This window comes from Streptomyces sp. NPDC004609 (assembly GCF_042873655.1).
In the GTDB taxonomy this organism is placed as follows: Bacteria; Actinomycetota; Actinomycetes; order Streptomycetales; family Streptomycetaceae; genus Streptomyces.
The window spans coordinates 1-54871 of the sequence record NZ_JBIALS010000010.1; the positions used below are offsets into that span (position 1 = coordinate 1).

Genomic DNA, 54871 nt, shown 5'->3' on the forward strand with positions numbered 1-54871 from the left:
ACGCCCGGTTACATTCCGAACCCGGAAGCTAAGCCTTTCAGCGCCGATGGTACTGCAGGGGGGACCCTGTGGGAGAGTAGGACACCGCCGAACAAATTGTTGAGGGAAGGCCTCGCATCGATGGATGCGGGGCCTTTCCGCATTTCCCGACCATTTTCTTCGGCGCCGGCCGCGCAGGACCCCTGTGCCGGTGGGGACCGCGGCTGACGGTAGGGTCAGGGGGCATCGTCGGCACGTTCCACACAGGAGGCCCCCGGGTGGAGGTCCAGGAGACCCGCGTTCAGACGGACCGGGTACTCACCATCCCCAACATCCTCAGCATGGCGCGTCTCCTCGGCGTGCCGCTGTTCCTGTGGCTGATTCTCCGTCCGGAGTTCGGTGGGCCCAAGAGCGACGGCTGGGCCCTGCTGGTGCTGATGCTCAGCGGTGTCAGCGACTATCTCGACGGAAAGCTCGCCCGGCGATGGAACCAGGTCAGCAGCCTGGGGCGGCTTCTGGACCCCGCTGCCGACCGGCTGTACATCCTGTCCACTCTGGTCGGTCTGACCTGGCGGGACATCCTTCCTCTGTGGCTCACCGTGGCGCTTTTGGCACGCGAGCTGATGCTGTTGGTGATGGTGGGAATCCTCCGCAGGCACGGCTATCCGCCGCCCCAGGTGAACTTCCTGGGCAAGGCCGCCACCTTCAACCTCATGTACGCCTTCCCGTTGCTTCTGCTGAGTGATGGCTCGGGGTGGCTTGCGTCACTTGCTGCTGTTTTCGGATGGGCCTTCGCAGGATGGGGTACAACTCTGTATTGGTGGGCAGGGATCCTCTATGTGGTCCAGGTTCGCCGACTCGTCAAGGCGGATACAGCGGCCGATTGACCTCGTAGATGCGGCGCCCGGCAGTGTGGCCGGCCGCGCCTGACGCCAGAGGGCCTCTTTGGACGAGTGAAGTCGGCTGGTCCGTCGTCTCTCAAGGAGGACGCTTCCGACATGAAGGCCGTCGTGATGGCCGGTGGCGAAGGAACCAGGCTTCGCCCCATGACTTCCAGCATGCCCAAGCCGCTCCTGCCAGTCGCCAATCGGCCGATTATGGAGCATGTGCTGCGGTTGCTCAAGCGGCATGGTCTCAATGAGACCGTCGTGACCGTGCAGTTCCTCGCTTCGCTCGTCAAGAACTACTTCGGTGACGGCGAAGAGCTTGGAATGGAGCTCACCTATGCCAATGAGGAGAAGCCACTCGGCACAGCGGGCAGTGTGAAGAACGCCGAGGAAGCGCTGAAGGACGATGCATTCCTTGTCATCTCAGGTGACGCGCTCACCGATTTCGACCTGACCGATCTGATCTCCTTCCACAAGGAGAAAGGCGCGATGGTCACGGTGTGTCTGACACGGGTGCCCAACCCGCTTGAATTCGGCATCACCATCGTCGACGAAGAGGGAAAGGTCGAGCGCTTCCTGGAGAAACCGACCTGGGGCCAGGTGTTCTCGGACACGGTGAACACCGGGATCTACGTCATGGAGCCGGAGGTCTTCGACTACGTCGAGGCCGATGTCTCCGTGGACTGGTCCGGCGATGTGTTCCCCCAGCTCATGAAGGACGGTAAGCCGATTTACGGTTATATCGCCGAGGGCTACTGGGAGGACGTCGGTACGCACGAGAGCTATGTGAAGGCCCAGGCCGATGTGCTGGAGGGCAAGGTCGATGTCGACCTCGACGGGTTCGAGATCTCGCCCGGTGTATGGGTGGCCGAAGGCGCCGAGGTGCATCCCGACGCCGTGCTGCGCGGGCCGCTGTACATCGGTGACTACGCCAAGGTCGAAGCCGATGTCGAGATCCGCGAACACACGGTCGTGGGGTCCAACGTCGTCGTTAAGAGCGGTGCCTTTCTCCACAAGGCCGTGATCCACGACAACGTGTACATCGGAGAGCACTGCAATCTCCGGGGCTGTGTCATCGGCAAGAACACCGACATCATGCGGTCCGCCCGTATCGAGGACGGCGCGGTGATCGGTGACGAGTGCCTGGTCGGTGAAGAATCGATTGTCCAGGGCAATGTGCGGGTCTACCCGTTCAAGACCATCGAGGCCGGCGCGTTCGTCAACACCTCGGTCATCTGGGAGTCCCGGGGCCAGGCGCATCTGTTCGGCGCCCGGGGAGTCTCCGGGATCCTGAATGTGGAGATCACTCCGGAACTGGCCGTACGGCTGGCCGGCGCGTACGCCACGACGCTCAAGAAGGGGGCCACCGTCACCACCGCGCGTGACCACTCCCGTGGCGCGCGAGCGCTCAAGCGGGCCGTGATCTCCGCGCTCCAGGCCAGCGCCATCGACGTACGGGACCTGGAGAACGTGCCTCTGCCCGTCGCACGGCAGCAGACCGCGCGCGGCAGCGCCGGGGGCATCATGATCCGTACGTCTCCCGGGGTGCCCGACTCCGTCGACATCATGTTCTTCGACGAACGCGGGGCCGACCTCTCGCAGGCCGGACAGCGGAAGCTGGACCGGGTGTACGCGCGGCAGGAGTACCGGCGGGCGTTCCCGGGTGAGATCGGCGACCTGTACTTCCCGGCCAGTGTCTTCGACTCGTACACCGGCTCCCTGCTGCGCAATGTCGACACGACGGGTGTCGCCGAGTCCGGCCTCAAGGTCGTCGTGGACGCATCCAACGGCAGCGCGGGTCTCGTACTGCCGAGTCTGCTGGGACGGCTGGGGGTCGATGCCCTGACCATCAATCCGGGCCTCGACGAGGCCAGGCCGACCGAGTCCGCCGACACCCGGCGGGCCGGGCTGGTGCGGCTCGGTGAGATCGTCGCGTCCGCCCGGGCGGCCTTCGGGGTGCGCTTCGACCCCGTCGGCGAACGCCTCTCCCTCGTGGACGAGCGCGGTCGCATCATCGAGGACGACCGCGCGCTGCTGGTGCTGCTCGACCTGGTGGCGGCCGAGCGGCGCAGCGGGCGAGTGGCCCTGCCGGTCACCACGACCCGTATCGCCGAGCAGGTGGCCGCCTACCACGGCACCCAGGTGGAGTGGACGACCACATCGCCCGACGATCTGACTCGGGTGGGGCGTGAGGACACCACCATCTTCGGCGGCGACGGCCGCGGTGGATTCATCGTCCCGGAGTTCAGCAGTGTCTTCGACGGGACCGCGGCCCTCGTACGGCTGGTGGGGCTGGTGGCCCGTACACAGCTCACCCTGAGCCAGATCGACGCGCGGATTCCCCGGGCCCATGTGCTGCGGAGGGATCTCGCGACGCCCTGGGCGGTCAAGGGGCTCGTCATGCGGCGGGTCGTCGAGGCCGCCGGTGACCGCGATGTGGACACGACCGACGGGGTGCGGGTCGTCGAGGCGGACGGCCGCTGGGTGATGGTGCTGCCCGATCCCGCGGAGGCCGTCACTCATCTGTGGGCGGAAGGGCCCGACGACGCCTCCGCGCAGGCCCTGCTCGACGAGTGGGCCGCGGTGGTCGAGAGCGCAGGTCACTGACGTGTGACCGGTGGGCCGGCGGGTGCTCTGAGGGGCCCGCCGGCCCACCGGTGGGGCCATTCGGCGGTAGCGGCCACGACGTGCGACGATGTGCGGCATGCCGCAGCAGCCCCCCATTCGGAGCACTGGTTCTCCGCCCGCGCGCCCAGACGCGTCCATGTCGCTGCTGACGAATGTGATGGAGCACAGCCTCGACGACGGATACGCGGAGGCGGCGGCGCGCCGCCGGGCGGAGGGGGGCGGACTGCCCCGCACGCTGCGGGCCAGGCTCGGTCTCGCGGCCGGGCTGGTGCTCGCCGCGATGGTCGTCACGGTCGGAGCGGCGGAGGCCCGGATAGCGGCCCCGGTCCTCGCCAAGGAGCGCGAGGAGCTGATCGACCGTATCGAGGCGGAGACAGCGGACGCCGATGCCCTGGAGCACGGTGTCGACCAGCTCCGTGACGAGGTCGGGGAGCGGCAGCGCAAGGCCCTCAGCACGGAAGGCTCCGGGCAGGAGCAACTGGCCTCCCTGCTCGCCGGGGCGACGGAGGTCGACGGCTCGGGGGTGAAGCTCGTCGTCGACGACGCGAAGGACACCGAAGCGGGCGGTGGCGGCCCCCGGGAGAGCAGCGGGTTCAGCGATACGGGCCGGGTCCGGGACCGCGATATGCAGCGGATCGTCAACGGGCTGTGGGAATCGGGCGCCGAGGCCGTCGCCATCAACGGGCAGCGGCTGACCGCCCTGTCCGCGATCCGCGCGGCGGGCGACGCCATAATGGTCGACAACAGGCCGCTGGTTCCGCCGTACACGGTGCTGGCGGTGGGGGACGGGAAGAAGCTGAGCACCGCGTTCCAGGACAGCGCCGACGGACATTATTTGCACGCGCTGCGGGAGAACTTCGGGATCCGTTTCAGCATCTCTTCAGAGGACAAGGTGCGTCTTCCGGCTGCCCCGAGCCTGATCGTACGTACAGCAGTGCCGGAAACCGCCGACGCCGGGAAGGGCAGCGGACAGAGTACGGCCGACACAGGGAAGGGCGCATCGTGATCGCCGTACTGGGCCTCGTCGTGGGAATCGTGGCCGGACTGCTGGTCCGGCCCGAAGTTCCGGCGGTGGTCGAGCCCTATCTGCCGATCGCCGTCGTCGCGGCGCTGGACGCCGTGTTCGGCGGCCTGAGGGCCATGCTGGACGGGATCTTCGTCGACAAGGTATTCGTCGTCTCCTTCCTGTCGAACGTGGTGGTGGCGGCGCTGATCGTGTTCCTCGGCGACAAGCTGGGGGTCGGGGCGCAGCTGTCCACGGGCGTGGTGGTCGTGCTCGGTATCCGCATCTTCTCCAACGCCGCCGCGATCCGCCGGCATGTCTTCCGGGCGTGAGGGCGATGGACAGCGAGATGAACAGCGAGGAGCGTCCGAAGGCCGCGGCGTCACCGCCGGAGGAGCCCAAGGGCCGTGGGCCCGAGGCCGCCGACTGCGGGGCCGGGGCCGAATCCGTCTCGGAGCGATCCGTCCCGGAGCCGCCGGAACGGCAGCCCCCGGTCCCGCGGGCGCCCGCACCTCGGTCCGAGCCCCCCGGCCCCCCGGACGAGCGGCCCGGTGTCCCGCAGCCGCAGTCCGACGCGCCCGAGGCCCCGGACCCGGGCCGGCTTCCCGCGGCCGAGTCCTCCCGTCCGCAGCTCACCGGCCGCCAGCGGCTCAAGGCGGCCCTGTGGCCACCGAGAGTCACCCGTGCTCAACTCATCGTCGCCGTGCTGCTGTTCGTCCTCGGTCTGGGGCTCGCCATCCAGGTCCGCTCCACCAGTGACAACAGCGCGCTGCGCGGGGCACGCCAGGAGGACCTCGTACGCATCCTCGACGAGCTGGACAACCGCTCGGAGCGGCTCCAGGACGAGAAGCAGCGCCTGGAGGAGCAGCGGACCGAGCTGGAGAACAGCTCGGACCAGGCCGAGGAGGCGCGCAGGCAGACTCGGCAGAAGGAACAGCAGCTCGGCATCCTCGCGGGTACCGTGGCGGCCCAGGGCCCGGGCATTACGCTCACGGTCGGGGACCGCTCCGGCACGGTGGAGCCCGACATGCTGCTCGACGCGATTCAGGAGCTGCGTGCGGCGGGCGCGGAGGCGATCCAGGTCAACGGCATCCGGGTCGTGGCCGATTCGCATTTCACGGGCACGGGCGGTGACATCAAGGTGGACGGAAAGAAGATCTCCGCGCCGTACCGTTTCCAGGTGATCGGCAAGCCGCAGGATCTGGAACCCGCGCTGAACATTCCCGGCGGTGTGGTCCAGACATTGGAGAAGGAGCAGGCCACGGCCACGGTGGAGCGCGCGGAGAAGATCGTCGTGGATGCCTTGCGACCCGCAAAGCGGCCTGACTACGCTCGGTCGTCAGCGCAGTGAGGCGGGGGAGCAGGGGATCCCGGGTGCCGGAGCGAGTGGTTGCGGGGGGTCGGCACACAGACGTCGCGCCGCGTGGTGGAAACTGTCTGACGGGTACGGACGTTGTGAGGATGTCCGGGTCGGCAGGTGTGGTCATTGAGGGTTCGTCCTGCCCCACGGGCGGGTCTATTTCGGTCAAGGGGAATCGCCCGTGAAGTTGTTTGCGAAGTTGTTCGGCAGGGGCTCGCGCGAGGACGGCGGCAACGCCAGGCATCGCGCGCGCCGTCATGGCCAGGATGAGGAGCAGGGCGCCGAGCGACCGCTGTTCCGGGACGAGGTCGCTGGTCCGGGCGGTGGCTTTCCCGGTGGTCCGGGCGCGTCGTCTGTTGACCCTGCCGGTCCCGGCCGCATAGGTTTCGGGGAACCATCAACCTCAGGTACGGGTGGAGGGTTTACCCCCGACCCGTATGCGACCAATCCCCACGGGGGACAGCCGCGGCAGGAGGATCCGTCCATGGCGGGCGTGACGGTTTGTACGAGGTGTGGGCACCGCAATGCCGAGTCCAGCCGGTTCTGCTCCAACTGCGGCGCGCCGCTGCGGGGCGGTGCCCCGGCCGAGCGTCCCTCGGAGACGACCTCGACGATCTCCATCTCCGGGCTGGAGGCGTACGACTCGGAGGTGACGGGGCAGACCCAGCTGCCCTCGCTGTCCCCGGAGGCCCAGGCCGCCGTCGACGCCCTGCCGCTCGGCTCGGCGCTGCTGGTCGTCCGCCGGGGTCCGAACTCCGGCAGCCGCTTCCTGCTCGACGGTGAGCTGACCACGGCCGGCCGTCACCCGCAGAGCGACATCTTCCTCGACGACGTGACCGTGTCCCGGCGCCACGTCGAGTTCCGCAGGGGGCCGGACGGCAGCTTCAGCGTCGCCGACGTCGGCAGTCTGAACGGCACGTATGTCAACCGCGAGCGCATCGACGCGGTCTATCTGGCGAACGGCGACGAGGTCCAGATCGGCAAGTACCGACTGGTCTTCTACGCGAGCCACGCGAGCCAGCGGGGCATCTAGCCGGGCACGCTCCGGACAGGGGCCCGTCAGGGAAGGTACATGCTGCGAACACCGACGTCGGGCGGTGCCGGTCACGGCACCGCCGCCGCGGGCGAGAGGCTGATGAGCATCGGGACGGTGCTCAACCAGCTGCGTGACGAGTTTCCCGAGGTCACGATCTCCAAGATCCGTTTCCTGGAGGCCGAAGGGCTGGTCGAGCCGAGGCGCACTCCGTCCGGGTACCGCAAGTTCGGACCGCAGGACGTGGAGCGGCTGGCCCAGATTCTGCGGATGCAGCGGGACCACTATCTGCCGCTGAAGGTCATCCGTGAGCACCTCGACGCCGTCGCCCGCGGCGAGCAGCCGCAGCTGCCCGCCCAGGGGCCGCAGCGCGAGCTGTCCGACGGCTCCTGGGAGGCCGACGCCGAGCGCCGGACCGCCGCCAGGGTAGGGCGCTCCGAGCTGCTGGCCGCCGCCGAGGTCAGCGAGGAGGACCTGGTCGAGTGGGAGTCGTACGGCCTGCTGGTGCCCGACGCCGGCGGCGGCTACGACGCCGAGTCCGTGACCGTGGCCCGTCTGGTGGCCGATCTGGGCAGATTCGGTCTCGAACCACGGCATCTGCGGTCCATGAAGGCGGCCGTGGACCGGGAGGCCGGGCTCGTCGAGCAGGTGGTGGCACCCCTGCGGCGGCACCGTAATCCGCAGACCAGGGCCCATGCGGAGGCCACCGCGAAAGAGCTCGCGGCCCTGTCCGTACGGCTGCACGCGGCCCTGATGCAGACCGCTCTCGGGGTCCGTCTCCACTGATCATGAACGTGCCCGACTACCCAAAGGGGCCGGGCACGTCCTAGGGTTGCTGTGTGAACGAGCTCGACGTTGTGGGTGTCCGGGTGGAAATGCCCTCCAACCAACCGATCGTGCTCCTGCGTGAAGTGGGAGGCGACCGGTACCTCCCCATCTGGATCGGTCCCGGGGAGGCGACCGCCATTGCCTTCGCCCAGCAGGGCATGGCACCGGCCAGACCGCTGACCCATGATCTTTTCAAGGATGTGCTGGAGGCGGTGGGGCAGGAACTCACCGAGGTCCGCATCACCGATCTGCGCGAAGGGGTCTTCTACGCGGAGCTGGTCTTCGCCAGCGGAGTCGAGGTGAGCGCCCGCCCGTCCGACGCCATAGCGCTCGCCCTGCGCACCGGTACGCCGATCTACGGCAGTGACGGGGTGCTCGACGACGCGGGGATCGCCATCCCGGACGAGCAGGAGGACGAGGTGGAGAAGTTCCGCGAGTTCCTCGACCAGATTTCTCCGGAGGACTTCGGAACCAACAGTCAGTGACCGCCGACCTGTGACAGCAACGGGTGGCCGCCGGCGGGAGTCCGGTGGTCACCCATTCGGCGGCCTCGGCGCATTCGAGTAGCCTTTCCCCGATACGGGGCTCGGGAAACCACTCTCAGGGTGATTATCACTCGGCGTGCCGAGTGTGGCGATCGTTGACGCACCCCTGGTGACTGCCTACCGTCGTGTGGGCAGGTCAAGGACGGAGGTCGGCGTGAGAAGCAGCGGCGACGGTGCGGTTGGGGGTGCCCCCGGACGAAGTCTGGGGGAGAGCGGACCGTATCCGCTTCAGAGGAGCGCGGCCGAACCGTCCACGGAGACGGTCGGCTACCGTGGGCCCACCGCGTGCGCGGCGGCGGGCATCACGTACCGGCAACTCGACTACTGGGCGCGCACCGGACTGGTCGAGCCCAGCGTGCGCCCGGCGTACGGATCCGGCACCCAGCGGCTCTACAGCTTCCGCGATGTGGTCGTCCTCAAGATCGTCAAACGCTTCCTGGACACCGGGGTGGCGCTCCAGAACATCCGGGCCGCCGTCCAGCATCTGCGGGAGCGCGGCTTCGCCGATCTGGAGCGGATGACGCTGATGAGCGACGGGGCCACGGTCTACGAGTGCTCGTCGCCCGACGAGGTCGTCGACCTCCTTCAGGGCGGCCAGGGGATCTTCGGTATCGCCGTCGGCGTCGTCTGGCGGGATGTCGATGCGGCCCTGTCGCAGCTGCACGGCGAGCGGATCGACACCGGTGAGACCCTCATCGGGAACAATCCCGCCGATGAACTGGCCCGGCGCAGGCGCGACCGGGCGGTCTGAGGGGACGCGCCGCAGGTCCGGGGGACGGCGCGTTGTCAGTGGCGTAGGGCAGCATCGGAGATGTGAGATCCGCGCCGACGATTCTGCATCTGGACATGGATGCGTTCTTCGCCGCCGCCGAGCAGGCGGCGAAGCCGAGTCTGCGCGGCAAGCCGGTGGTCGTCGGCGGGCTGGGGCCGCGCGGGGTGGTCGCCACCGCGTCGTACGAGGCGAGACGCTTCGGGGTGCACTCGGCGATGCCCATGGCACAGGCGCGCCGGCTCGCGCCGAACGCGGCGTATCTCGTGCCCCGCTTCTCCCTGTACCGATCGGTCAGCGAGCAGGTCATGGAGCTGCTGGGCAGGCTCTCACCGCTGGTGGAGCCGCTGAGCCTGGACGAGGCGTTCGTGGACCTGGAGGCGGGCGGCTCGGCCCATGACTCGCCGTCGGCGCGGGTGGCCGGGGAGCGTTTGCGCGAGGACATCCGGGCGGTGACCGGACTCACCGGCTCCGTGGGGCTCGCCGGATCGAAGATGCTGGCGAAGATCGCCTCCGAGCAGGCCAAGCCCGACGGCCTGGTCCTCATAGAGCCCGGTACGGAGCGTGAGCTGCTGGGGCCCATGTCCGTCCGGACACTGCCCGGCGTCGGACCGGCCACCGGCGAGCATCTGCGGCGGGCCGGGATCACCGTCTGCGCCGAGCTGGTGGAGGCGGGCGAGGACGAGCTGGTACGTCTGGTGGGCAGGGCCCACGGCGTGTCGCTGTACCGGATGGCCCTGGGGCACGACGACCGGCCCGTCGTCGCCGAGCGGGACGCCAAGTCGGTGTCGGTGGAGGACACCTTCGACGTGGATCTCCACGACCGGGTCAGGATCCGGCTGGAGGTGGAGCGCCTGGCCGACCGCTGTGTGGAGCGGCTGAGGGCGTCGGGGCACTCCGGCCGGACGATCGTGCTGAAGGTGCGGCGGTTCGACTTCTCCACACTGACCCGGTCGGAGACCCTGCGCGGGCCGACCGACGACCCCGCCGTGGTGCGGGAGGCTGCGGCGCGGCTGCTGGAGCCCCTGGACACGACCGGCGGGGTACGGCTGCTGGGCGTGGGGGTCAGCGGGCTCGCGGACTACACCCAGGAGGACCTGTTCGCCCAGGCGGCGGCGGAGGTCCGGGCGGCGGACGAGCGGGGAGCGGCGGACCAGGGGACGGAAGAGGCGGGGCAGGCCACTGGGGAAGCGTCCGCCACCCCTTCGGGAGCGGGGCCCGGGGTGGCGCCGCCGCCGGAACCGGGAGAGCGCACGGGCGCCGTACCGGCCGCCGTCGGTGTTCCGGGGCGGGCCGCCGGAGCGGGAGGAGCCCCCGGTGACGGCGGGGACCCCGGGGCCGGAGGACAGAGGCGGGCGCCGGCGGCGGGCGCCGGGGCCGTGCGGGGAGCGGGGGAGCCGTATCACCCGGCTGGGGGTACCGGTGCCGACGGAGTCGCGGGGAGCGGCGGGCAGGGCCGTCCGGGTGAGGCCGGCACCGGCGTTCCCGGGGAGCGCCGGTGGACGGCCGGGCACGACGTACGGCATGCCCGGTACGGGGCGGGCTGGGTGCAGGGCAGTGGGGTCGGACGGGTCACCGTGCGGTTCGAGGAGCCCGGATCGCCGCCGGGGCGCGTGCGCACCTTCCGTGTGGACGACCCGGACCTGGAGCCGTCCGATCCGCTGCCGCTGGTGGCATGGGGGGAGGACCCGGATCAGTCGTCCTCGCCGGCGATCTTCCCGAAGGAGCGGTCGCGGGACGGGGGTGACTCGGGGGCCACGGAGAGTTCGAGCCCGTAGTGGTGGTAGAGCTGGAGCTCCTGCTCGGGGGAGAGGTGGCGGCCGACCCCGAAGTCCGGCGCGTCCTTGATCAGCGCGCGTTCGTAGGGCACCCGCAGGGTGTCGTCGGCGAATGTGCTCGGCTCCAGCGGGACGAACGCGTCACGGCTGAAGAGCCCGGTGCGGACTGCCGCCCATTCGGGTGTCCCCGTGGCGTCGTCCAAGTAGATCTCGTCGATGGTTCCTATCTTGACCCCATTGCGGTCTATCGCCTTGCGGCCGATCAGGCTGCGCGGATCGATATCGGTCTGCACGGTCCCTCCAAAGGTCGCAACTGCTGCCTAAATCATACGAAAGGGCACATCGTGGGCGTCGGCCACTTGAGCGATCGCGGAAAGGGCGCGCTGGTAGGCTGGCAAACGGCTGCTGACCCCGTGCGGGAGAGTCCACCGGCAGGACGACGGTGGCGCCGAAGGAGCAAATCCTCCCCGGAATCTCTCAGGCACCTGTACCGCGCGGACGAGGTCACTCTGGAAAGTAGAGCGGGCGTCGGACGGCATCCGCTCTCACCGACGGTGAAAGCCGGAGCGCCCCGGTTCGGGCGGTCCGGTGAAACTCTCAGGTTGAGATGACAGAGGGGGAGGCCGTCCAGGGCATCCGCCGTGATGCCCCTCGCAGGTCGCGTCAGACCAGGAGGCCTCCTACATGACCGCCAACCGCATTCCGCTCTCGCAGCTGGAGCGAGGCACACCCTTCGAGCAGCGCCACATCGGGCCCGACACCGAGGCCCAGGCCAAGATGCTGGCGCAGGTGGGATACGGCTCGCTGGACGAGCTGACCGCCGCCGCGGTGCCCGACGTCATCAAGAACGCCGGGGCGCTGGGCCTGCCGGACGGACGCTCCGAGGCCGAGGTCCTCGCCGAGCTGCGCAGCCTCGCGGAGCGGAACAGGGTCCTCGCCCCCATGATCGGCCTCGGCTACTACGGCACCTTCACCCCGCCGGTGATCCTGCGCAACGTCATGGAGAACCCCTCCTGGTACACCGCGTACACGCCGTACCAGCCGGAGATCTCCCAGGGCCGTCTGGAGGCCCTGCTGAACTTCCAGACGATGGTGGCCGACCTGACCGGGCTGCCCACCTCCGGCGCGTCCCTCCTCGACGAGGGCACCGCGGCGGCCGAGGCCATGTCCCTGGCCCGCCGGGTCGGCAGGGTCAAGGACGGCGTCTTCCTGGTCGACACCGATGTGCTGCCGCAGACGATCGCGGTGATCCGCACCCGCGCCGAACCGACCGGAGTCGAGGTCGTCACCGCCGATCTGAGCGACGGCATCCCCGCCGACGTCGCCGAGCGCGGTGTGTTCGGTGTGCTGCTGCAGTATCCGGGCGCGTCCGGTGCCGTACGGGACATCAGGCCCGTCGTCGAGCAGGCGCACGGGCTCGGCGCCATCGTCACCGTCGCCGCTGATCTGCTGGCGCTGACCCTGCTCACCTCACCGGGTGAGCTGGGCGCGGACATCGCCGTCGGCACCACCCAGCGCTTCGGTGTCCCCATGGGCTTCGGCGGGCCGCACGCGGGCTATATGGCCGTACGCGAGAAGTTCGCCCGCAGCCTGCCCGGACGGCTCGTCGGGGTCTCCGTGGACGCCGACGGGAACAAGGCGTACCGCCTCGCGCTCCAGACCCGTGAGCAGCACATCCGGCGGGAGAAGGCCACCAGCAACATCTGCACCGCGCAGGTACTGCTGGCCGTGATGGCGGGGATGTACGCCGTCTACCACGGCCCGGACGGACTGCGGACGATCGCCGGGCGCGCCCACCGCTATGCCGCCCTGCTCGCCGAGGGACTGAAGGCCGGCGGTGCGGAGGTCGTGCACGGCTCCTACTTCGACACCCTGACCGTGCGGGTGCCGGCCGCCGCCGAGGTGGTCGCGGCCGCCCGGGAGGGCGGGGTCAACATCCACCTCGTGGACGAGTTCCACGTCTCCATCGCCTGTGACGAGACGACCTCCCGCGCCGACGTCATCGCCGTCTGGGCCGCCTTCGGCATCGACGCCGACATCGAGGCGCTGGACGCGGCCACCGGGGACGTGCTGCCCGAGGCGCTGCTGCGGACCGACGACTACCTCACCCACCCCGTCTTCCACCAGCACCGCTCCGAGACCGCCATGCTGCGCTATCTGCGCCGCTTGGCGGACCGGGACTACGCGCTGGACCGCGGCATGATCCCGCTCGGCTCCTGCACCATGAAGCTGAACGCGACCACCGAGATGGAGCCGGTCACCTGGCCCGAATTCGGGCAGATCCATCCCTTCGCCCCGGTCGAGCAGGCCGCCGGATATCTCACGCTCATCCGTGAGCTGGAGGAGCGGCTCGCCGAGATCACCGGCTACGACAAGGTCTCCATCCAGCCCAACGCCGGATCCCAGGGCGAACTCGCCGGGCTGCTCGCCGTGCGCGCGTACCACCGCGCCAACGGCGACGACCAGCGCACCGTCTGCCTCATCCCGTCCTCGGCGCACGGCACCAACGCCGCCAGTGCCGTGATGGCGGGCATGAAGGTCGTGGTCGTCAGGACCGCCGACGACGGCGAGATCGACATCGACGATCTGCGGGCCAGGATCGAGCAGTACCGGAACGAGCTGTCCGTGCTGATGATCACCTACCCGTCCACCCACGGGGTGTTCGAGGAGCACGTCGCCGACATCTGCGCCCAGGTGCACGACGCGGGCGGCCAGGTGTACGTCGACGGCGCCAATCTCAACGCGCTGGTGGGGCTCGCCAAGCCGGGCAGGTTCGGCGGCGACGTCTCGCATCTGAATCTGCACAAGACGTTCTGCATCCCGCACGGCGGCGGCGGCCCCGGGGTGGGCCCGGTCGGAGTGCGGGCGCATCTCGCTCTGTATCTGCCGAACCACCCGCTCCAGCCGACCGCCGGTCCCGAGACGGGGGTGGGACCGGTCTCGGCCGCTCCCTGGGGTTCGGCGGGCATTCTGCCGATCTCCTGGGCCTATGTACGGCTGATGGGCGGCGAGGGCCTGAAGCGGGCCACCCAGGTCGCGGTGCTCGCCGCCAACTACATCGCCAAGCGCCTGGAGCCGCACTACCCCGTGCTGTACACGGGACCCGCGGGGCTGGTCGCCCATGAGTGCATCGTGGATCTGCGGCCGCTGTCCAAGTCGACCGGGGTCAGTGTCGACGACATCGCCAAGCGGCTGATCGACTACGGCTTCCACGCGCCGACGATGTCGTTCCCGGTGGCCGGGACGCTGATGATCGAGCCCACCGAGAGCGAGGACCTGGCCGAGATCGACCGGTTCTGCGACGCGATGATCGCCATCCGCGCGGAGATCGAGAAGGTCGCGTCCGGGGAGTGGCCGGCCGAGGACAACCCGCTGGGGAACGCGCCGCACACCGCGGCCGCGCTGGGCGGCGCGTGGGAGCACGCCTACCGCCGGGACGAGGCGGTCTTCCCCGCCGGGGTGAGCGCCGCCGACAAGTACTGGCCGCCGGTCCGCCGCATCGACGGCGCCTTCGGCGACCGCAACCTCGTCTGCTCCTGCCCTCCGGTGGACGAGTACGACAACTGACGGACGGCGACCGGCACAAAGCGGGCGCGCGTCGGGGCCGGTACGGAGCAACTCTCCGGCCGGCCCCTCGTCGTGGTCGAAGCCGCTCACCGTACGGACGCGCGCCTGTCGCGCGGAGGTTGCCCTGTCCTGCGAGCGGGTGGTCACACGGTCGTACGGGCGGTCGCCGCCCTGCGGGACGGCTTCCGCGGTGCCTCGGGTGCTACGCGGCCCTCATCGCCCGGAGCGGACGGTGCGGGCCGATGATCTGGCCGTCGGGCAACAGCTCGCCGGTGTCCTCGAAGAGGAGCACGCCATTGCACAGCAGGCTCCAGCCCTGCTCCGGGTGGTGAGCCACAAGGCGAGCCGCATCCCTGTCGGCTGAGTCTGATGTCGGACAAGCAGGCTGATGCTGGCACATGGGCGGGTTCTTTCGCTGTGATGTGGTGAGTGTCCTGCGGCTCGATGAGGTGTTCATGGCCGCCCCCCGTATCTCTCGGTCCGGTCCCAGTGTTGCCGTACGAGCGTCAATCCGCAGGGATTTCGCGACAGCTCGTCTTACTGGAGAGAGACGTATCACCCGCGCGGGCGGTTCAGCTCAACTTCACTGTCCTTTCGGGTGGTTCAGGGGGGCCGGTATGGACTAGTCCATCCGGGCAAGCGGTGCGCCCCGCTGTCGGGCGGTCGCGGGGCGCGACCGGTGCCCTTCCCGTCGGTGGGACGAGAAGGGCGAGGGGGTCAGGCCGGTGAACCGAGGAGCGGGCCGGGGGGAAGCCGCAGGGTCATCACCGGGAGCAGATCGGCCACCCGGTGGGGCCGGTGGGCCGCGATACCGGGCGGCGCCGGCGCGAGCGGCACCAGGACGTCGGTGGGCCTGGGCGCGCCCGCCGAGGCGTCGGCCTCCGTGTCCCCGTGCAGCCAGAGAGTGATCATGTACAGCTCGGGGACGGACAGCAGGCGCGGCTGGAACGGGGTCTTGATGGACTCGGCCTGGAGGAGCGCCTGTTCCGTGGAGCGCAGATAGGGGCCCTCGAAGAAGTGCGAGAACGTCCAGCCGTCGGGCGTGAGCACGGTCTCCGCCGCGGCCAGCGACCGGTCTCCGCCGCGGATCAGGAAGCGCCACCCCGTGAGCCGGGTGGCGGGTGGCCCGCCGTTCGGCACGACCCTGTCCAGCACATGGACCGGGAGCGGGGACTCCGGGCTGACGGGCCCCTGGGCGGACCGGAGCGCGGGGGTGCGGTCCTCGCGGACCGCCGTCGGGGAACTCAGTGCCGCGAGAACGCTGCGGAGGGCAGGCGAAGGGGGCGGGAGGACATGCAGCGGCATGGTGGGTCGCCTCTCACTCGGGAGACACGGTGGAACCAGGGCAGGTGCGGACGGCGCTGTCAGCGTGCGGGGCCAGAGGGGGGCCGGAAGGGCCACCGGGTGCCAACTCTCTGCCTCGTTCGCGGAGTTTATACGACACGCGTTCTCGCGGTGTTTCCGCTAGCGTTCGCGGGCATTAAAAGCAAGGCGGGTTCAGGTCCCGCGCAGCCGGGTGTTCTGCCGGATTTCCGGTGATTCTCACGCGATAACCTGGGAATATGGCTACGCATCGGTAGGCCGAAACCCATCGGCGTTTTTCACCAGGCGATGAGCGGAGGTAGGTGCCCACTGCACCCTGCCGAGGGGCAGTGCCGCCCGATCGCTCCTGCCACAGTACCGGTCGAGCGGACTCCGCGCCGCGTTATGGATCAGTCAGTCTGGGCATTATCGTCCGTGACGCGAGCGACCCATGCTCCGTGGTGCCCACCCGAGGAAGGACACTTCGATGGGGGACAAGGTCGAGACAGGCGGGTTCGCGCTGTCCGATCGTCAGCGGTACCGGCGGAAGCTCCAGCAGTGCCTGGCCGCGCTGGGGCGGCTGCTGGCGGAGAAGCGGTTCGACCGGCCCAGGAATCTCATGGGCCTGGAGATCGAGCTCAATCTCGCGGGCCCTGACGGACTGCCTCGGATGATGAATGCGGAAGTCCTCGAACGTATCGCGAGCCGGGATTTCCAGACCGAACTCGGAATGTTCAATCTGGAAGTAAACATTGTTCCGCACCGCCTCGGCGGCCGGGTTTTCGACCAGTTGGCGGAGGAGTTGCGCACCGGCCTCGGTTATGCCCACCGCAAAGCCCATGAGATCGGCGCCGGGATTGTGATGACCGGGATTCTGCCGACCCTCACCCAGGATGATCTGGTCAGCGCGAATCTCTCCGACGACGAGCGCTACACGATGCTGAACACCCAGATCGTGGCCGCGCGCGGCGAGGAGTTCACCCTGGACATCCACGGCGTGGAGCGGCTGACCTGCACCTCGGCGTCCATAGCCCCGGAGGCGGCCTGCACCTCGGTGCAGCTGCACCTCCAGGTGACGCCGGCCCGGTTCGCCGATGTGTGGAACGCCGCGCAGGCGGTGGCGGCGGTGCAGGTCGCCGTGGGGGCCAACTCGCCGTTCCTGTTCGGCAAGGAGCTGTGGCGGGAGTCCCGGCCGCCGCTGTTCCAGCAGGCCACCGACACCCGGCCGCCGGAGCTCCAGGCCCAGGGGGTACGGCCCCGGACCTGGTTCGGGGAGCGGTGGGTGAATTCCGCGTACGACCTCTTCGAGGAGAACATCCGCTATTTTCCGGCCCTTCTGCCCATCGTCGACGACGAAGAGGATCCGCTGCGGATCGTCGACGAGGGCGGAATTCCCGCACTTTCCGAACTCGTCCTCCACAACGGGACGGTCTACCGCTGGAACCGCCCGGTCTACGGCATCGCCGACGGGGTGCCCCATCTGCGGGTCGAGAACCGGGTGCTGCCCGCGGGCCCCACGGTCACCGATGTCGTCGCCAACGCCGCCTTCTACTACGGGCTGGTCCGCGCGCTCGCCGAGGAGCCGCGGCCGGTGTGGACCCGGCTCCCGTTCGAGGTCGCGGCGGAGAACTTCGGCACCGCGTGCCGTGACGGTATCGAGGCCGAGCTCCGGTGGCCGCGTCCGGGACGGGCGGGCGACATCACGACGGTGCCCGCGGTCGAACTCGTACGGGACGAACTGCTTCCGCTGGCCGCGGCGGGGCTCGACGCGTGGAACGTCGAACCCGCCGACCGCGACCGCTGCCTCGGGGTGATCGAGGAGCGCTGCAAGCGGCGGGTCAACGGCGCCTCCTGGCAGGCGGAGACCTACCACCGGGCACGGGACGCCGGACTCGAACGGGACGCGGCACTCGCGGCGATGACCCGCCGGTACTGCGAGCTGATGCACCAGGGGGATCCCGTGCACACCTGGCCGGCCGGCTTCCCCGGGCGGGAGGCGGCGGCGGGCTGAGCCGCCCGCGCACCGCACAGGGTGCACCGGCCGAGTGGACCTGCCCCCGGTGGCGTGTCCGGGGCCCCGCCGGGGTGAAGATGGGGCGGGCGGGGCTACTCAACGGGAGGCACGTGTGCAGATGGAGGCGGGACGCCTGGCTGATTCTCTTCCCCCGGAGGTCGTGCCACGAAGGATTCTGCGGTCCGAGATACTCCTGGTGCTCGCGCTGTCGCTGGGCGCGAGCGCGGTGTCGTCGCTGATCAGCTTTGTCGGATCGCTGACAAAACCGGCGAGTCTGCGGGAGCAGGCGGCCAATCTGAACGGGTCGTACGCTCCCGGGCGGCCCTGGCTCGATCTCGCCTGGCAGCTCTTCGGCATCGCGACGGCCCTGGTCCCGGTCCTGCTGGTCGCCCATCTGCTGACCAGGGAGGGCGCCGGAGGGCTCCGTTCCATGGGCTTCGACCGGACGAGGCCCTGGCCCGACCTCGGGCGCGGGACGCTCGTCGCGGCGGGGATCGGCAGCGCCGGGCTCGCGTTCTATCTGGTGGCCAGGGCCACGGGGTTCAATCTGACCGTCGTGCCCGAGTCGCTGCCCGAGGTGTGGTGGAAGCTCCCGGTACTGATCCTCTCGGCGATCCAGAACTCCGTGGTGGAGGAAGTGATCGTCGTCGGCTATCTGCTGCGCAGGCTGGGGCAGTTGGGCTGGTCCCCGACGGCGGCGCTGATGACGAGTTCGGTGCTCCGCGGCTCGTACCACCTCTACCAGGGCATCGGCGGCTTCATCGGCAATATGGTCATGGGCGTCGTCTTCGTCCTGCTGTACCGGCGGTGGGGCCGGGTGGGCCCGCTCGTGGTGGCCCACGCGCTGCTCGACATCGTCGCCTTCGTGGGATACGCGCTGCTGGCGGGGAAGGTGAGCTGGCTGCCGACGGTGTGAGCGGTGATGGCAAGGGGCGTACGGGAGGGTCCGTACGCCCCCTTGTCGGGTACGGCGCTCCGGTCTGTGCGGCGCTTGTCCCGTGTACGGCGCTGTGCCCTCCGCGTCACCGGTCTTCCGGACGCTGCGCCTCGCCGTTCCTCCGCGTACGTCCATGTCCCCCGTCGGCCGGTCCGGCCGGGGGCGGCGGGTGTCAGGGAGCGGTCAGCAGCTCGCCGTCGACGACGGTGACGGCCTGGCCCGTCAGCAGGGTGCGGTCACCGCGGAGGGAAGTGCGGACCAGGCCGGTGCGGGCGGACGCCTGGAGTCCGGTCAGTTCCCCGCGGCCGAGGCGCGCCGACCAGAACGGCGCGAGCGCGGTGTGGGCACTGCCCGTCACCGGGTCCTCGTCGATGCCGACTCCCGGGAAGAAGCAGCGGGACACGAAGTCGTAGCCGCCGGCCGGGTCGTCGGCCGCCGCGGTGACGATCACGCCGCGGTCGGACAGGGCGGCGATAGCAGCCGGATCCGGGGTCAGCCCCCGCACGGTTGCCTCGTCGGCGACCTCGACGACCAGATCGCCGACGTGCCGTCCGGTGTCGTGCACCGAGATCACCTCCGCGCCGACGGCCGCGGTCACGGCGTCCGTGATCTTCAGGGGAGTGAGCGGGGAGGTCGGGAAGTCGAGCGTGATCGTGCCGTCCTCGTGGCTGGTCGCGGAGAGGATCCCGCAGCGGGCGGCGAAGCGGACGGTGCCGCTCGCGGTGCCGGTGGTGTGCAGCACATGGGCGGTGGCGAGCGTGGCGTGGCCGCACATGTCGACCTCGGTGGCCGGGGTGAACCAGCGCAGCGCCCAGTCGGCGTCCCCGCCCGGGGGGAGGGGGTGCGCGTAGGCGGTCTCGGAGAGGTTGACCTCGGCGGCGAGCTTCTGGAGCCAGGAGTCGTCCGGGAAGTGCGGGCCGTCCAGGAGGACGACGGCGGCGGGGTTGCCGGCGAAGGGGCGAGGGGTGAAGGCGTCGACGATTCGGATCCGCATGTCGCCGACGGTAGTGGGTGCGGTGGGTGAGGGTGCCGGCCGGGGCGTTGCCCTCCCCGGTGCGGGAGGGGCCGGGCCATGGGTAAGGGGGTTGTCGGGAGATAGGTTCCGATATATCGTTGAAGCATCGCGACAGATCAACGATGGAAGGAGCGTAGCGATGCGTTCACATGGACACGAACACGGACATGGACAGTGCGGGCCCGGCCATCAGGGTCGTGGCGGATTCGAGGGGCGTCGTGGGGCGTTCGGTCAGTTCGGGCCGCCGTTCGGCGGGCCCTTCGGTGGTGGGCGCGGTCGTGGGGGCGGCAGGGGGCGGGCGCGGCGCGGTGATGTGCGTGCCTCGATCCTGGCGCTGCTGAAGGACCGCCCGATGCACGGATACGAGATGATCCAGGAGATCGGCGAGCGCAGCGGCGGGGCCTGGAAGCCCAGCCCGGGCTCGGTGTATCCGACCCTTCAGTTGCTGGAGGACGAAGGTCTGATCACCAGTGTGAGTGAGGGCGGCAAGAAGCTGTTGACGCTCACCGACTCCGGTCGCACCGAGGCCGAGGCGGGGCCGGACGCCCCGTGGGAAGAGGCCGGGCGCGGAGTCGACTGGGACGCCGTCAACGAGATCCGGCAGGCGGGCTGGGGGCTGATGGAGGCTTTCGGCCAGGTCTGGAAGACGGGCAACGCCGAGCAGCGGGAGAAGGCCGTCGAGGCCATCAACGAGACCCGCAAGAAGCTCTATCTGATCCTCGCCGAGGAGCACTGACCCGGAGTGAGGAGAGGGCCCCGCGCACCGGCGCGGGGCCCTTCCCGGCTGCGTGACCGCGCAACCCCGTCACCGCCGCGGTCCGCCGCGGACAGCCGCCCGGGTGGCGCCGCACGCGTCGGGAGGGTGCGCGGAACCGGGGTGGACGGAAGGCCGTCAGGTCACCAGACCGCCGAGCTTGCGCAGTGACTCGTTGAGCGCGGCCGTCGCCGAGTCCTTCAGCTTCCCCGCCATCAGCGAAACCGCGGCTCCGGTGAACTCGCCCTCGATACGGACCCGTGTCGCGTCCCCGTCCGGGGTGAGGGAGTAGCGGTTGCCGACGCTGACGCCCATCGGTCCCTGGCCCTTGATGCCGAGCAGCCGTCCGGCCTCGAACTCCTCCACGGTCCAGGTGATCTCGGCGGGGAAGCCCATGAGCTTCATGTTCTCCTCGTAGGTGGCCCCCAGTTCCAGTGAGGCCGGGCCGCCCTTGGGGAAGCCGGTGTGCATGGCGTTCCACTGGCCGTAGCTGGTGAAGTCCGTCAGCTGGGCCCAGACCTTCTCGGCCGGTGCCTCGATACGGGCCTCGGCATTGACTTCGGCCATACGACCACCCCTCCATGTCGGGTCACGGTGTCGCGGAACGTAGCCGTAGCATCCCGAACATTCAATACTGATGAACAGTCAGATCTGTTCGACCAGTTGGTGGTGCCAGATCTCGGCGGAGTCGAAGCAGTCCGACGCGCGGGGGTGCGGTCCCTCGTCGTGGCAGTGGAAGGCGGCCCAGAAGAGATCCGCGGGAAGCGCGTCGGACGGCGCGTACACCCGGTACACGTACTGCCGCCCGTCGACCGCGGGCAGAGCGACCATCCAGAACATGCCGGAGGGGACGCGTGCCCGGTGCCCTCCGGTTGCTTGCCGGAGGCATGTGTAAGAGGCAGGAACTTGGGTGCCGGGGCGGGGTGCGGCGGGCGGGAGGCCGCCCGGAGTGAGAGGGCGGGGCGGTGCGACCCCTCGGGAGAATCACCGCTATCTCATCCGTAAGGAGGAGCAATCGGTCGTCCGTGCCCACCTTCGGTGGGAGGGGCAAATGGGCCCGGACGGGGACGCCCGGGCTCGCGGCGGCTGATGGGGTGGAGTCGTGCACCGTCCCATCCCACGGCTGCCCCGGCAGCTCACCGTCCCGCGCGCGGAATCCGACGCCCGGCTGACCGCCGAGCTGGCCTCGGTGGTCGAGGGCGCGCGCCGCCGGGCCCTTAGGGACGGTGACCGGCAGGTCGACACCGCCCATCTGCTGCACTCCCTGATCGAGTCGGCCCCCGACGTCCGTGCCCTCTTCGGCCCCGGGCCGCAGATCGCGCGGGTGCTCGGCTATCTCGTCCAGCGCAGCATCGGATACGGCCTGCGCTGGCAGGGCTCGGTGGAGGACTCGGGCGCCGTCCCCGTCGTACGCGATGGCCCCTCCGACGGTGCCCGCCGCTCCGGATCCTGGGGTCCCGGCTGGTCGCCCTCGGCCGCCGCCGCCATGGAGGGCGCGCTGCGACGGGCGGAGTCGTACGGGCGTCCGCGAGCCGCCGGAGTCGATCTGCTCGCCTGTCTGGCCGCCGATCCCGACTGCCGGGCGATGGAGGTCCTGCGCGGCGCGGGCGTCGACGCCGGCCGGTTCGACGGACTCGACCCGGGGGACGGCGCCCGGCTGGCCGCCGCCGAATGACGGCCCGTCTCGACATGCGTCACAGGGTCGACGGTGCTGACCCTCGCTGACATGATGTGCCGATGCAGGCGTCTTCGGGAAAGAGCGCGGGCCTGGCCATAGCCCTGGTCTCGGCGTTCGCGTTCGGCGGATCGGGAGTGGCGGCCAAGCCACTGATCGAGGCGGGGCTCGACCCGCTGCACGTGGTGTGGCTGCGGGTGGCCGGAGCCGCGCTGATCATGCTGCCGCTCGCCTGGCGCCACCGCGACCTGGTCCGCCGCAAACCCGCACTCCTCCTCGGCTTCGGACTGCTCGCCGTCGCGGGTGTGCAGGCGTTCTACTTCGCCTCCATCTCCCGTATCCCCGTCGGGGTCGCCCTGCTGGTCGAATACCTCGGGCCGGCGCTCGTCCTCGGCTGGATCCGCTTCGTCCAGCGCAGGCCCGTCACCCGCGCCGCAGCGCTCGGCGTGGTGCTCGCGGTCACCGGCCTCGCGTGTGTCGTCGAGGTCTGGGCCGGACTCGGCTTCGATGTCCTCGGACTGCTGCTCGCCCTGGGGGCCGCGTGCTGCCAGGCCTGCTACTTCATCCTGTCCGACCACGGCGGCGACGGGGAGGACCGGGCGGACCCCCTGGGAGTCATCGCCTACGGGCTCCTCGTCGGCGCGGGCGTGCTGACGGTGGTCGCGCGCCCGTGGGGCATGGACTTCTCGGTGCTCGGCGGGGAGGTGGGCATGGGCGGGACCCGGGTCCCCGCCTGGCTGCTGCTCGCCTGGGTGGTGCTGCTCGCGACCGTGCTCGCGTACATCACCGGTGTGGTCTCCGTACGGAAGCTGTCCCCGCAGGTGGCGGGCGTGGTGGCCTGTCTGGAGGCCGTCGTCGCGACGGTGCTGGCCTGGGTGCTGCTGCGGGAGCATCTGTCCCTGCCGCAGATCCTGGGCGGTGCGCTGGTGCTGGTGGGCGCGTTCATCGCGCAGTCCCAGGCGCCGAAGGCACCGTCGTCGGGGCCGGTCGCGTCCGGGCCGGGCCGGAAGCCCTCCCGGCCGCCGGAGCCGGCGGGGCCGCTCGCGGAACCCATCGAGGCACCGGTGGTGGCCACCGCGAACGCGGCCGACGAGGACGCCGCGGAGGGGGAGTTGTCGGCCGGGCGCGCGGGGACGTAGGCTGCCGATCATGCATTCGACCGTCCTTCCGCCGCCTGCCGCCTAGCGCGGGCGGTCAGCCGTTGACGAAGACCGGGCTCGGGCAGTCCCCGAGCGGTCCGTCGCTGCCCGCGTGACGGAGCAGAGCGACCAGCCATCCCGTTCTTCACACGGAGACCACACGTGTCGAATCTTTCTTCCGCTCCCGCCGTCGGTGTGCCCGCGCAGATGCCGGTGCCCGCGTCCGTCGGGCGGAGCCTCCTCTATCTGGCCATCGCCGGGATCGCCTGGGGAACCGCGGGCGCCGCGGCCTCGCTGGTCTTCGGGGCCAGCGATCTCGGGCCCCTGTCGCTGTCCTTCTGGCGCTGTCTCGGCGGGCTCCTGCTGCTGTTCGGAGCGCTGGCGCTGCGGGCGCGGCGCGCCCGCAGCGCCGCCGGGCCCGCCGGTTTGGTCCGGGCCGCCGAACCGAGGCGCCGGCGGCTGACGCGGATCCTCGGTACGGGGATCGGACTGACCGTCTTCCAGAGCGCCTACTTCGCCGCCGTCCAGGCGACCGGCCTCGCCGTCGCCACCGTCGTCACCCTGGGCGCCGGTCCTGTGCTGATCGCGGTGGGCGCGCGGCTCACCATGGGGGAGCGGCTCGGCCGGGGCGGGGTCGTCGCGGTCGCCGGGGCGCTGGCCGGTCTGGCGGTCCTGGTGCTGGGCGGCGAGGGCGGTACGGTCCGGCCGGCCGGTGTCCTGATCGCCCTGCTCTCCGCGTCCGGGTACGCGGCAATCACCCTGCTGGCGCGCTGGCTCGGGCGCGGCGGAGGCGGCGACTCGCTGGCCACCACGGCCTGGGCGTTCGGTGTCGGCGCGGTCTGCCTGCTGCCGATGGCGCTGGCCGAGGGGCTGCTGCCGCACACCGAGAACCTGGTCCGGGTGATCGCGCTGCTGGTGTACGTGGCCGCCGTGCCGACAGCGGTCGCGTACGTGCTCTACTTCGCGGGCGCCGCCGTCGTCCGCGCCGCGACCGTCTCGGTGATCATGCTCCTCGAACCGGTGGGCGCGGCGGTGATCGCGGTGACGCTGCTCGGCGAGCGTCTGACGGCCGCGACGGTGACCGGCACCCTGGTGCTGCTGTCGGCGGTGACCGCGCTCGCGTTCGCGGAGACCCGGACGGGGCGGTCGGCGCGCGAGGGACGGGTGAGCCCGGTGACCGGGCGGGAGTGACGGTGCGGGCCCCTGCTCCCGCGGGGGCCCGGCCGCGTGCGGGAGCGGGGTCGGCGCCCCCTCCCGACGCGGAGATTCACCGCACCGCGACGCGGGGATTCACAGCACCGTGAGGTAGTCCGGCAGCGCGGTCGAGGGCGCGAGATCCTCCGCCGGAACCGGCCTGCCGTACGACGGCGTCAGCGGGACGACCCCCGCCCAGTACGGAAGATCCAGGTCCTCGGGATCGTCGTTGGGCGGGCCCGAGCGGACCTTGGCCGACACCTCGGTCAGATCCAGGCGGATGACGGCCGTCGCCGCCAGCTCCTTCGGGTTCGCCGGCCGGGAGTCCAGGGCCCGGCCCGGGACGACCTGGTCCACCAGGGCGTCGAGGGCGGCGCGCTTCTCCTGCGGGTCCGTGACCTGGTGGGCCGGGCCGTGGACCATCACCGACCGGTAGTTCATCGAGTGGTGGAAGGCGGAGCGCGCCAGCACCAGACCGTCGACGTGCGTCACCGTCAGGCACACCGGGAGCCCGGGGTCCGCCGCGCCGGTCATCCGCAGGGGGCGGGAGCCCGTCGAGCCGTGGACGTACAGCCGGTCCCCCACCCGGGCGTACAGCGTGGGCAGCACGACCGGCGCTCCGTCCCGCACGAAACCGAGATGGCACAGATACGCCGTGTCGAGTATCGAGTGGATCAGCTCGCGATCGTAGGAGGCCCGTTCCCGGGAGCGGGTGGGGACGGTGCGTTCGGTGGGTTCGTAGGACGTGACCGTGTCCGGCACGGCGGCCTCCTTTTGCCTGAAGTATTGCACTAGTGCATAATATCGTTTGTGCTAGGAGAGTATCGGATCGAAGGTCGGCGCGCATCGGACATCGCGGCCGATATCGAGCGCGCCGTCGGGACCGGAGGGCTGGAGCCCGGCCAACTGCTGCCTCCCATGCGGGAGCTGGCGGCAAGACTGGGGGTCAATCCGAACACCGTCGCCGCCGCCTACCGGACCCTGCGCGAGCGCGGGATCATCGAGACCGCGGGCCGCCGGGGCAGCCGGGTGCGCCCCCGGCCGGCCAGCACCGCGCGCGGGTCCATCCGGGTCGAGGCACCCCCGGGCGTACGGGACCTGAGCGAGGGGAACCCGGACCCCGCGCTGCTGCCCCCGCTGGAGGAGGCGCTCGCCGCGGCGGCCCGGGAGAATCTCCGGTCGCCGTCCAAGGGGCTGTACGGAGGGGCGACCGTCGTCCCCGGGTTCGCGCGGCTCGCCCGGGCCGCGCTGGACGCGGACGGGGTGCCGGACGGGCCCATCGCCGCCACCTCCGGCTCGCTCGACGCCATCGAGCGCGTCCTCGCCGCCCATCTGCGACCCGGGGACACCGTCGCCGTCGAGGACCCCGGCTGGGGAAACCTCCTGGATCTCGTGCCCGCGCTCGGACTCAGGCCCGTACCCGTACGGGTCGACGACGACGGGCCCCTCCCCGGCGAGGTGACCCGGGCGCTCGGTTCGGGCGCCCGGGCGGTCATCGTCACCGACCGCGCGCAGAACCCGACGGGTGCCGCCGTCGGTGCGGCGCGCGCCCGTGAACTGCGCACCGTCCTCGCCCGGTTCCCCCGCACCCTGCTCATCGAGGACGACCACGGCCACGGGATCGTCGACCTGCCGCTGCACCCCCTGGCCGGGGTCACGGACAGCTGGGCGTTCGTCCGCTCCACCGCCAAGGCGTACGGCCCCGATCTGCGCGTCGCCGTCCTGACCGGCGACCCGGTCACCGTCGACCGGGTGACGGGACGGCAGTTCGTGGGACCGGGCTGGGTCAGCCGACTGCTCCAGCGCGCGGTCGTCCACCTCTGGGAGACGGGCGCGGTCGATCCCCGCGCGGTGGCGGCGTCGTACGCGCGGCGGCGCGACGTGCTCGTCCGCGCGCTGGCCGAGCGCGGCATCGAGGCGCACGGCCGCAGCGGGATGAACGTGTGGGTGCCGGTCCCCGACGAGACCGGTGCCGTGGCCCGGCTGCTGCACGCCGGCTGGGCGGTCGTCCCCGGGGCGCGCTTCCGGCTGGCCTCCCCGCAGGGGGTGCGGCTCACCGTGTCGGGCCTCGACCCGGACGAGATCGGCCGGGTCGCCGACGCGGTGACGGCGGCGGCCGCTCCCGCGCGGGCGCGCAGCTACGGCTGAGCGGCCGGCAGCCGGGCGGCGGGATCGGGATCGGGTGCCACGGCCGCGGTTGCTTTTCCCGGCCTCGGCCGGGTCTGTGTCAGGGCCGCTCCCAGCAGCACGATCAGCGCGCCCACCGGGGTATACCAGTCCAGCCGCTCGCCGAGGACCAGTACTCCGGCCGCCGTGGCGACGACGGGGATGAAGTAGGTGACCATATGCGCGGTCGTCGGGCCGACGTCGTCGACGAGGCCGTACTGGAGCAGCAGCGCGAACCCGGTCCCCAGCGTCCCCAGGGCGACCACCGCCAGCAGCGGAACGAGCGGGAACGACGCCGGAAGCGTCGTGAACAGCGGGGTCACCAGGGCGAGCTGAACCGTGGCGAGCAGCAGCTGGGCCCCGGTGAGGGAGAGATTCGAGTGGCCGCCGCCCGCCAGGGTGCGGCGGATGTAGATCCAGCCGACCGCATAGCTGAGCGCGGCGAGCAGCGCCATCGAGGTGCCGGTGACGTCCAGCCCCGAGAAGCCCTGCCAGGCGCCGAGCACGGTCAGCACCCCGAGAAAGCCGAGGCCGAGCCCGGCGCCCCGGCGGCGAGTGGGGCGGTCCTCGGAGAGCGCGACCAGGGACAGGACCATGCCCCACAGTGGCGACGTCGCGTTGCAGATACCCGCCAGCGTGGAGGAGATCGTCAGCTCCGCGTACGCGAACAGCGAGAACGGCAGCGCGTTGACAAAAAACGCGGCCACCGCCAGATGTGCCCAGGTGCGGACCCCGCGCGGCAGCCGCTCGCGGCGTACCACCATGGCCACGGCCAGCACCGCCGCACCGAAGAACAGGCGGCCCAGTGTGACCTGGAAGGGCGCGTACGCCTCGGTGCCGACCTTGATCAGCAGAAAACTGAAACCCCACACCGTGGACAGGACGGCGAAGCGGACGCGCCAGTCGAGGCGGGGACGCTGGCGGACGGCGGAGGACGGGCCGGGAGGGGGCATGGACCTCAGCGTCGCCCACATCATCTCGTAGGACAAGCGAGAAGTTGTTGGTGTGTTGGATTAGCATTGCTTACATGTTGAATCTGGAGCGCCTGCGGACCCTGGACGCGCTCGCCCGCCACGGTTCGGTCAGTGGCGCCGCCGACGGACTGCATGTCACGACATCGGCCGTGTCCCAGCAGATGGCGAAGCTCGAACGGGAGGTGGGGCAGCGGCTCCTCGCCAAGAACGGACGCGGGGTGAGGCTGACCGATGCCGGACGGCTGCTCGCGGACCACGCGGCACGCATCCTGTCCCAGGTCGAGCTGGCGCAGGCCGACATCGAGGCGCAGCGGGGGCAGGTGGTCGGCGAGGTCGGGGTCTGCGGCTTCCCGACGGCGGCGCGCGGGCTCTTCCCCCGGGCCGTCTCGGCCCTGCGCGCCGCCCACCCCGAACTGCGCGTCCGTACGCGGGAGCTGGAGCCGGAGGACGGTATCGCGGCGGTCGTCAGGGGCGATCTCGATCTCGCCGTGGTGCTCGACTGGAACAACAAACGGCTTCCCACGCCGGGCGGGCTCGCCCGGGCGCAGCTGCTCGACGACGTGGCCGATGTCGCCGTACCCGCCGGCCACCGGCTCGCGGGGCGCTGCGAGGTCGATCTGGAGGACTTCGCGGAGGACGACTGGGTGTCCTGGCCGGAGGGCGGATTCTGCTACGAGTGGCTGGTGTTCACGCTCCGCGCGAAGGGGGTCGAGCCGCGGATCCCGCACTTCGCGGGGGAGCACCACACCCAGATGGCGCTGATCGCGGCCGGGTGCGGGATCTGTGTCACTCCCCGGCTCGGACGGGGTCCGGTTCCGGACGGCGTGGTGGTCGTTCCCGTACGGCAGAGGGTGTGCCGTCATGTGTACGCGGTGTGGCGCGCCGACGCGGACCGCCGGCCCTCGATCAGGGCGACGGTCGACGCGCTGCGGGCGGCGGCCACGGAGGTGTCGCCCGCCTCCTGGTGACGCCGGGGCGGTCGACGCCCTGATCGAGGGCCGGCGTCCGGGCTCTCGTCGACGGCTTCGGCGATCTCGTCGACCCGCGGGTCGAGTACGTCGCGGCACGGATACCGCCCCTCCCCGCCCGCGGGTTCTCGACCGTGCGATACGCGCAGGACACCGGGCCCGACCGCTTTGTGACACCCGCGACCCGTGGCGCGCGTCACCTGGCCGTGCTGTCACAGGGATCGGACCGCCGGTGTCTCCATGTTCGTCAGGACGCCGTGCGAACGATCCGCACGGCCCGCACAGTATGCGAATGAGGACGACGTCATGGAACCCCGTTTCAACCTGATGGCCAACGAGCTCGGCGGCAAGTTCTCCAAGCGGTTCGCCAACGCCAGCACGGTGATCCTTCAGTCGGCGCTGCCGAAGGTCACCCAGGAACTGGTGCAGCTGCGCGTCAGCCAGATCAACGGCTGTGGCTTCTGCGTCGACTTCCACACCAAGGAGGCGGCGGCCGCCGGAGAGACCGCGGTCCGGCTCCACCTGGTCGCCGCCTGGCGCGAGTCCACCGTGTTCACCGAGGCCGAGCGGGCCGCGCTGGCGCTCGCCGAGGAGGGCACCCGGCTGGCCGACGCCCACCAGGGCGTGTCCGACCAGACCTGGGCCCGGGTGCGCGAGCACTACGACGACGACCAGGTCGCCGCGCTGGTCTCCCTGGTCGCCCAGATCAACGCGGCCAACCGGCTCAGCGTGATCGTGCGCAACCAGGGAGGTTCCTACGAGGTCGGCATGTTCGCCGCCATGACGAGCTGACCGGCGGTCGGATCACCGCACCGGCTCTCCGCGGATTCGAGGACGGCGTCCGGGAGCCCGGGCAGACCGGAACGCGGTGGGGCGTCAGGAACGAGATCGGTGTCGTGGAGTACCCCCGACGGGCGGCGCTACGCGGCGGCCGTCTTCCTTCGGCCCCGCTCCCTGGCGCTGCGTCTCCCGAAGGCCGACGCGGCGATCGGCAGGGAGGCCCGGGCGGCCGTCGGCCCTCTCCGCGCCTGAACCGTCACGGGCCCGGCCCGTCGACGGACGGATGCCCCGCGCCCCCGGATCGCCGGGCGGCCGGGGCACCCGCGTCCCTGCCGGCCGTACGCGATCCGCCGGAAGGCCGTCGTCCGTGGCTCGCGTGTCCCGTCCCCGCCCCTGGCTCCGGGCCGGGTGCCGGGTCACAGCTTGCGGAAGTCCCAGGAGGCGATCGCGTCCGGCGTCAGCCGCAGCCAGGCGTGCCTGCCGTCGTGGGGCATCTCGTTCAGCCCGAAGTTCTTCCGCGCGAAGAGCCGCTCCGGTGCGTCCAGTTCCGGACAGGGCTCACCGGTGCGCGGTGCCTCGCCGACGAAGGCGGCCGTGCCCGACAGCTCCGCGCCGCGCAGCTCGCCGTACTCCTCGCCCGCGTCGACGACCACCGCCAGCCGGGGGTCGCGCCGCAGTTCGGCCCAGCGGCGGCTGCGGGTGATCGAGTACAGCCACAGCGACGTTCCGTCCCAGGCGAACCAGAGGGCGCCGACATGCGGACGGCCGTCCGCCGAGACGGTGGCGACCCGGCAGGTGCGCTGCTCGGCGAGGAAGGCGTCCAGCTCCCCGGGCGTCATCATGATCCGGCGGCCCCGGCGCTGTGTGACGGCCATGGCGGCTCCCTCCACGAGATCCAACTATCTGACTATGTGTCAGAAATCATGGATGCTCTTCCCTCCTCGCGCAATGGGGGATACATTCGCGCGCCCCGACCCGGAAGGGGAAGCGGATGCCGTCACCGAACGGGCTCGACCGGCTCGCCCGGCAGCTCGACCCGTCCACCACCGTGCTGCTGACCGTGGAATGCCAGCAGGGCGTCGTCGGCGAGGAGAGCGCCCTGCCCGAGCTCGCGGCCGAGGCCAGGTCGTCCGGCGCGCTCCACCGGGTCGCCCGGCTGGTCGCGGGCGCCCATGAAGCGGGCGTACAGGTCCTGCACGCCGTGGCGGAACGGCGGCCCGACGGGCGCGGCTCCAGCGGCAACGCCCGCCTCTTCCGCGCCGCCGCCCGTCTCCCCGTACAGCAGCACTCCGGCAGCCCGGCGGTCGGGATCGCGCCTCCGATCGAGGTGGCGGACGAGGACATCGTCGTACGGAGGCTGCACGGTCTGTCGCCCATCGCGGGCACCGACGTCGACGCGCTGCTGCGCAATCTGGGCTGCCGAACGGTTCTGATCACCGGGGTCTCGGCGAACATCGCCGTCCCCAACGCCGTGTTCGACGCCGTCAACCTCGGCTACACGGCGGTCGTTCCCGCGGACGCCATCGCGGGGGTGCCCGCCGATTACACCCCCGCGATGATCCGCAACACCCTCGCGCTCGTCGCCACCATCACCACCAGCGACGCGGTCCTGGCCTGCTGGAGGAGTGCGGACGGGCACCCCGCGCCGGAGCGCGGGCGTCCTACAGCCGGATGATCGAGTCGCCGTCCACCTTGATCGACGCGGGCGGCAGCGGAGCGGTCGCGGGACCGCCCTTCACACTGCCGTCGCTCGCGTCGAAGGCGCTGTTGTGGCAGGGGCAGTTGATGACGTTGTTCTCGACACCCCCGACCGCGCAGCCCTGATGGGTGCACTTCGACGAGAACGCCTTGAACTCGCCTGCCGCCGGCTGGGTGATCACCACATCGCCGACGACCTTCCCGCCGCCCTGGGGAATGTCCGCGACCTTGGCCAGCACCGTCCCCGTCTTCTTCTCCTCGTCCGATCCGCACCCGGTCAGCGCCACCGTGAGTCCGGCCCCGCCCACCGCCACGACGACGGTCCGGCGGGTGACGGCCCGGGGCGGCCTCTGCGATCCGGTCATGGTTGTGCTCCTTCTGCTCACGGTCCCAGTCGGCCGGGTGACCGGCCGGTTCTCCTATGTGATGGTGTACGGGCCCGCTTGCGGAAGTGTTCAGAATCTCACATCTTCAATGACTTTTCGGGAAGTCCGTCTCCCCGCCGACCAACTGGACGCGATCGCCAACGGTCTCGCCTCCCTCCCCGAAACCCGCGCCTGCGCCATCCTCACCGGCGGCTCCAGCAACTTCCACCACAGCGCGTGGCTGCGCTCGCTCGACGACACCCACCGGCTGGAGTGGCTGCTGGCCGAGCGGTATCCCGCACTGCGGATCGTCGACCGCATGGTGACGCTGGGATGCGTCAAACGGGCGGGCCGGCTGCTCGACGACGAGGGCCGCAGCATCGGGATCGTCCCGATGGACGTGTGGTCCGGCCGTGCCGGCCATGGAACTTCGGGGGGCGGGAAAGCGTTACCGCAAGGACGCGTGGGATGCACGCGGACGAGTGAACGGCTAGCCGAGGTGGCACGGATGGCGATGTGGGACCGGATCAAGGACCAGGCCAAGGGTCTGCAGCAGGCACAGGGGGCACGGAGCTCCGGCGGCCACGGACGGCCGGGGTCAGGGGCCGGCGGGGGACCGAAGGCTCAGCTCGTAGGCGTGCTCAAGTCCCAGCTCGTCTCCCTCAAGACGGAGCTCAAGAGCGGCTCCTACCGGGACGCCAGCATGGCCATGTGTGCCTTGGTCGCGGCCGCCGACGGGTCGGTCGACCCGGCCGAGCGGCAGCATGTGGAGTCACTGATCCTGCAGAACGACGTCTTGCGGAACTTCCCGCCCGATCAGCTGCGGCAGCGGTTCAACAAGCACGTCGACCAGTTGATGTTCAACTTCCAGCAGGGCAAGACCGAGGCCATGCAGGAGATCGCCAAGGCGGCGAAGAAGCCGGTGGAGGCCAAGGCGGTCGTGCAGATCGGCTTCGTCGTCGCCGGAGCGGACGGGTACATCGCCCCGGCCGAGGAGCAGGTCCTGCGGGAAGCGTGCGCGGCGCTCGGTGTGTCCCCGCAGGAGTTCGGCCTCTGACCAGGTTCCGGGCAAGGCCGCGCGCCGGGCGAAACGCCCCGGATTCACCCCAGGGCTGATCCGGGGATTCTTCCGGCTGTACGGCGCTGGCCTGATCCGTGGTTTTGCAGGGAGCGACGCCGTATAGCCTGACGAAATGCTGACAGAACTGACAGCGACCCGCTATGTCACGCCCTTGCGTGAAGGCGGTTCGCTCCCCGGCATCGTCGAGGCCGACGACCTCGGGACGTACGTCATGAAGTTCACCGGTGCCGGACAGGGCCGTAAGACGCTGGTCGCCGAGGTCGTCTGCGGACAGCTCGGCCGCCGGCTCGGACTGCGGGTGCCGGAGCTGGCAGCGATCCAGCTCGACCCGGTGATCGGACTCGGCGAGCCCGACCAGGAGGTGCAGGAGCTGCTGAAGGCGAGTGGCGGGCTCAACCTCGGCATGGACTTCCTGCCGGGCTCGATCGGCTTCGACCCGCTCGCCTACGAGGTCGACCCGGCCGAGGCGGGACGGGTCGTCTGGTTCGACGCCCTGATCAACAATGTGGACCGCTCCTGGCGCAACCCCAACATGCTGGTCTGGCACGGCGACCTGTGGCTCATCGACCACGGCGCCACGATGATCTGGCACCACAACTGGCCCGGGGCCGCCGCGTCCGCGGCCAAGCCGTACGACGCGTCCGACCACGCGCTCGCCCGCTTCCGGCCGGACATCGAGGCCGCCGCCGCGGAGCTGGCCCCGCTCGTCACCGAGAAGCTGCTGACCGAGGTCACCGCCGACGTGCCCGGCGATTGGCTGGTCGACGAGCCCGGCTTCGAGACCACCGACGCGCTGCGGCGCGCCTATGTGGAGGCTCTGCTGCCGCGCGCCGCGACCATCCACGAGCGGATCACCCTGTCCGAACCCTCGGGACCGCGCCCCTCGGCGGCCCCCGGCTGGCTCACCGGACGTCCCTCCGCCGGGAAGGACGCCGGCGCATGAGCGGTGGACGCATGGTCTTCGAGTACGCGCTGCTCCGGGTGGTGCCCCGGGTCGAGCGCGGCGAGTGCTTCAACGCCGGGGTGGTCGTCTACTGCCGGGGCATGTCCTTCGTCGCCGCCCGCACCCGTCTGGACGAGGTGAAGCTGAGAGCGCTGGACCCCGGGGCCGACGCGACCGGCGTGCGGGCGGCACTGCGCGCGATCGAGGGCGTCTGCCGCGGCGGGGACGGCGCCGGGCAGGCGGCCCGTGACGACGCGGGCCGACGTTTCCGCTGGCTGGTCGCGCCACGCTCCACGGTCGTGCAGCCCGGACCGGTGCACACCGGGCTCACCGAGGACCCGCAGGCGGAGGTGGACCGGCTGTTCGGGCTCCTCGTGCGATGACCGTGACCCGGCGCACCCGGTGGGCCGTTGACACCGGGTGCCAGGGCTTCTAGCGTCACGTCTGCTGAAGGTACTAAGCGGTCGCTCATCCGAGTGGCGTACGGGACGCACCGGACGGGCCGCACCCAAGGGCGAGGAGAACAAGCATGTCCACCACCGAGCAGCGCGTCGCCGTCGTGACCGGGGGAGCGCGGGGCATTGGCGCGGCCACCGCGATCCGGCTGGCGGCCGAGGGCCGCGCCGTCGCCGTACTCGACCTCGACGAGACGGCCTGCAAGGACACCGTCGAGAAGATCACGGCGGCCGGCGGCACGGCCGTCGCGATCGGCTGTGACGTGTCGGACGCCAACCAGGTGGAGGCCGCCGTGGCGCGGATCGCCGCTGAAATCGGCGCGCCGACGATCCTCGTGAACAACGCCGGCGTCCTCCGCGACAACCTGCTCTTCAAGATGAGCGAGTCCGACTGGGACACGGTGATGAACGTGCACCTCAAGGGCGCGTTCCTGATGGCCCGCGCGTGCCAGAAGCACATGGTGGACGCCGGGTTCGGCCGTATCGTCTCCCTGTCCTCGTCCTCCGCCCTCGGCAACCGCGGCCAGGCCAACTACTCAGCCGTGAAGGCCGGACTCCAGGGCTTCACCAAGACCCTCGCCAAGGAACTGGGCAAGTTCGGCATCACCGCGAACGCCGTCGCCCCCGGCTTCATCGTCACCGAGATGACCGCGCAGACCGCCGCCCGGGTCGGCATGGGCTTCGAGGACTTCCAGGCCGCCGCCGCCTCCCAGATCCCGGTTCAGCGCGTGGGCCGCCCCGAGGACATCGCCCGTGCCATCGCCTTCTTCACCAGCGACGACGCCGGATTCGTCTCGGGCCAGGTGCTGTACGTGGCCGGCGGACCGCTCAACTGAACGGGGGCACGGACATGGCCGGCACGATCGATACGGGTGACATGAGCGAGAAGAGCGGAGAGGGTACCGGAGCCTCGCGGGTACCCGACAGCGGCAGGGTCGCGCTGATCACGGGCGCGAGCCGGGGCATCGGATACGGGATCGCCCAGGCGTTCGTCGCCCGCGGCGACCGGGTGTGCATCACCGGCCGCGGTGAGGACGCGCTGAAGGAGGCGGTGGAGCTGCTCGGCGCCGACCGGGTCGTCGCGGTGGCGGGCAAGGCCCACGACGAGGCGCACCAGGCCGCCGCGGTGGAGCGCGCCATGGAGGCGTTCGGCCGCGTCGACTTCCTGGTGAACAACGCCGGGACCAACCCGGTCTACTCGCCGATCGCCGAACTCGACCTGAATGTCGCGCGCAAGGTCTACGAGACCAATGTGATCTCCGCGCTCGGCTTCGCCCAGCAGACGTACCGCGCCTGGCAGAAGGAGCACGGCGGTGCGATCGTGAACATCGCCTCCGTCGCGGGTCTCGCCCCTTCCCCCTTCATCGGGGCTTATGGGATGAGCAAGGCGGCCATGGTCAATCTGACCCTGCAACTGGCGCACGAGTTCGCTCCCGGAGTTCGTGTCAACGCGATCGCGCCGGCAGTGGTCAAGACCAAATTCGCCGAGGCTCTCTACGAAGGCCGGGAAGCCGAAGCGGCCGCCGCGTACCCGCTCGCGCGGCTCGGTGTACCCGAGGACATCGGGGGTGCCGCGGCCTTCCTCACCTCCGATCAATCCGATTGGATCACAGGACAGACATTGGTCGTCGATGGCGGTATCTTCCTCAATGCTGGAGTGCACTGAGCGACCTGCGTCATTTCTTGCCGAATGATCCAAGTGCCCTGCCGGGACTCCGTGTTGAACCGGCGGGGCGCTGCGGTATGGTCGGCCGATCCAGGCTGAACGAGGAGCGTGCGCACGTGTTCTACCGGAGCTGTCTGCAGGGCACTGCGGCCCTGGCGTCCATATCCCTGCTCGCGGGATGCGGTCTGTTCGCCGACGCGGGAGCCGAGGGTCAGCAGAGAATTTCGGTCGGCACCATGAGCGAGCCCTCTTCGCTCGATCCGGCCGCAGCCTGGGACGGTTCATGGGAGTTGTACCGGAATGTCTTCCAGACCCTGCTGAGCTTCCCGACCGGTAGCTCCACCCCGCAGCCCGACGCCGCGAAGTCGTGCCAGTTCACGGATGCCGTCAACAAAGTCTATGAGTGCGAACTGCGGCCGGGGCTCACCTTCTCCGATGGGGAGAAGCTCGACGCCCAGGCCGTGAAACACTCCATCGACCGCATTCGCACGATCGACGCGTCCACCGGGCCGAACGGACTGCTCGGCTCTCTCGCCAAGGTCGACGTCACCGGCGACCGTACCGTGAAATTCACGCTCAAGACCTCCGATGCCACCTTCCCGTACATCCTGGCCACGCCTGCCACGTCTCTCGTGGCGCCCAAGCAGTACCCGGCGGACAAGCTCCGCGAGGACGGCAGGGTCACCGGTTCCGGTCCCTATGTTCTCCATTCGTACAGCAAGGGCGACCGGGCCGAGCTGAGCAAGAACAGCACGTACGAGGGATTCGCCGAGCGCCGGAACAATGCGGTGACGATTCGCTATTTCAAGGACTCCGGGGAGATGGTCGGTGCGCTGAAGCAGAAGCGGATCGACACGATTTACCGCGGCCTGACCGCCGCCGACGTCATCGAACTCCAGAAGGGGCTCGCGGAGAACAACCATCTGCGGCTGACGGAGACCGTCGGAGCCGACATACGCTACCTCGTCTTCAACGCCGAGGACCCGGTGGCCGGCAAGCCGGCCGTCCGCAAGGCGATCGCGCAGATCATCGACCGGGGAGCGCTGGTGGGCAAGGTCTACCAGGGCACGGCCGAACCCCTGTACTCGATGGTGCCGAAGGGCATCGCCGGCCACACCACCGAGTTCTACGACCGCTTCGGCGAGCCGAGTGCGGCGACCGCGCGCGAGACCCTGCGGGACGCGGGCATCGACGAACCCGTCAAGCTGACCTTCTGGTACACCACGGACCGTTACGGCTCCGCCACCGCGCCGGAGTTCGCCGAGCTCAAGCGGCAGCTGGAGGCGTCGGGACTCTTCAGGATCACCATCCAGGGCAAGCCGTGGACCGAGTTCCAGAAGGGGTACAGCTCCGGCGCCTATCCCGTCTTCGGCCGTGGCTGGTTCCCCGACTTCCCGGACCCGGACAACTTCATCGCCCCGTTCGTCGGTGAGAACAACGCGCTGCGCACACCCTACGAGAGCCCCGAGATCACCAACGAGCTGCTGCCCAGGTCCCGGCGCGAGACGGACCGCGGCGCGGTGACCAAGCAGTTCGAGCGGGCGCAGGAGATCATCGCCGACGACGTCAGGCTGCTGCCCCTGTGGCAGGGCAAGCTGTACATCGCCTCCAGCGAGGAGATCGGCGGCGGCGAGCGCGCCCTCGACCCGACGACGGTCATGCAGCTGTGGGAGCTGTTCCGCAAGGCCAGCTGGTAGGCCGCCGGCCTGGGACGGAACGGACGCGGCCCGCGTTGTCAGTGCGGCCGGGTAGGTTCTGTGGCGGTAATTGAACACGTTCTGGAGGTTGTTGACGTGACCGACACCGACATGCTGCCCGAGTCCTGGCGCGGCGTCCTCGGCGAAGAGCTGCAGAAGCCCTACTTCAAGGAGCTGACCGAGTTCGTCGAGGAGGAGCGGGCGAAGGGGCCGGTCTACCCGCCGCGCGAGGAGGTGTTCGCCGCCCTCGACGCCACGCCGTACGACAAGGTGAAGGTGCTCATCCTGGGCCAGGACCCCTACCACGGGGAGGGGCAGGGGCACGGTCTGTGCTTCTCGGTGCGGCCGGGAGTCAAGACCCCGCCGTCCCTGCGGAACATCTACAAGGAGATGCAGGCCGAGCTCGGTCTCCCCATCCCGGACAACGGCTATCTGATGCCCTGGGCCGAGCAGGGCGTCCTGCTGCTCAACGCGGTCCTGACCGTCCGGGCCGGCGAGGCCAACTCCCACAAGGGCAAGGGCTGGGAGAAGGTGACGGACGCGGTGATCAGGGCCGTGTCCTCCCGCCCCGACCCGGCCGTCTTCGTCCTCTGGGGCAACTACGCGCAGAAGAAGGCACCCCTGATCGACGAGACTCGGCATGTGGTGGTGAAGGGGGCCCATCCCTCGCCGCTGTCCGCGAAGAAGTTCTTCGGCTCGCATCCGTTCACCCGGATCAACGAGGCGGTCGCCGCCCAGGGCCACGAGCCCATCGACTGGCGCATCCCCGACCTCGGCTGAGGGATCCCGAGAGGGCTTTCGGGGGACTCCGGGCACTCGGGTACGGGTTCGGGCGCTCATGCGCCCGGCTGACGGGCTCGGGCCGGGTGCCCGAGCCTGTCCGGCTTTGCCGTTCATCGCGGCTAGCGTCGTCGTTGCAGCGATCCCGACGTCATGTCGTGGATCTCCGCTATTCGGCGTACGACGGTGGGAGGCCGCGGTGACGGAGCAGCAGGAGACATCGGACGACGCCGTCATGACCCGGATCGGACAGGCGGTGATGCTGCTGCACGGCGGCGACCGCGAGGAGGCGAGGAATCGGTTCGGCGCGCTGTGGGCGGAGATCGGGGAGACGGGCGATGTGCTCCACCGCTGCACCCTCGCGCACTACATGGCGGACACCCAGGACGACCCCTGCGACGAACTGGCCTGGGATCTGCGGGCGCTCGCCGCGGCGGACACACTGGACGACGTGTGGACGGCCCGTCCCGAGACGACCCTCGGTGTACGGGCCCTGTACCCCTCGCTCCATCTCAATCTGGCCGCCGACTATCTGAAGCTCCGGCGCCCGGAGGCCGCGCGCTTCCATCTCGACCGGGCGCGCGGCGCGACCGGGGTGCTGGGCGACGACGGCTACGGCACGGGGGTGCGGGCCGCCATCGAGCGGCTGGAGTGGAGGCTGCGGGGGGAGTGAACCGGGGAGCCCGGCGGCTCCCGGGCGCGCGGGCGCCCCCGGGAGCGGCGCCCGTCGGCCGCCCCGAGGCCCTGAGGACGGCCCGGGAGCCGTAGCCGCTGCCGCAGCACCTCGCCACCGGCGGGCCCGGGTGCGGGCTCCGGCACCCGGGGTCCGGCTCCGGGGCGGCGGGACCGGCGGGGGCGCTCCCGTCGGCGGGTACCCGCAGGTGTCCCGCTGCCCCGGAAATCCGCCCCTTCCCGGGAATCCGACCCGGCCGGATCCCCGGGTGCTCTGGGTCCGCGCCCCGGTCCGGATCCCCGGCGCGCGGACCGGGCGGCGCTGCCCGGCCATGACGCGGGCGCCCCGCGCACGCCGTCGTGAGGGTGCGGACGGCCGGGGGTCAGGAGCCGTACGCCTGCCGGCAGAGGCGGGCCTCCGGGCCGTCCCGCCGCCAGCCGCCGTAGCTCTCGCCCAAGGCGCAGACGTCCGGGCCGATCGACGGCGGGGCGGGCAGCGGCGGCAGCGGTACGCGCGGCTCGGGGCGCGGCGCCGGAGCCGCCCGCCGGACCGCCGGTTCGGGTGCGCGGGGCTTGCTCGGCTGCCGTACGCGCGAAGGCTCCGCCGAGGGGGGGTGCGCGGGCGCGGAGGACGGCGGCGGTACGGGCGGGGCGTCCAGCGCCTCGCGGACCGGGCCCTGCACGATCTGCGGGCGCGCGCCCGGGGCGGGGCTGGTGATCGCGGGCTCCGGCGGCGGTAAGGGGCGGGGCTCCACGGCCACACAGGCGGAGGCGGTCAGTCCGGAGGCGGCCCAGAGCGCCATGGTGACCAGGTTCTTCGTGGTGGGTGTCGATCTCACGCGGGCAACTCTGCTGTGCGCGCGGCCCGTTCACGCCCGTACGGACGGACAATGGCCCGCACGGGTGACGCCGGTCAGCCGTCCGCTTCCCGGTCCTCGGCGGTGCAGCCGAGCATGCCGTTCAGCAGCTCGGTCAGGCTGCGCGGCGCGGCGCGTCCGGGCGCGGCGGCGTGGTACGAACCGGCCGTGCGGGTGGACATCATCCCGTCGGCCCGGGGGATCAGGGACAGCGCGTGCCGGTCGGCGGCGGGCGAGTCCGCGGCCGCCAGGAGCGCCCGGACCGGCTCGGCTCGCGCATCCGGCCGCCCGCCGCGTCGTGGATCTCCTGCGGCTCCGCTCTGCGGGTGGCTTCGAGCGCCCGCTCGTAGAGGGCGACGACCAGCGCGCGGTGCCCGGTCACAAGGCGGTCCGGGGCGAGCCGACGCCGGGCCGGGGCAGCTCGTCCATGCCGAGCACGGCGGCGTCCCGCTCCGCCGGCCGACGTACCGCGGACTCCGGCAGCGCCCGGCGGGTGGCGGCCCCGCACCACCACCGCCGTCGTCCGCAAGGCCCCGCGGGCGGCACGGCTGATCGCGGTGACCGGCCCCGCGGGCGTCGCCGTGCGCGAGAATCTCATCGCCCTGGTCTCCCGGATCGGCCCCGGTTCGTCCTGCGCACCCTCGGCGGCATCGGCGACCGTCGGCCACCGGGTCACCCGTATGCTGATCAGCGGAACGGATGAGCGACACGGCTCGGGGAGGCCCTGTGAAGGTCGGCTGCATCGGTCTGGGTGACATCGCGCAGAAGGCGTATCTGCCCGTCTTCAGCTCGCTGCCGGGGATCGAACTGCACCTCCAGACCCGCACCCCGGCCACCCTGGAGCGGGTCGCCGACGCCTACCACGTCCCGGCGGGCCGTCGGCACACCACCCTCGACTCCCTGCTCGCCCAGGACCTGGACGCGGCCTTCGTCCACGCGCCCACCTCCGCGCACGCCGAGATCGCCGGGGCTCTCCTCGAAGCCGGAGTCGCGACGTTCGTGGACAAGCCGCTCGCGTACGACCTGGCCGACTCACAGCGACTGGTGGACCTCGCCGAGTCGCGCGGCACCAGCCTCGCCGTCGGCTTCAACCGCCGCCTCGCACCCGGCTACGTGCAGTGCCTGGAGCACCCCCGCGAGCTGATCCTGATGCAGAAGAACCGGGTCGGCCTCACACTGGACCCGCGCTCCGTCATCCTCGACGACTTCATCCATGTCGTGGACACCCTGCGCTTCCTGGTGCCGGGGACCGTCGAGCACACCGATGTCCGCGCCCGGATCGTCGACGGACGGATGCACCACGTCGTCCTCCAGCTCTCCGGCGACGGATTCACCGCCATCGGCGTGATGAACCACAGGAGCGGCTCCGCGGAGGAGATCCTCGAAGTGTCCGGCCAGGACACCAAGCGCGAGGTGCGCAATCTCGCGGAGATCGTCGACCACAAGGGCCAGCCGAGCGTCCGCCGCCGCGGCGACTGGGTCCCGGTCGCCCGCCAGCGCGGGATCGAGCAGGCCGTGCGCGGGTTCCTCGACGCCGTGCGCGCTGGCACGTTCCTCAGCGCGAGGGACGCGCTGAGGACCCATGAGCTGTGCGAGCGGGTGGTGCTGCGGGCCCTCGAACAGGCCGCCTGAGCCGCCCGGCCCCCTCCGACGCCGCCAGCGCCACCAGCACCGCGGCGGCGCCGTACACGGCCCAGTCGCCGTAACGGACGTACAGGGTGCTCCCCGTTGCCAGTGGGATGTCGTAGACCGCCGTCGCACTGGCCCGCGTGGAGAGCTCCGGGCCGATTCGGGCACCGTCCGGGCCGTACACCGCGCTGACACCGGTGAGCGTGGCGTGCACCATCGGCCTCCCGCTCTCGGCGGCCCGCACCGCCCCGAGCGAGGCATGCTGCTCGGGGGCCCAGCTGTTCTGGAACGTCGACGTCGCCGACTGCGCGACGATCACCTGGGCGCCGTCCCGGACCAGCCGGCGGCTCATGTCGGGGAACGCGGTCTCGAAGCAGACCAGCGGGCCGATGCGCGGCCCCCCGTCCGGCAGGTTCATCACCACCGGGCCCTGGCCGCGCAGCCGGTCCTCACCCGCCGCCTTGCCCACCGAGGTCGCCCAGCCGAGCAGACCACGGGCCGGTATGTACTCCCCGAAGGGGACCAGCCGCATCTTGTCGTAGTGGTCGCCGGTCGGGCCCCGGGGGCCCACCAGCACGGAGCTCTTGAAGATCCCGCCTCTGCCGGACGCGTCCACCCGGCGGGCATCCACGTTGACCAGCAGATCCGCGCCGACGTCCCGTGAGAGGTCCGCCAGCCGGTCCGCCAGTGCGGGGTGCCGACCCAGATCCTCGCCCACACTGCTCTCGCCCCAGACCACCAGATCGAGTCTCTGTCCCGCGAGCGTGCGGGTCAGCTCCTCAGCGCGGGCGAAACGGCGGTCGGGGCCGGATATCCCGTCGAGCACACCCGGCTGGACGATCGCGATCCGGGCCCGCCCGGACTCCTGAGGCCGGGGGGCCCACGCCCAGACCGCCGCGGTCACGACCGCGCACGCCACCGCGCCGCCCACGGCCGCCGTACGGGCCGTCGGCACCGCGATCAGCACGGTCACGGCGGTGTTCACCGCCAGCACCAGCAGGCTCACCAGCCATACGCCGCCCACGGAGGCCAGCCGCAGGGCGGGGGTGACCTCCCACTGGCTGGCGCCCAGCAGCCCCCAGGGTCCGCCGAGCCCTTCCCAGGACCGGGTCAGTTCGATCATCAGCCAGCCCGCGGGGACGGCCGCCACGGCAGCGGCGGCGCGGGCCGTGGACGGCGTCCCGCCGAGCATCCGGCGGACCAGCCACCCCCAGGGCGCCCACAACAGCCCGAGCAGCGCCGCCAGGACGACGATGAAGACATGCAGGCTCGGTATGAGCCAGTGGTGGACCGCGATCATGAACCCGATGCCGCCGAACCACCCCTCCAGCGCCGCGCGGCGGCCCGTCGGCGCGGTCCGTATCAGCAGCATCCACGGCACGAGGGCGACATACGCGAACCACCACAGGGACGGTTCCGGAAAGGCCAGGGCAGGCAGGGCGCCCGCCGCCACGGCGGCGACGGCGCGCCCACCGGGGACGGTCCTCATGTCCGCGCCTCCTCGTCCTGCCGCCGGGGACCGCGAGCAGCGCGCCCCCTCCAGTGTGTGCGTGGGTACGGCGTGGATCAACACGGTCGCCGGTGGCGGCACCGCCCCGCCTGCCCGTGCCGCGCGGGGTCCCGCGCCCCGGCGCGCTTCGTGCCGCCGGGGCGCCGTCGCCCGGCCGGGTGCCGCTCAGTCGCGAGCCGGCGCGCCCTTCCCGCGCCGCCACTTCTCGCTGATCACCACGCTGCTCAGCCGCCAGCCGCCGTCCGTGCGCACCAGCCCGAAGGCGTAGCGGCCGCCGGAGAGGTAGTCGTCGCCCGACTCCAGCCGCATCGGGTTCACATAGTCCGCGTCCAGCTCCGCCCGGTCGCCCGGATAGCCGCCCAGGTCCTGGATGCGGACCCGGCGGTTGACGATGAGGTGCTGGCGTACGGGGAAGAGGCGCATCGTCTCGGCCATCCAGTCGGCGACCTCCGACGCCGGGCCCTCGATGCCGCCCGAACTGCGGTAGTCCGCCCGCCCGTCCCGGGCGAACAGGGCCCGGTAGGCACTCCAGTCGGCGTCGTCGACGGCCACCGCGTACTCGGTGACCAGATCGTCGATGGCCAGCCGGTCCATCACCGTCGAGAGATCCACTCGCTGCGTCATCGGCTCAGTCTCGGGCAGGCGTCCCGTGAGGCCAAGAGCCATGCACGCCAGTCACCCGTACTCGGCGCGCAAACGGTCGATCTGCGCCAACTCTGACGGAGCCGTGGAGGGAACCACGCGCGCGTGGCGCTCCTCGGGCCGCCGGGTGCCCCGGCCCCGTCGGCCCGGCGGCGTACCGGGCGGGCGCATACGGTGGTACGCGCGGTCGGCGCCGCCCGGCCACGGCTGCGGACCGGGTCCCGGCCCTCGCCCGGGCGGCCCGCCCGAGCGTACGGGCACCCCCGGCCCCAACCGGGCTACGGGGGAGCGCGGTTCGGCCACGTCCGGTCGTCCGGTGGAGCGCCCGGGCGACGGTCTCAACCTCCGTACCGGAACTCTGCCGGGAGCGCCCGCCCGTCCTGGACCGGGTGCCCGATCAGCGCGGTGTCATCGCTTGACGGCCCTCAGGACGACGAACTTCGGGTCGCTCGCCATGACCTCGCAGCCGCCGAAGAGCCGTCGCAGCCGCAGATGGTAGCCGAGGTGCCGGTTCCCGACGACCCACAGCTCGCCGCCGGGCCGCAGGGCGCGTCGCGCGTCGCCGAACATCCGGCGGGCCGTTGCGTCGGTGGTCGCCCGGTGCGAGTGGAACGGCGGATTGCTGAGCACCAGATCGACCGATCCGTCCGGCATCCGGGCCAGGCCGTCGCCGACCACGAAGTCCGCTTTCCCGCCGGAGGTGACGTTGTCACGGTAGGTCGCCTCGGCCGACGCCACCGCGGAGTACGACTCGTCCACGAAGACCACCGACGCCTCGGGGTTGCCGAGAGCCGCGGCCGTGCCGATCACACCGTTGCCGCAGCCCAGGTCCACCACCCGCTCGGGCCCCCGCCGCTCCGGCAGCGCTCCGAGGAAGAACCTGGTGCCGATGTCCAGCCGGTCGGCGCAGAAGATGCCCGCGTGGTTGGTCACCGTGCGGCCGGAGAGCACCCCGATGCCGTCGGGCAGCGCGTAGCGCAGCGGCCAGGGGCCGGGGACCCGCGCGAGGGACGGGTCCGGCGTGCAGAAGATCAGCCGCGCCTTCTTCACCGCGAGCGAGGTCTTCGTCGGGCCGATGATCCGCTCGAACAGCTTCAGCGTGGAGGTGTGGATCTCCCCGACCATGCCGGTGCCGGCGACCACGGTCCCCGCGTGCACGGCCGGGGCGAGCCGGTGCAACTGGTCCTCCAGCAGCGCCAGGCTCTTCGGTACCCGTACGAGCAGCACGTCGACGCGAGCCGGAGGCGTGTCCCTGGCGGACAGCAGCCGTACCGCCGCGTCCCCGGCCCCGTTGCGCGCCAGAGCGGCCCGGGTCGCCTGCTGCCCGAGAAAGGAGTCTGTGATCTGCACGAGAGACGCCGCCGGTACGGTTCCGTGCGCGGCGAGCGACACCGTGAGGGCGCCCCACCGGTCGCCCACGACGGCCACCGTCCCGGACAGCGGGGTGCCCGACTCGCCGAGATGCCGCAGCAGATACTCGTCGGAGGCGTCCCAGGCACGGAGGGGGTCGCGGGGGTCCTCGGGGAATCGGGCGAGCGTGACGTCGCCCCATGGCGTGGTCAGACGGTTCATCGTGCAGTCAGGCTAGCCGAGCCGGGACACGGTCCCGTGCCGTGCTGCGGCCCGGCGGCCGCGGCCGTGCGGGGATCAGGCCGCCCGGTCGACGTGCTCCAGCGCCGTCGCCCACTTCAGGACGAGGGCCTCGTACTCCGCACGCCGGTCGTCGGGCAGCTGTCCATCGGCCCACAGTTCACGGATACGGGCGTTCAGCTCGGCCGCGGTAACGAGCGTCGAGGCGGGCACAGCAGTCTCTGACTCGCGTGGAAGGGGGGACATGCGACCAGGTTACGGCCTCCCGCGAAGTCCGTAACCCCCGCGGCGGCGGGCGGTGTCGGCCGCGGGCGCCGGTGCGGGGGGCCGCCGTACCCGTCCAGGGCGGGTGAACAGGGCCGTTCCCGGGAGCGGCCCGCTGCCCGGTCCGCCGCCCGCGCCTTCGCCGCGTGATGAACCTCATGCCATGCGCCACGCCCCGGGTGCCCCGACCGTCCCTCGGGTCCCACCCGCGGGCCGCCGGTGGGGCCCGCTCCCCGGCCGCCTGGAACCGCGGTCCCGTCACGGTCCGGGGGTCGGGCACCCCGCGCGAGCGCCCGTACTCCGCCGCCGCCCACCCGGTCGTACCGGGGTGGTGGGCAGTCAGGCACCCGGTCCCGCGCCCCGGTCGGTCCCGGGGAGGGCTTCCCGCCGGCCCGCGCGGCCACCACGGTGCGCGCGGGCTTTCCCGTACGCGCCGGGCCTTCCCGTGGTGCCGTGTGCGGGGCGGCCGGTCACACCCTGCGGTCCGCGAAGGCGCCCACCGCCGCCGGGACTCCGTACAACTGCTCCTCCAGGTCCCGCAGACATTCCCGGTGCAGGTGCGGCATCAGGGCTTCCCGCGTCTCCCGGGCCCGTTCCGGGTCCATCGCGCGCGAGGTGACGTCCAGCAGGCCGACCGCGCGGCAGGCGTAGCCGCAGGCGGCCTCCGGGTCCCCGGCCGCGGCCTCGACCTCGGCGAGGTCTTTGTAGACGGTCGTCCGCACCAGGTCCTCGGCGTGCCCGGCACCCTCGCCGTCCCCGCTCCCGGCGGACGAGAGCAGGGGGAGCGAGCGGAGCAGGGTCTCCCGCGCCCGGGCGAGACGCCCCGCCCTGAGCAGGGTGGCGCCCTTGAACGCGGCCAGCCTGCCGGGGCCGAACCAGTCGAACCACTCGGGGCCGTCCCGCTCACCGCCGGGCGAGGGGCCGAGGGAGAGGACGTCCTCGGCGTGACCGATCAGCCGCAGCGCCGCCGCGGTGTCGCCCCGGAGGACCTCTCCCTCGGCCTCCACGGCATCGAGCCAGGCCAGGAACTCCGCGCTCGCCGGTCCGCGCCCGGCACCGGCGCGTGCGCCCGCCAGGTGCTCCGACGCCTCGTCATGGTGCCCGTCCCGGCCGGGGGCCAGCGCCGCGTGGGCGAGGGCGGCCGACGCCAGCAGGGGGTCGCCGGCCTCCTCCGCGGCTTCGTGCGCGCGCAGCCAGGACCTCCCGGCCCGCTCCGGCATCCGCAGCCCGGAGAACTCGATCCGCCCGCACAGCAGCAGCGTCTCGGCCAGTGCCCCGGCCATCCGCTGCCGGTCCCGCCCGGTCGTCCGCGCCAGCAGGGCCCGGCCGGTTCCGGCATGGGCGAGGACGGCCGGGTGGAGGGCGGCCGGCGCGACCGTCCCGAACCGGCCGCGGAGCGATCGGATCGCCGCCCGGAAGTCCTCGACCGCGGCGGAGACCGCCGGGTCGGTGGTCCCGGCGGCCCCCGTCCGGATGCCGGCGGACCCCGGGGCGTCCGCCGCCGCGCCGCCGCCGGTGGCCTCGGGGCCGTCCGCGGAATCGCCGCCGTCCCGTGGCTCACCGCCGGCCAACCCGTCCGGGCGGCCGAAGCCGAGCGACCCCAGATCCCGGCCGAGCGTCCGTACGATCGCCCGCCGCTGCTCCGCCCGCGGCCAGGGCGGGTTGGCCGACTCCCAGCGCCGCACCTGTCTCACCCCGACACCGAGCGCGGCGGCGAAGGCCCGCTGCGACCGGTATCCGGCCGCCACACGGGCCGACGTGAGACGGGTGTTGCCTGCGGGCCGTTCCACTGCTGCACCTCCACGGGAGTTGTGCGTCCAGTGTCACAGCGCACCCCGCGTGATACCACCCGTCCTTCCGGTGGCCCGACCGGGTGTTCACCCTCTCGCCCCCGGCCTCGCGCGGCCCGCATCACGGCTGTTCCGGAAGCGCGGCTCCGGAAGCACGGGTCGTGAACCGCACTACCGCCCGGGCGACATGGCCCTGCGGGGCCCGGGACCGGACAGGGCGCCGGACGCGTTCGACGCGGAGCTCCCGGACGACCTGCGCGGCCGGACCGGTCCCGCCCGGTGTGCCGGTGGTGCCGGTGGGAAACCGCCGCGGCCGGTGTGCGGCAGCTGCCCTCGTCCGGGCGATCAGCGCCGCGGAACACGGCCCGGGAGGCCCGGTGATCGCGCGGCCGTCAGCCGCCCGACTCGCCCGCGTGCGGGCTCAGCGTGTCCGTCCCGACCAGGATGAAGAGAACGATGCCCAGCACGATGCGGTAGATGACGAACGGCATGAAGCTCTTGGTGGTGATGAACTTCATGAACCACGCGATGACCGCGTACCCGACACCGAAGGCGATGACCGTCGCGAAGATGGTCGGCCCCCAGGACACATGACCCTGGCCCGCGTCCTTCAGTTCGTACGCGCCGGAGGCGAGCACCGCCGGGATCGCCAGCAGGAACGAGTAGCGGGCGGCGGCCTCGCGGGTGTACCCCATCAGCAGACCGCCGCTGATCGTGGCACCGGAGCGGGACACTCCGGGAATCAGGGCCATGGCCTGGCAGAAGCCGTAGACGAGACCGTCGCGGACGTTCAGCTCCTTGAGCGTCTTGCGCTGCTTCACCGCGCGGTGCTTGCCGCCGCTCTCGTCGCGGGCGGCGAGCCGGTCGGCGACACCGAGGACGATGCCCATCACGATCAGCGTGGTCGCGATGAGACGCAGATCGCGGAACGGGCCCTCGATCTGGTCCTTGAGCGTCACACCCAGCACACCGATCGGGATGGAGCCGATGATAACGAGCCAGCCCATCTGGGCGTCGTGGTCGCTGCGCATGGCCTTGTCGGTGAGCGAGCGGAACCAGGCGGAGACGATTCTCGCGATGTCCTTGCGGAAGTAGATCAGGACGGCGGTCTCGGTACCGATCTGCGTGATCGCGGTGAACGCCGCGCCCGGGTCCTGCCAGCCGGCGAACGCGGCGGTGAGCCGCAGATGCGCGCTGGAGGAGATGGGCAGGAATTCGGTCAGCCCCTGAACGAGTCCGAGGATGAATGATTCAAACCAAGACATGAAAAACTATGCCACCCAAGAAGTGATCACGATCTGACGGCGCGTAGCGGTCCCGATCCTGCGCCAGTTGCGAGGAAGCGTAGCGTCCCCGGGTGACCTGCAGTGCCACGCCCCCATCCGCGTGGAAACGGTCCTCGGTGCGGGCCGTCGCCGGGCGGTGCGGCGGGCGGGCGCGTCGAGCGGGGGCGAGAGGTGGGCCCGGCCGGGCCCGCGGGTGTGTGTCCACGCACGGGGCGGGCCGTGCGCCGGACCGTGTCCGACCGGCGTCCGCCGTGTCAGTCGCCGCGCAGCCGGTGCCGCTTGCGCCAGGCGACGACCGCCGCGGCGATCCCGGTCACCACGATGAACCCCGTCGAGATCACGAACGCGGGAGACGTCGGCGATCCGGCCCGGCTGCCCGCGATCACGTACGCCGCGGTGTTGGGGATCGAGCCCAGGCCCGTGGCCAGCAGAAACGGTGTGTATCCCATACGGGACACGGCGGCGCAGTAGTTGGCGGCGGCGAACGGGACCCCCGGGAACAGCCGTACCGCCAGCATCGAGCGGAAGCCGTGGGAGCTCAGCTGGTGGTCGGCCGCCCTCAGCCAGCGGCCCCGCAGCAGCGGTCGCAGCGCGTCCTGCCCGAGCAGGCGGCCGAGCGTGAAGGCGATCCCCGCGCCCAGGACGGTCCCGGCCAGCGCCGAGCCCAGTCCTGCCGCCGAGCCGAAGAGCGCCCCCGCCGCCAGATTGAGCAGCGGGCGCGGCACGAAGGCCGCGGTGCACACCCCGTATCCGACGGCGAACAGCACCACCGCCGCCGCACCGCTCAGCTGCACCGGCGGCCGGCCCTCCGAGAGCAGCCGCTGTGGCTCGTACAGCACCACCAGCGCCCCGGCGCACGCGAGCACCAGAGCGAGGAACGACAGCCGCGACCACGGTGAGAGCAGCACCTGTGCGCAGCGGACGACGAGACCTGCGGGCGGCCTGGGGACGGGCTCGAACATCCGGGGAGACTAACCGACAAGTGGGCGTGATCGCCGTAATCTGGGCCTCATGACTCCCCGGGTACCGCCGAGCGAGCTGGCCGGCACGGTCCTTGAACGCCTGACGAGCGTCTATCCGACGGGTGCGGATCCCGTACGGGCCGAAGGCGCCGCCGCGTACATGAAGGGTGTCGCCCCCTTCATCGGGCTCCGTGCGAGCGATCGCCGGGCCCTGTCCCGTACGGTGCTCGAAGGGCTGCCGCTCCCCGTCGAGAGCGACTGCGCGGCGATCGCCCTGCGCTGCTGGGAGCTGCCCGAGCGGGAGTACCACTACTTCGCCGTCGACTTTCTCGCGCGTCATGTGCGCCGCTGCTCCTCCGGCTTCGTTCCGGTGGTCCGTCATCTCGTCGTCACCACCTCCTGGTGGGACACCGTCGACGCGATCGCCGCGCACGTGGTGGGGCCGCTGGTGAGCGCGGACCCGGAACTGGTGCCTGCCATGGACGAGTGGATCGGGGACGACGACCTGTGGGTGGCGCGCACCGCCCTGCTCCACCAACTGCGCTACAAGTCCGCGACGGACGCGGGCCGGTTGTTCCGGTACTGCCTGCGGCAGGCCGGTCATCCGGACTTCTTCATCCGCAAGGCGATCGGATGGAGCCTGCGGGAGTACGCGAAGACGGACCCCGGGGCCGTCCGGGAGTTCGTGGACTCGGCGCGGGATGTGCTGTCCCCCCTCTCCGTCCGCGAGGCGCTCAAGAACCTGTAGCCCGGGTTCCCCCGGACCGGACCGGATCGGATCGGGCACCGGGCTCAGAGCGCACCGAGTGCTTCGGTGGGTGTCGGGCGTGCCGCCCGGGACGCGGGGTACAGGCCCGCTCCCGTGCCGATGGCGGCGGCGAGCAGGCCGCCCGCGAGGACCTCTTCCGGGCCGACTCCCGTCCGGGAAAACCATTCGACCCGGTCCGGTACATCGGAGATGATCGCCTCATGTTCCGGTACGCCTTCCTCGCAGAGCGCCCCGCAGTCGCGGGCGCGCCGAAGGCTGCCGCATTCCTCGCCGCCTGCGCGGCCGTCGCGGCGGCGGCCTTCGACGCCGCGCCGGTCGACGGCGCCCGAAGCTGACTCTTCCCGGATCGTCCGGTGGGACCCCGCAGGGGGAGGGTCGGCAAGGCCCAGGGGTCCTCATCACACGTCGAGTTCCGAGGAAGAACACCATGCCCAAGACGGCTTACGTGCGCACCAAGCCGCACCTGAACATCGGCACCATGGGCCATGTCGACCATGGGAAGACCACCCTGACCGCCGCCATCACCAAGGTGCTCAGTGCGCGGGGGACCGGCAGCTTCGTGCCGTTCGACCGGATCGACAAGGCGCCGGAGGAGGCGCAGCGCGGGATCACCATCAACATCGCGCACGTCGAGTACGAGACCGAGACCCGCCACTACGCGCATGTCGACATGCCCGGGCACGCCGACTACGTGAAGAACATGGTCACCGGCGCGGCGCAGCTCGACGGGGCGATCCTCGTCGTGTCCGCGCTCGACGGGGTGATGCCCCAGACGTCCGAGCATGTGCTGCTCGCCCGCCAGGTCGGCGTGGACCACATCGTGGTCGCGCTGAACAAGGCGGACGCGGGTGACGACGAGCTGACCGACCTGGTGGAGCTGGAGGTCCGCGAGCTGCTCACCGCGCACGGGTACGGCGGTGACGCGGCCCCGGTCGTCCGGGTTTCCGGTCTGAAGGCCCTGGAGGGCGACCCGCGCTGGACTGCGGCCGTCGAGGCGCTGCTCGACGCGGTCGACACCTATGTGCCGACGCCCGTCAGGTACACGGACGCGCCGTTCCTGCTGCCGGTGGAGAACGTGCTCACCATCACCGGGCGGGGAACCGTCGTCACCGGAGCCGTCGAGCGCGGCACGGTCCGCGTCGGTGACCGGGTGCAGGTGCTCGGCGCGGACGTGGAGACGGTCGTGACCGGTCTGGAGACCTTCGGCAAGCCGATGGAGTCCGCCGAGGCGGGGGACAGTGTCGCGCTGCTGCTGCGCGGGCTCGCCCGTGACGCGGTCCGGCGCGGTCATGTCGTCGCCGCGCCCGGCAGCATCACCCCGAGCCGGCGCTTCACCGCCCAGGTGTACATCCTGTCGGGCCGTGAGGGAGGGCGTACGACCCCCGTGGCCACCGGGTACCGGCCGCAGTTCTACATCAGGACCGCCGATGTCGTCGGCGATGTGGACCTCGGCGAGCGGGCGGTCGCCCAGCCCGGTGACACGGTCACCATGACCGTCGAGCTGGGGCGTGACGTCCCGCTGGAGCCCGGCCTCGGGTTCGCGATCCGCGAGGGCGGCCGTACGGTCGGCGCCGGCACGGTCACGGAGCCGGCCTGACGAGGCCGCGAACAGGACGCGCCCGCCTCCTCCGGGAGGCGGGCGCGGTCCGTCCGGGCTCCGCCCGCGGAGTGCGACCTTCCCGGCCGTACACAATGGGACCGTGAACAAGCTGCCCCTCCCCGGCCCCGACCCGGAATCCGGCCCCGACCCGGAGGCCGGAGCCGACCCGCGCACGGAATCCGAGCCGGGTGCTCGATCCGTACCGCCTACGGCAAACGAGCCGGGTGCGGGATCCGATGGCGGGCCCGGTTCCGGATCCGGTGGTGTACCGGCGGAGTGCGCGTCGGAGCCCATACCCGTGACCCGGACCGTGGACCTCGGCACCGCCAGACTGATGCCTGACATCGACCGGGACCGGGCCTGGCTGCTGACGGTCGACGGCGCTCCCCAGTCGTATGTCGACCTGGACGAGCCCACACACCTGGAGTTCGAGTACACGCGGCGGCTCGCCCATCTCGTCGACGCCTTCGCGGAAGAGGGCCGCCCGCTCGACGTACTGCACCTCGGCGGCGGGGCGCTCACCCTGCCCCGCTATGTGGCCGCGACCCGGCCGGGCTCCCGGCAGAACGTCGTGGAGGCGGACCGGGGGATCGTCGCGCTGGTCGCGGAGCTGCTGCCGCTGCCACCGGACTCCGGCATCGCGGTGCACGGCGCCGACGCCCGGGCCTGGGCGGAGGCGGCCCCGGCGGACTCGGCCGACCTGGTGATCGCCGATGTCTACGGTGGTTCGCGGGTCCCCGCCTCTCTCACCTCGGTCGAGTACGCGCGCGCGGCCGAACGGGTCCTGCGCCAGGGCGGGGTCTACGCGGCCAATCTCGCCGACGGTGCGCCCTTCGCCTTCCTCCGCTCCCAACTGGCCACCTTCGCGGCGGTGTTCGGGGAGCTCGCCCTGATCGCCGAACCCGCGGTGCTGCGCGGGCGGCGCTTCGGCAACGCCCTGCTGCTCGCCTCCCACACCCCCCTCGACACCGCCGCCCTGGCCCGGCGCACCGCCGGGGACGCCTTTCCCGCGCGGGTGGAGCACGGGCCGTCGCTCGCCCGGCTGATGAGGGGCGCGCGTCCGGTGGCGGACCGGGAGGCGCGGGACTCGCCCGAGCCGCCCGACGGCGCGTTCGGCATCGGCTGACACCCGGAGGGCCCGGCGACCGTCCCCGTACGGTGCGTCATGGCCGGGCCCGGCGGCGGGCCGCGGGATGACCCCTGCCGGGTGAAGGCGCGGCCCGGCCGCCGGTCCGCCGGGGCGGTCGGCGGACCGGCCGCGGGAGTCAGACCGTGGAGCGGGGCGCCAGCCGCAGAGTGCTCAGGATCTGCTGGATGGTGGCTTCGGGGACCTCGTCCTTGACGCCTTTGTTGGCGTACAGCACCCAGGACTTGATCTCACCCGCCGGGTCCTTGAAGCTGAACGCGATCGACTTCCCGTCCGTGTCGCACTTTTTCTTCTTCTTCACCCCGACCGCGGTCGCCGTCGACATGCTGCCGGTCAGCCCGGACTTGGTGGTGTACGGCTTGGCCTTGACGACCTTGACGGTGCCCTTGGGCTCCTCCTGCGCGTAACCGGCCCACGCCCAGTTGCCCGCCTCGTTGTACGCGGCCGTCTGGATGTCCTTGGCGCCCTTGCCGCCCTTCGTCCCGACCGTGGCGAGGCCCGTCGTCTCCAGGCTCCCGTCCATGTTGGTGTCCTGTGTGCACCATTCGGACTTGTAGTGGGCCGGGGCGGACATCGCGACCACGGGAGAGCCGTCGCCCTTCTTGGCGTCCTCGAAGCCGGTGCTGATGCCCGAGCCCGCGACCTCCCAGGACGGCGGTACGTCGAACAGGGTGCCGTGCTTGGGGTTGGTCACCACCTTCCAGCCCGCGATCGTCGGCTTCGCGTCCTCGCCGCCGCGCGGGTTCTCCGAGGGCGGCGGGGTGCCCGGGTCCGGTGCCGGCCCGGAAGAGGGCGACTGGGACGCGGCGCCCTTGCCGCCCTTGTCCGACGTGTCCTTGTCCTCGCCCGAGAACACGACGACCCCGGTCACCACGGCCGTGGCGACGACCGCGGTGGCGGCGACGATCGCGACGACGGTCGTCTTCTTTCTGTCGCCCGGCGGCTGAGGCCCGCCGGGCGGCTGCCCCGGTGCGGCGTACTGCGGCACCGTCGGCTGCTGGTACGGGTTGGGCTGCTGATATCCCGGCTGCTGATAGGGATTCGGTTGTTGCTGGTAACCCGGCTGTTGATACGGGTTCTGGTTCTGCGGGTTCTCGCCCCCGGGCGGCTGCTGTCCTGGCCACATGGCCAGTAACGATAGAGGGACGGCCCCGCGGCTGCCATGTCCACCCCGGCGGGGATGGCCAAGGGTGCTACCCGTAAGTAACATATCGCCATGAGTGCTGACCGGATGACCGTAGGCGAGATGCTCGCCGCCACCGTGCCCATGGCCAGGACCCTCAACCTGGAGTTCCTGGAGGCGACCGCGGAACGCGCGGTGCTGCGCCTGCCCGACCAGAGCGACTTCCACAACCATGTCGGCGGTCCGCACGCCGGGGCGATGTTCACGCTCGCCGAGTCCGCGAGCGGCGCGATCGTCCTCGCCGCGTTCGGCGACCAGCTGAACCGCGCCGTGCCGCTCGCCGTCAAGGCCGACATCGCCTACAAGAAGCTGGCGATGGGCCCGGTCACCGCGACCGCGACGATCGGCCGCCCCGCCGCCGACATCGTCGCGGAGCTGGACCGGGGCGAGCGGCCCGAGTTCCGCGTCGACATCGACATCCGGCGCGAAGACGGCGCGGTGACCGGCGAGATGGCCATTCTATGGACGCTCCGCCCTAACGACCTGGGGAAATGAGCCGAACGGCGGGCGTAGGTCCCGCACCGGTCCCATCTCCTCTCAGTGACTCAACGTTGCTGAACGCGGCGTAGCGGAGAGGAAGGCTTCCACGGCACGGGAACCGCGATCACCCGCACCGATCCGGCCGTGGACGTACCGCTCGAACGTGATCAGCGGGTTCTCATGCCCGAGCCAGTCCGCCACATCCACAGGCGACTCGCCCGCCTCAATCCATCGCGTCGCGCCGATGTGCCGGAGAATCCGGGTGTGCGATCCACCCGCACCCCGAGATCATGTGCGGCATGAACGAGGACTTCGAAGAGGACAACCGGATCGCGTACGCCGGACTCACCGCGCTCGCCGAGCTGATAGAGAACGTGGGGAGCACGCTCGACCCCGACGAGGACAACCGCCCCTACTTTGTTGCCTGGGGGCTGGTGTTATCTGCACCTTAGAAAGGTTGCCGCTGACGGCTGCGACTGAGTGATGTACGCCGTGTCCGTTGTGTGAGCG

At 71.4% G+C, this 54871-nt stretch carries 58 protein-coding genes, 1 rRNA gene and 1 riboswitch; of the genes, 38 read left to right on the forward strand and 21 right to left on the reverse strand.

Translation table 11 applies throughout. From position 1 onward, the window contains the following. The 11 genes from rrf to ACFYT4_RS12560 all read left to right on the forward strand — a co-directional run. A 5S ribosomal RNA gene (gene rrf / locus ACFYT4_RS12510) occupies positions 1-93 on the forward strand; the annotation flags it as partial. A 164-nt stretch (positions 94-257) separates the two neighbouring features. Further along, a complete protein-coding gene (locus ACFYT4_RS12515) occupies positions 258-866 on the forward strand; it encodes a CDP-alcohol phosphatidyltransferase family protein (RefSeq protein WP_389267546.1) in 609 nt (202 codons plus the stop codon). Positions 867-977: 111 nt separating this feature from the next. Beyond that, positions 978-3473: a sugar phosphate nucleotidyltransferase gene (locus ACFYT4_RS12520; RefSeq protein WP_389267547.1), complete on the forward strand. Its 2496-nt coding sequence runs from the start codon at positions 978-980 to the stop codon at positions 3471-3473. 97 nt (positions 3474-3570) lie between these two features. Next, on the forward strand, positions 3571-4500 hold the full coding sequence (locus ACFYT4_RS12525; protein WP_389267548.1) for a DUF881 domain-containing protein: 930 nt from the start codon (positions 3571-3573) through the stop codon (positions 4498-4500). Beyond that, positions 4497-4829: a small basic family protein gene (locus tag ACFYT4_RS12530; RefSeq protein WP_389267550.1), complete on the forward strand. Its 333-nt coding sequence runs from the start codon at positions 4497-4499 to the stop codon at positions 4827-4829. The genes ACFYT4_RS12525 and ACFYT4_RS12530 overlap by 4 nt, the downstream gene beginning before the upstream one ends. A 5-nt stretch (positions 4830-4834) precedes the next feature. Further along, entirely contained in the window at positions 4835-5848 is a 1014-nt protein-coding gene (locus ACFYT4_RS12535) for a DUF881 domain-containing protein (protein WP_389267551.1), read from the forward strand. Positions 5849-5996: 148 nt separating this feature from the next. Then, positions 5997-6890 (forward strand): FHA domain-containing protein, encoded by an 894-nt coding sequence (locus ACFYT4_RS12540; RefSeq protein WP_389267726.1) that lies wholly within the window; start codon positions 5997-5999, stop codon positions 6888-6890. A gap of 39 nt (positions 6891-6929) precedes the next feature. Beyond that, positions 6930-7676: a MerR family transcriptional regulator gene (locus tag ACFYT4_RS12545; protein ID WP_389267553.1), complete on the forward strand. Its 747-nt coding sequence runs from the start codon at positions 6930-6932 to the stop codon at positions 7674-7676. Between the two features lie 53 nt (positions 7677-7729). Further along, the gene (locus tag ACFYT4_RS12550) at positions 7730-8203 is read left to right on the forward strand and encodes a bifunctional nuclease family protein (RefSeq protein WP_006123076.1); all 474 of its coding nucleotides are present in this window, start codon (positions 7730-7732) and stop codon (positions 8201-8203) included. Positions 8204-8417: 214 nt separating this feature from the next. Beyond that, the gene (locus ACFYT4_RS12555; protein WP_389267554.1) at positions 8418-9014 is read left to right on the forward strand and encodes a MerR family transcriptional regulator; all 597 of its coding nucleotides are present in this window, start codon (positions 8418-8420) and stop codon (positions 9012-9014) included. 62 nt (positions 9015-9076) lie between these two features. Beyond that, entirely contained in the window at positions 9077-10810 is a 1734-nt protein-coding gene (locus ACFYT4_RS12560; protein WP_389267555.1) for a DNA polymerase IV, read from the forward strand. On the opposite strand, the gene ACFYT4_RS12565 is transcribed toward ACFYT4_RS12560, so the two are convergent. Then, positions 10726-11103: a PRC-barrel domain-containing protein gene (locus ACFYT4_RS12565; RefSeq protein WP_389267556.1), complete on the reverse strand. Its 378-nt coding sequence runs from the start codon at positions 11101-11103 to the stop codon at positions 10726-10728. The two genes, ACFYT4_RS12560 and ACFYT4_RS12565, sit on opposite strands and share 85 nt — an antisense overlap. Before the next feature lie 113 nt (positions 11104-11216). After that, positions 11217-11313: riboswitch (glycine riboswitch) on the forward strand. Between the two features lie 181 nt (positions 11314-11494). Between ACFYT4_RS12565 and gcvP the strand changes: the two genes are divergently transcribed. Then, a complete protein-coding gene (gcvP, locus tag ACFYT4_RS12570) occupies positions 11495-14377 on the forward strand; it encodes an aminomethyl-transferring glycine dehydrogenase (RefSeq protein ID WP_389267557.1) in 2883 nt (960 codons plus the stop codon). A 202-nt stretch (positions 14378-14579) separates the two neighbouring features. Here the strand turns inward: gcvP and ACFYT4_RS12575 are convergent, their stop codons facing one another. Next, a complete protein-coding gene (locus ACFYT4_RS12575; RefSeq protein ID WP_389267558.1) occupies positions 14580-14777 on the reverse strand; it encodes a DUF5999 family protein in 198 nt (65 codons plus the stop codon). 317 nt (positions 14778-15094) lie between these two features. Further along, positions 15095-15682 carry a hypothetical protein gene (locus tag ACFYT4_RS12580; RefSeq protein WP_389267559.1) on the reverse strand — a complete coding sequence of 196 codons (588 nt, stop codon included), beginning with the start codon at positions 15680-15682 and terminating at the stop codon, positions 15095-15097. Between the two features lie 484 nt (positions 15683-16166). Between ACFYT4_RS12580 and ACFYT4_RS12585 the strand changes: the two genes are divergently transcribed. Together ACFYT4_RS12585 and ACFYT4_RS12590 are read left to right on the forward strand one after the other, a co-directional pair. Beyond that, positions 16167-17690, forward strand: a complete 1524-nt coding sequence (locus ACFYT4_RS12585; protein ID WP_389267560.1) for a glutamate-cysteine ligase family protein — start codon at positions 16167-16169, stop codon at positions 17688-17690. 121 nt (positions 17691-17811) lie between these two features. Then, entirely contained in the window at positions 17812-18609 is a 798-nt protein-coding gene (locus ACFYT4_RS12590; protein ID WP_389267727.1) for a CPBP family intramembrane glutamic endopeptidase, read from the forward strand. 193 nt (positions 18610-18802) lie between these two features. Here ACFYT4_RS12590 and ACFYT4_RS12595 read toward each other — a convergent pair whose 3' ends face one another. Continuing rightward, positions 18803-19624 (reverse strand): PhzF family phenazine biosynthesis protein, encoded by an 822-nt coding sequence (locus ACFYT4_RS12595; RefSeq protein ID WP_389267561.1) that lies wholly within the window; start codon positions 19622-19624, stop codon positions 18803-18805. A gap of 160 nt (positions 19625-19784) precedes the next feature. On the opposite strand from ACFYT4_RS12595, the gene ACFYT4_RS12600 reads away from it, so the two are divergent. Continuing rightward, positions 19785-20381 (forward strand): PadR family transcriptional regulator, encoded by a 597-nt coding sequence (locus ACFYT4_RS12600; protein ID WP_389267562.1) that lies wholly within the window; start codon positions 19785-19787, stop codon positions 20379-20381. 156 nt (positions 20382-20537) lie between these two features. Here ACFYT4_RS12600 and ACFYT4_RS12605 read toward each other — a convergent pair whose 3' ends face one another. After that, on the reverse strand, positions 20538-20966 hold the full coding sequence (locus ACFYT4_RS12605) for an SRPBCC family protein (protein WP_389267563.1): 429 nt from the start codon (positions 20964-20966) through the stop codon (positions 20538-20540). A gap of 78 nt (positions 20967-21044) precedes the next feature. Continuing rightward, a complete protein-coding gene (locus ACFYT4_RS12610; protein ID WP_389267565.1) occupies positions 21045-21239 on the reverse strand; it encodes a hypothetical protein in 195 nt (64 codons plus the stop codon). Positions 21240-21501: 262 nt separating this feature from the next. Between ACFYT4_RS12610 and ACFYT4_RS12615 the strand changes: the two genes are divergently transcribed. The 3 genes from ACFYT4_RS12615 to ACFYT4_RS12625 all read left to right on the forward strand — a co-directional run bounded on the left by ACFYT4_RS12615 (position 21502) and on the right by ACFYT4_RS12625 (position 24404). Further along, a complete protein-coding gene (locus ACFYT4_RS12615) occupies positions 21502-22074 on the forward strand; it encodes a Clp protease N-terminal domain-containing protein (protein ID WP_389267567.1) in 573 nt (190 codons plus the stop codon). Positions 22075-22136: 62 nt separating this feature from the next. Further along, positions 22137-23213: a DMT family transporter gene (locus ACFYT4_RS12620; RefSeq protein ID WP_389267568.1), complete on the forward strand. Its 1077-nt coding sequence runs from the start codon at positions 22137-22139 to the stop codon at positions 23211-23213. A 207-nt stretch (positions 23214-23420) separates the two neighbouring features. After that, a complete protein-coding gene (locus tag ACFYT4_RS12625; protein WP_389267728.1) occupies positions 23421-24404 on the forward strand; it encodes a DMT family transporter in 984 nt (327 codons plus the stop codon). Positions 24405-24503: 99 nt separating this feature from the next. On the opposite strand, the gene ACFYT4_RS12630 is transcribed toward ACFYT4_RS12625, so the two are convergent. Continuing rightward, positions 24504-25169 carry a pyridoxamine 5'-phosphate oxidase family protein gene (locus ACFYT4_RS12630; protein ID WP_389267569.1) on the reverse strand — a complete coding sequence of 222 codons (666 nt, stop codon included), beginning with the start codon at positions 25167-25169 and terminating at the stop codon, positions 24504-24506. Between the two features lie 48 nt (positions 25170-25217). Between ACFYT4_RS12630 and ACFYT4_RS12635 the strand changes: the two genes are divergently transcribed. Further along, positions 25218-26555, forward strand: coding sequence for an aminotransferase class I/II-fold pyridoxal phosphate-dependent enzyme (locus tag ACFYT4_RS12635; protein WP_389267570.1), 1338 nt, complete (start codon positions 25218-25220; stop codon positions 26553-26555). Here ACFYT4_RS12635 and ACFYT4_RS12640 read toward each other — a convergent pair. Then, the gene (locus tag ACFYT4_RS12640; protein ID WP_389267729.1) at positions 26546-27547 is read right to left on the reverse strand and encodes a DMT family transporter; all 1002 of its coding nucleotides are present in this window, start codon (positions 27545-27547) and stop codon (positions 26546-26548) included. The genes ACFYT4_RS12635 and ACFYT4_RS12640 overlap by 10 nt on opposite strands. A 53-nt stretch (positions 27548-27600) precedes the next feature. Between ACFYT4_RS12640 and ACFYT4_RS12645 the strand changes: the two genes are divergently transcribed. The 3 genes from ACFYT4_RS12645 (at position 27601) to ACFYT4_RS12655 (ending at position 29547) form a co-directional block, all read left to right on the forward strand. Beyond that, positions 27601-28515 (forward strand): LysR family transcriptional regulator, encoded by a 915-nt coding sequence (locus ACFYT4_RS12645; RefSeq protein ID WP_389267572.1) that lies wholly within the window; start codon positions 27601-27603, stop codon positions 28513-28515. 306 nt (positions 28516-28821) lie between these two features. Continuing rightward, on the forward strand, positions 28822-29307 hold the full coding sequence (locus ACFYT4_RS12650; RefSeq protein ID WP_389267573.1) for a carboxymuconolactone decarboxylase family protein: 486 nt from the start codon (positions 28822-28824) through the stop codon (positions 29305-29307). Between the two features lie 99 nt (positions 29308-29406). Further along, positions 29407-29547, forward strand: a complete 141-nt coding sequence (locus ACFYT4_RS12655; protein WP_389267574.1) for a hypothetical protein — start codon at positions 29407-29409, stop codon at positions 29545-29547. Between the two features lie 164 nt (positions 29548-29711). On the opposite strand, the gene ACFYT4_RS12660 is transcribed toward ACFYT4_RS12655, so the two are convergent. Then, entirely contained in the window at positions 29712-30170 is a 459-nt protein-coding gene (locus ACFYT4_RS12660) for a pyridoxamine 5'-phosphate oxidase family protein (RefSeq protein WP_389267731.1), read from the reverse strand. Between the two features lie 116 nt (positions 30171-30286). On the opposite strand from ACFYT4_RS12660, the gene ACFYT4_RS12665 reads away from it, so the two are divergent. Further along, positions 30287-30970 carry a cysteine hydrolase gene (locus ACFYT4_RS12665; RefSeq protein ID WP_389267575.1) on the forward strand — a complete coding sequence of 228 codons (684 nt, stop codon included), beginning with the start codon at positions 30287-30289 and terminating at the stop codon, positions 30968-30970. Here the strand turns inward: ACFYT4_RS12665 and ACFYT4_RS12670 are convergent. Continuing rightward, positions 30957-31358, reverse strand: a complete 402-nt coding sequence (locus ACFYT4_RS12670; protein WP_389267576.1) for a Rieske (2Fe-2S) protein — start codon at positions 31356-31358, stop codon at positions 30957-30959. The two genes, ACFYT4_RS12665 and ACFYT4_RS12670, sit on opposite strands and share 14 nt — an antisense overlap. Before the next feature lie 508 nt (positions 31359-31866). Between ACFYT4_RS12670 and ACFYT4_RS12675 the strand changes: the two genes are divergently transcribed. From ACFYT4_RS12675 to ACFYT4_RS12710, 8 genes are all read left to right on the forward strand, one after another. Next, positions 31867-32415, forward strand: a complete 549-nt coding sequence (locus ACFYT4_RS12675; RefSeq protein ID WP_389267733.1) for a tellurite resistance TerB family protein — start codon at positions 31867-31869, stop codon at positions 32413-32415. Positions 32416-32551: 136 nt separating this feature from the next. After that, on the forward strand, positions 32552-33382 hold the full coding sequence (locus tag ACFYT4_RS12680; protein WP_389267578.1) for a HipA family kinase: 831 nt from the start codon (positions 32552-32554) through the stop codon (positions 33380-33382). After that, positions 33379-33765 (forward strand): DUF3037 domain-containing protein, encoded by a 387-nt coding sequence (locus ACFYT4_RS12685; RefSeq protein WP_389267579.1) that lies wholly within the window; start codon positions 33379-33381, stop codon positions 33763-33765. Before ACFYT4_RS12680 ends, ACFYT4_RS12685 begins: the two co-directional genes overlap by 4 nt. Positions 33766-33911: 146 nt before the next feature. Continuing rightward, on the forward strand, positions 33912-34673 hold the full coding sequence (gene fabG / locus ACFYT4_RS12690; RefSeq protein WP_389267580.1) for a 3-oxoacyl-ACP reductase FabG: 762 nt from the start codon (positions 33912-33914) through the stop codon (positions 34671-34673). A gap of 41 nt (positions 34674-34714) precedes the next feature. Next, positions 34715-35503, forward strand: coding sequence for an SDR family oxidoreductase (locus tag ACFYT4_RS12695; RefSeq protein WP_389267581.1), 789 nt, complete (start codon positions 34715-34717; stop codon positions 35501-35503). A gap of 116 nt (positions 35504-35619) precedes the next feature. Next, complete coding sequence (locus ACFYT4_RS12700) at positions 35620-37200, forward strand: ABC transporter substrate-binding protein (protein ID WP_389267582.1); 1581 nt, start codon at positions 35620-35622, stop codon at positions 37198-37200. Between the two features lie 96 nt (positions 37201-37296). Continuing rightward, a complete protein-coding gene (locus ACFYT4_RS12705) occupies positions 37297-37980 on the forward strand; it encodes a uracil-DNA glycosylase (protein WP_389267584.1) in 684 nt (227 codons plus the stop codon). Positions 37981-38179: 199 nt separating this feature from the next. Then, positions 38180-38653 (forward strand): hypothetical protein, encoded by a 474-nt coding sequence (locus tag ACFYT4_RS12710; RefSeq protein WP_389267586.1) that lies wholly within the window; start codon positions 38180-38182, stop codon positions 38651-38653. Between the two features lie 382 nt (positions 38654-39035). On the opposite strand, the gene ACFYT4_RS12715 is transcribed toward ACFYT4_RS12710, so the two are convergent. The 3 genes from ACFYT4_RS12715 to ACFYT4_RS12725 form a co-directional block, all read right to left on the reverse strand. After that, positions 39036-39491: a hypothetical protein gene (locus ACFYT4_RS12715; protein WP_389267587.1), complete on the reverse strand. Its 456-nt coding sequence runs from the start codon at positions 39489-39491 to the stop codon at positions 39036-39038. Between the two features lie 74 nt (positions 39492-39565). Beyond that, entirely contained in the window at positions 39566-39694 is a 129-nt protein-coding gene (locus tag ACFYT4_RS12720; RefSeq protein WP_389267588.1) for a hypothetical protein, read from the reverse strand. Positions 39695-39711: 17 nt separating this feature from the next. Continuing rightward, positions 39712-39891 (reverse strand): hypothetical protein, encoded by a 180-nt coding sequence (locus ACFYT4_RS12725; protein ID WP_389267589.1) that lies wholly within the window; start codon positions 39889-39891, stop codon positions 39712-39714. Between the two features lie 344 nt (positions 39892-40235). Between ACFYT4_RS12725 and ACFYT4_RS12730 the strand changes: the two genes are divergently transcribed. Continuing rightward, positions 40236-41141 carry a Gfo/Idh/MocA family protein gene (locus tag ACFYT4_RS12730; protein WP_389267735.1) on the forward strand — a complete coding sequence of 302 codons (906 nt, stop codon included), beginning with the start codon at positions 40236-40238 and terminating at the stop codon, positions 41139-41141. Here ACFYT4_RS12730 and lnt read toward each other — a convergent pair. The 7 genes from lnt to ACFYT4_RS12765 form a co-directional block, all read right to left on the reverse strand. After that, positions 41065-42627: an apolipoprotein N-acyltransferase gene (gene lnt, locus ACFYT4_RS12735; protein ID WP_389267590.1), complete on the reverse strand. Its 1563-nt coding sequence runs from the start codon at positions 42625-42627 to the stop codon at positions 41065-41067. The two genes, ACFYT4_RS12730 and lnt, sit on opposite strands and share 77 nt — an antisense overlap. Before the next feature lie 186 nt (positions 42628-42813). Then, positions 42814-43272, reverse strand: a complete 459-nt coding sequence (locus tag ACFYT4_RS12740; protein WP_389267592.1) for a nuclear transport factor 2 family protein — start codon at positions 43270-43272, stop codon at positions 42814-42816. Between the two features lie 426 nt (positions 43273-43698). Then, on the reverse strand, positions 43699-44862 hold the full coding sequence (locus tag ACFYT4_RS12745; protein WP_389267593.1) for a methyltransferase: 1164 nt from the start codon (positions 44860-44862) through the stop codon (positions 43699-43701). A gap of 75 nt (positions 44863-44937) precedes the next feature. Next, positions 44938-45126, reverse strand: coding sequence for a hypothetical protein (locus ACFYT4_RS12750; protein ID WP_389267594.1), 189 nt, complete (start codon positions 45124-45126; stop codon positions 44938-44940). Between the two features lie 488 nt (positions 45127-45614). Then, positions 45615-46934: a transcriptional regulator gene (locus ACFYT4_RS12755; protein ID WP_389267595.1), complete on the reverse strand. Its 1320-nt coding sequence runs from the start codon at positions 46932-46934 to the stop codon at positions 45615-45617. Positions 46935-47326: 392 nt separating this feature from the next. Beyond that, positions 47327-48199 carry an undecaprenyl-diphosphate phosphatase gene (locus ACFYT4_RS12760; protein ID WP_389267597.1) on the reverse strand — a complete coding sequence of 291 codons (873 nt, stop codon included), beginning with the start codon at positions 48197-48199 and terminating at the stop codon, positions 47327-47329. Between the two features lie 275 nt (positions 48200-48474). Continuing rightward, a complete protein-coding gene (locus tag ACFYT4_RS12765) occupies positions 48475-49182 on the reverse strand; it encodes a TVP38/TMEM64 family protein (protein WP_389267598.1) in 708 nt (235 codons plus the stop codon). A 49-nt stretch (positions 49183-49231) separates the two neighbouring features. Here ACFYT4_RS12765 and ACFYT4_RS12770 point away from each other — a divergent pair, with 49 nt between their 5' ends. From ACFYT4_RS12770 to ACFYT4_RS12785, 4 genes are all read left to right on the forward strand, one after another. Next, positions 49232-49930 carry a DNA alkylation repair protein gene (locus ACFYT4_RS12770; protein WP_389267600.1) on the forward strand — a complete coding sequence of 233 codons (699 nt, stop codon included), beginning with the start codon at positions 49232-49234 and terminating at the stop codon, positions 49928-49930. Positions 49931-50151: 221 nt separating this feature from the next. Beyond that, a complete protein-coding gene (locus tag ACFYT4_RS12775; protein ID WP_389267601.1) occupies positions 50152-50286 on the forward strand; it encodes a hypothetical protein in 135 nt (44 codons plus the stop codon). A 92-nt stretch (positions 50287-50378) separates the two neighbouring features. Beyond that, entirely contained in the window at positions 50379-51548 is a 1170-nt protein-coding gene (gene tuf, locus ACFYT4_RS12780; RefSeq protein ID WP_389267602.1) for an elongation factor Tu, read from the forward strand. Positions 51549-51885: 337 nt separating this feature from the next. Then, complete coding sequence (locus ACFYT4_RS12785; protein ID WP_389267737.1) at positions 51886-52677, forward strand: spermidine synthase; 792 nt, start codon at positions 51886-51888, stop codon at positions 52675-52677. Between the two features lie 139 nt (positions 52678-52816). On the opposite strand, the gene ACFYT4_RS12790 is transcribed toward ACFYT4_RS12785, so the two are convergent. Then, positions 52817-53824 carry a hypothetical protein gene (locus ACFYT4_RS12790; protein ID WP_389267604.1) on the reverse strand — a complete coding sequence of 336 codons (1008 nt, stop codon included), beginning with the start codon at positions 53822-53824 and terminating at the stop codon, positions 52817-52819. A gap of 105 nt (positions 53825-53929) precedes the next feature. Between ACFYT4_RS12790 and ACFYT4_RS12795 the strand changes: the two genes are divergently transcribed. Then, a complete protein-coding gene (locus tag ACFYT4_RS12795; RefSeq protein ID WP_389267739.1) occupies positions 53930-54376 on the forward strand; it encodes a DUF4442 domain-containing protein in 447 nt (148 codons plus the stop codon). Positions 54377-54660: 284 nt separating this feature from the next. Next, positions 54661-54813: a hypothetical protein gene (locus ACFYT4_RS12800; RefSeq protein ID WP_389267605.1), complete on the forward strand. Its 153-nt coding sequence runs from the start codon at positions 54661-54663 to the stop codon at positions 54811-54813. Positions 54814-54871: the final 58 nt, after the last annotated feature.

Excerpts from the sequence above, each read along its gene's own strand:
- ACFYT4_RS12520 (WP_389267547.1), top strand. The coding sequence starts at position 978 with ATGAAGGCCGTCGTGATGGCCGGTGGCGAAGGAACCAGGCTTCGCCCC.
- ACFYT4_RS12525 (WP_389267548.1), top strand. The coding sequence starts at position 3,571 with ATGCCGCAGCAGCCCCCCATTCGGAGCACTGGTTCTCCGCCCGCGCGC.
- ACFYT4_RS12535 (WP_389267551.1), top strand. The coding sequence starts at position 4,835 with ATGGACAGCGAGATGAACAGCGAGGAGCGTCCGAAGGCCGCGGCGTCA.
- ACFYT4_RS12545 (WP_389267553.1), top strand. The coding sequence starts at position 6,930 with ATGCTGCGAACACCGACGTCGGGCGGTGCCGGTCACGGCACCGCCGCC.
- gcvP (WP_389267557.1), top strand. The coding sequence starts at position 11,495 with ATGACCGCCAACCGCATTCCGCTCTCGCAGCTGGAGCGAGGCACACCC.
- ACFYT4_RS12575 (WP_389267558.1), bottom strand. The coding sequence starts at position 14,777 with ATGTGCCAGCATCAGCCTGCTTGTCCGACATCAGACTCAGCCGACAGG.
- ACFYT4_RS12580 (WP_389267559.1), bottom strand. The coding sequence starts at position 15,682 with ATGCCGCTGCATGTCCTCCCGCCCCCTTCGCCTGCCCTCCGCAGCGTT.
- ACFYT4_RS12585 (WP_389267560.1), top strand. The coding sequence starts at position 16,167 with ATGGGGGACAAGGTCGAGACAGGCGGGTTCGCGCTGTCCGATCGTCAG.
- ACFYT4_RS12590 (WP_389267727.1), top strand. The coding sequence starts at position 17,812 with ATGGAGGCGGGACGCCTGGCTGATTCTCTTCCCCCGGAGGTCGTGCCA.
- ACFYT4_RS12595 (WP_389267561.1), bottom strand. The coding sequence starts at position 19,624 with ATGCGGATCCGAATCGTCGACGCCTTCACCCCTCGCCCCTTCGCCGGC.
- ACFYT4_RS12600 (WP_389267562.1), top strand. The coding sequence starts at position 19,785 with ATGCGTTCACATGGACACGAACACGGACATGGACAGTGCGGGCCCGGC.
- ACFYT4_RS12605 (WP_389267563.1), bottom strand. The coding sequence starts at position 20,966 with ATGGCCGAAGTCAATGCCGAGGCCCGTATCGAGGCACCGGCCGAGAAG.
- ACFYT4_RS12610 (WP_389267565.1), bottom strand. The coding sequence starts at position 21,239 with ATGTTCTGGATGGTCGCTCTGCCCGCGGTCGACGGGCGGCAGTACGTG.
- ACFYT4_RS12620 (WP_389267568.1), top strand. The coding sequence starts at position 22,137 with ATGCAGGCGTCTTCGGGAAAGAGCGCGGGCCTGGCCATAGCCCTGGTC.
- ACFYT4_RS12625 (WP_389267728.1), top strand. The coding sequence starts at position 23,421 with ATGCCGGTGCCCGCGTCCGTCGGGCGGAGCCTCCTCTATCTGGCCATC.
- ACFYT4_RS12640 (WP_389267729.1), bottom strand. The coding sequence starts at position 27,547 with ATGTGGGCGACGCTGAGGTCCATGCCCCCTCCCGGCCCGTCCTCCGCC.
- ACFYT4_RS12645 (WP_389267572.1), top strand. The coding sequence starts at position 27,601 with ATGTTGAATCTGGAGCGCCTGCGGACCCTGGACGCGCTCGCCCGCCAC.
- ACFYT4_RS12650 (WP_389267573.1), top strand. The coding sequence starts at position 28,822 with ATGGAACCCCGTTTCAACCTGATGGCCAACGAGCTCGGCGGCAAGTTC.
- ACFYT4_RS12660 (WP_389267731.1), bottom strand. The coding sequence starts at position 30,170 with ATGGCCGTCACACAGCGCCGGGGCCGCCGGATCATGATGACGCCCGGG.
- ACFYT4_RS12665 (WP_389267575.1), top strand. The coding sequence starts at position 30,287 with ATGCCGTCACCGAACGGGCTCGACCGGCTCGCCCGGCAGCTCGACCCG.
- ACFYT4_RS12670 (WP_389267576.1), bottom strand. The coding sequence starts at position 31,358 with ATGACCGGATCGCAGAGGCCGCCCCGGGCCGTCACCCGCCGGACCGTC.
- ACFYT4_RS12675 (WP_389267733.1), top strand. The coding sequence starts at position 31,867 with ATGGCGATGTGGGACCGGATCAAGGACCAGGCCAAGGGTCTGCAGCAG.
- ACFYT4_RS12680 (WP_389267578.1), top strand. The coding sequence starts at position 32,552 with ATGCTGACAGAACTGACAGCGACCCGCTATGTCACGCCCTTGCGTGAA.
- ACFYT4_RS12685 (WP_389267579.1), top strand. The coding sequence starts at position 33,379 with ATGAGCGGTGGACGCATGGTCTTCGAGTACGCGCTGCTCCGGGTGGTG.
- fabG (WP_389267580.1), top strand. The coding sequence starts at position 33,912 with ATGTCCACCACCGAGCAGCGCGTCGCCGTCGTGACCGGGGGAGCGCGG.
- ACFYT4_RS12695 (WP_389267581.1), top strand. The coding sequence starts at position 34,715 with ATGAGCGAGAAGAGCGGAGAGGGTACCGGAGCCTCGCGGGTACCCGAC.
- ACFYT4_RS12720 (WP_389267588.1), bottom strand. The coding sequence starts at position 39,694 with ATGATGTCCACCCGCACGGCCGGTTCGTACCACGCCGCCGCGCCCGGA.
- lnt (WP_389267590.1), bottom strand. The coding sequence starts at position 42,627 with ATGAGGACCGTCCCCGGTGGGCGCGCCGTCGCCGCCGTGGCGGCGGGC.
- ACFYT4_RS12740 (WP_389267592.1), bottom strand. The coding sequence starts at position 43,272 with ATGACGCAGCGAGTGGATCTCTCGACGGTGATGGACCGGCTGGCCATC.
- ACFYT4_RS12745 (WP_389267593.1), bottom strand. The coding sequence starts at position 44,862 with ATGAACCGTCTGACCACGCCATGGGGCGACGTCACGCTCGCCCGATTC.
- ACFYT4_RS12750 (WP_389267594.1), bottom strand. The coding sequence starts at position 45,126 with ATGTCCCCCCTTCCACGCGAGTCAGAGACTGCTGTGCCCGCCTCGACG.
- ACFYT4_RS12760 (WP_389267597.1), bottom strand. The coding sequence starts at position 48,199 with ATGTCTTGGTTTGAATCATTCATCCTCGGACTCGTTCAGGGGCTGACC.
- ACFYT4_RS12765 (WP_389267598.1), bottom strand. The coding sequence starts at position 49,182 with ATGTTCGAGCCCGTCCCCAGGCCGCCCGCAGGTCTCGTCGTCCGCTGC.
- ACFYT4_RS12770 (WP_389267600.1), top strand. The coding sequence starts at position 49,232 with ATGACTCCCCGGGTACCGCCGAGCGAGCTGGCCGGCACGGTCCTTGAA.
- ACFYT4_RS12775 (WP_389267601.1), top strand. The coding sequence starts at position 50,152 with ATGTTCCGGTACGCCTTCCTCGCAGAGCGCCCCGCAGTCGCGGGCGCG.
- tuf (WP_389267602.1), top strand. The coding sequence starts at position 50,379 with ATGCCCAAGACGGCTTACGTGCGCACCAAGCCGCACCTGAACATCGGC.
- ACFYT4_RS12785 (WP_389267737.1), top strand. The coding sequence starts at position 51,886 with ATGCCTGACATCGACCGGGACCGGGCCTGGCTGCTGACGGTCGACGGC.
- ACFYT4_RS12790 (WP_389267604.1), bottom strand. The coding sequence starts at position 53,824 with ATGTGGCCAGGACAGCAGCCGCCCGGGGGCGAGAACCCGCAGAACCAG.
- ACFYT4_RS12795 (WP_389267739.1), top strand. The coding sequence starts at position 53,930 with ATGACCGTAGGCGAGATGCTCGCCGCCACCGTGCCCATGGCCAGGACC.
- ACFYT4_RS12800 (WP_389267605.1), top strand. The coding sequence starts at position 54,661 with ATGAACGAGGACTTCGAAGAGGACAACCGGATCGCGTACGCCGGACTC.